Source organism: Shewanella sp. BJSY2023SW005, from assembly GCF_047314585.1.
Lineage (GTDB): Bacteria > Pseudomonadota > Gammaproteobacteria > Enterobacterales > Shewanellaceae > Shewanella > Shewanella algae.
Genome location: NZ_JBKORJ010000002.1, coordinates 1 through 57671, shown reverse-complemented (window position 1 = coordinate 57671; position 57671 = coordinate 1). Strand labels below are relative to the sequence as shown.

Genomic DNA, 57671 nt, shown 5'->3' with positions numbered 1-57671 from the left:
GCATGATGCAGCCATCCTGCAGATTGCTGCCGGCCTTGAGGATCAGCCGACCATAATCACCGCGAAGGGAAGCGTGAGGGCCAACGTAGACATTGGCGCCGACTATCACATCGCCTATCAGTACGGCACTGGGGTGAACAAAGGCGCTGGGGTCGACAACAGGGATCAGACCTTCAAATGCATAACAGCTCATGGCATTTTCCTGTTTGGCTTGAGGGTGGGACATCCTTGTCCCGGTTGGCGTGCTTTCCTTAAATCATTTGCCTTTCCAGACAGGATCGCGTTTTTCGGCAAAGGCTTGTGGCCCTTCCAGCGCGTCTTCTGAGTGCAATACGGATGGATAGTGTTTCAGTTGGCCGCTGCGGATAAAGCGATAGGCTTCTTCCACCGGCATTTCGCTGGTGGTGCGATACACCTCTTTCAGGGCGGCGATGGCCAGAGGGGCACTCTGGGTGATCTCCTGTGCCAACTCTCGGGCGGTTTCCATCAGTTGGCTGTTGTCCACTACCCGGTTGACTATGCCCCAGCGCAGCGCTTCCTGGGCATCCATGCGGCGGCCTGTCATCATCATTTCGTTGACGATCGCAGGCGGGATCAGCTTGGGCAGGCGCAGCATGCCGCCGCTGTCCGGTACTATGCCCAGTTTGGCTTCCGGCAGGGCGAAGCTGGCGTTGTCGCTGCAGACTATCATGTCGGCGGCCAGGGCCAGCTCGAAACCACCACCGAAGGCATAACCATTGACGGCGGCGATAACTGGCTTGTCCAGATCGAACAGCTCGGTTAGACCGGCAAAACCGCCTGGACCAAAGTCGGCATCCGGGGCTTCACCCTCGGCGGCGGCTTTCAGGTCCCAGCCGGCAGAGAAGAAGCGCTCACCGGCCCCTGTGATAATTGCTACCCGCAGTTCCGGATCGTCACGGAAAGCGATAAAGGCTTCACCCATGGCAAAACTGGTCTTGGCATCTATGGCGTTGGCCTTGGGGCGATCCAGGGTGATTTCCAGAATATGGCCATTGCGGCGTATGTGTAACGATTCGTTCATGCTAATACTCCATCTGGATAAAAATTAAAATATCACTGAGTATGTGCGAAATACAGTTAACGCTTATCGCCAGCCTAAGGCCATAACTATTTATGGCTTAAGCAGATATTACCCAGCTACGACAATTTTGGTAATAATGACATTACCAATTACTCTCTTGGTTTTTACGGTTTACTTTTTAAGCCTTCGATATTTCGAAGGCTTAAATTTAAAACTTGATGGTTCGATTAACTATTTATCAGCAAAGACTCTTCTTTTTTATTTTCCCTGAACAAGTTCTCGGTAAGCTTTTTCTGATCTCAAGGAAAGAAGGTACCTTGAATTTAGCCATATGTTCTTCACAATATTCGAAGAACTCTTCCTCGGTAATTGTCTGGTTTTCATGCAAGACAATAAAGGCCTTGATGGCTTGATCTCGAATAGAGTCTTTCACCCCAATAATGGCGACATCGGCAATTTTGGGGTGCTCTGAAATAATGTTTTCCAGTTCGACACAGGAGATATTTTCGCCGCAGCGTTTGATCATGTTGCAGCTGCGATCGATAAAATAGAAGAAACCTTCCTCATCGACGTAGCCTGAGTCACCCGTGTGCAGCCAACCGTCGGCCGAGAGTGTCTTGGCGGTCTCTTCCGGCAATTTGTAGTATTCACGAAACAGTGTCTTACCCGGTTCGCCCTTGATACAGATCTCCCCGGTCTCGCCGGTAGGTAGGGGGCGCCCCTGTTGATCGCGGATTTCCACTTGATAGCCCATGCCGACCCGGCCGATGGAGGGCCAGCGCCGCTTGTCACCTGGGCGGTCGCCTATGACGCCGACTATGGTCTCTGTCATGCCGTATGAGGTAAACAGACGCACGTTAAAGCGCTCGACGAAGGCGTCTTTTTCCTGATCTGACAGATTGAGGTAGAACAACACTTCACGCAGGCAATGCTGTTTCTCCCAAGGCATTGTAGGCTGCATCATCAGGGTGCGGATCATCAGCGGGATACACTCAGTGACAGTGGCACGATACTTACAAATCTGACCCCAGAAGGCGCGGGCGCTGAATTTTTCCAGCATCACAAAGGTGGCTCCCGCCGAAAAGGCCGCCATGGCTGCGGTGCACTGGCAGTCGATATGATAGGCGGGCATGGGAGTCAGGTAGATATCATCGTCCCTGAGGGCACATTGCCAGGCGGTGTAGTAACCGGCGAATCTGAGGTTGTAGTGGGTAATTACCACCCCCTTGGGACGGGAAGTGGTACCCGAGGTAAACAGGATTTCGGCGACATCGCCGCTGCTCAATGGCACTCTGTGTTGCAGTTCATCGGGTTGTGCCAGCCTTAGGCGGTGGAAATTGAGAATACTGGCCGGTGCAGTGGCCGACTCGTCGGCAATCAGCAGGATCTGCTGTAGTGGAGAGCCGGGATCTTGCTGCAAACAGCTATAGAGTGATTGATACTCACTGCTGGTAACCACCAGAGAGATAGCGCACTTGTCCAGAATATAGGCGGTTTCTTCCTGCAGCAGATGGGTGTTTATCGGCACCATGATGGCGCCTATCTTGGCCAGACCGAACCAACAGAAGATGAATTCGGCACAGTTGTTGATATGCAGCGCCACCTTGTCGCCCTTGGCGACGCCCAGCGAATGAAACAGGTTGGCGGTGCGGTTGATCTCTTTATTGAGCCCGGCATAACTGTATTCCTGGGCCAGCCCTTGAAGGTTTTCGACGATAAGTGCCGTTTTCTCTCCATAGTTGAGGGCCAGATCATCCCAGGTCTGACGTAAATCTTGTCCAGCTATTATATCCATTTGACACCTTGCTCAATAAAACGGGTTATGCAGCGAAGGCCTGTAAATACCGGCCTTCGCACGACTTCAGGAGTTATTTTTCTCCCTTGATTTTGGCCAGCCCTTTATTCACCAACTCCTGGATAGCAGCTTCGTCATAACCGATATCTTTGAGAATGGCATCGGTATCCATGCCGTGGCTTGGCATGCCGCGCCAGATCTGGCCTGGGTTGTTTTTGAATTTGGGCATCACATTGGGACCCTTGCAGGTACGGCCGTCCATGGTTTGCCACTGGGTGATAGACTCTCGGGCGATGTACTGAGGATTGGACTCGAGATCTTCGGCGCTGAGTACCTTGGCACAGGCAATTTTCAGCTCGGCGAAGCGCTCGCGCACCTGTTCTATGGTGCGTTGGCCTATGTAACGCTCCAGTGCATCTTCAATTTCCTGTCCATGTGGGCATTCGATGCGGTGGATAAGCTGGGTGCCTTCCGGTACCGTTTCCGTGTGCAGCAGGTGGCCAAGGCCTATGTCTTTGAACAGCTCTTCAATCTGGGTGACACCGACCATTTCCATCACTATGTAGCCGTCTTCACACTTGTACAGACCACAACCGGCGTAGTAAGGGTCACGGCCCTTGTACTGGCGTGGTGCCATCTTGCCGCCGTTGAAGTAGTCCATCATGAAGTACTGGCCCATGCGTAACATAACTTCATACATGGCCACGTCGATACTTTCGCCAACACCCGTTTGCTGCGCCTTGTAAAGGGCTGCCAACGCAGATGTGGTTACTGTCATACCTGAAAAATAATCAGCTGTATAAGGGAAGGCCGCCATGGGTTGGTCGACATCACCGTTTTGCATCAGATAGCCACTGAAGGCCTGGGCTATGGTGTTATACGCGGCCAGGTGAGTGTATTCCTCTGTGCCGTACTGACCAAAGCCTGATAAGTGAGCGATAACTAACTTTTTGTTGCGTTCCCACAAGACTTCATCCGTGATGCCACGACGGGCGAAGGCCGGGCCCTTGCTGGCTTCGATAAAGATGTCAGTGGTTTCCATCAGCTTGAGGAAGGCTTCGCGCCCTTCATCCTTGAAGATATTCAGCGACAAGGCATGCAGGTTACGGCGTGACAGCTCAGGATAGTTGGGTTGCACCCGGATAGTGTCTGTGTAAGCCACGTTTTCAATCCAGATAACTTCGGCGCCCCATTCGGCAAACAGCTGCCCGGCAAATGGGCCGGCAATCTCTATGCCGGAGAACACGACTCTGACACCCGAGAGAGGGCCAAATGTTGGCATAGCTAAATGATGTGACATGATCTGTTCCTTCTATCGATTCTTGGCATTGATGGCGCAGATTGTGCTGCGCCATACCGACCGGCCGGTTTCACCGGGAGCAGGGAGATTAGGCGAACCCGGCCGGTACTCATGGGCAACTACCTGTTGCGATACTCTTTCAGCACAGCACGACCCAGAGTCAGGATCTGCATCTCGTCTGAACCGCCGGAAACTCGGTCTACCCGCAGATCGCGCCAGAAGCGGCTGATGCGGTGCTCACCGGCAATGGCGTAACCCCCGAAGACCTGCATGGCATGGTCAACTACCCGGAAGGCGGCATTGGCGCAGTAGTATTTACACATGGCTGCGTCACCTGAAGTCATGATGCCGTTGTCGGCTTTCCAGGCGGTGTGATAGATCATGTTGCGCATGTTGTTCAGCTCGATGGCCATATGGGCAAACTTCTCCTGGATCAGCTGGGTACGGCCGATGGCCTCGCCGAACTGTACCCTTTGGTTGGCGTACTTGGCGGCATCTTCGAAGGCGCAGTAAGCCGTGCCATAGTTGGTGCAGGCCACCAGGAAACGTTCGTCATCGAATTCTTCTTTCACCCGCAGGAAACCGTTGCCTTCGGTGCCGAAGAAGTCTTTCTCTTCCAGCTCAACATCGATGAATTGCACTTCGCAGCAGCTGTCCATCTTCAGGCCGAGTTTGGGAAGCTTGCTGACCTTGATGCCAGGTTTGGTCATGTCGACAAAGAACTCGGAGAACACAGGTTTCTCGGAAGCTGAGTCTTTGGCCATCACCACCAGGAAGGGGCAACCGGCGGCACTGGTGATAAAGCACTTGGTACCATTGAGATAAATCTTGCCGTCGCGGCGGGTATAGGTGGTTTGCAGGCTGCCAACATCGGAACCGGCTGAGGGCTCGGTGATGGCAGAGTTCCACATCTGTTTACCAGTACCCAGGAAAGCCATGATCTTGTCGATCTGCTCTTGGGTGCCGTGTTTCAGCACTGTGGTAAAGCCGGCCAGTTGGAACAGGACATAGGTGGGGGCACCGAGGCGGCCCAGCTCTTCCCAGATAACCGCCAGGGTCATCAGTCCGGCTTCGAAGCCACCAAACTCTTCCGGCAATAACAGACTATCTATGCCCATTTCTGCCAGTTCTTTTACAAATTTTTCTGGATATTGACTATTTTCGTCACACTCGGAGAAATATTGTTCCCAGTTTTCTCTCTCCATTAAGTCACGAACACCTTTAACAAATAATTCCTGCTCATCAGTTAAACGATAATCCATGAAAAGTCCCCTATATAAATACATTTGTTCAAAGTAAGGTGTGAGGTGAATCTATAATCCGATCAACTCTTCCAGTTATTTTTTCGTGAATCTTTCAAGAATGAGATAATGATCATTATGTTCACGAAAACGAGAGGCGCACCGCCGGCAATAATGGCTGTTTGCAGTGGTTTTAATCCGCCCAAAGCCAACAAAACAATACCGATAACACCGACCAATACAGACCAACCTACACGAACCCAAACCGGTGGTTCATTATCCGCATCAACCCCTTTACAGGTAGACATGGCCAAGGTGTAAGAACAGGCGTTAATTAATGTCACTGTTGCCAGGAAACACAGAATAAAGAACATCCACATGGTAATGGTGCTCATAGGTAAAGCGGCCCAGGTTTCAATAATGGCCCTGGCGGCACCATACTGTTCAATCAGGGCAGGCATATTGACGATATTTTCGTTCATCAAATTAAGTGTGTTACTGCCGAGTATGGTCCACAGCAACCAGGTAGAAGCTGTCAGACCACCTACCATGGCCAGACACAGTTGACGCACGGTTCTACCGCGGGAGATCTTGGCCAGGAAGATACACATCTGGATGCCGTAAACTACCCACCAGGCCCAGTAGAACACTGTCCAGTCCTGAGGGAAGCTGCTGTCACTGACAGAGGCTGTGTAGAACAGCATGCGGCCCATGTTCATCAGCAATACCCCGATGGAATCGGTGAAGTAGTTCACTGTGAACGTGGTGGCACCAATGATGAGTACCCAGGCGAGGATGATGATGCTCAGGTAGCTACGCAGGTCACTGGCAATCTTGATCCCTTTTTGCAGACCAAAGGCCACACAAATGGCGTTGAAGATGATCCAGGCTGAAATAATGGTGGCATCCACTTCTATGGTGCGCGGAATACCGAACAGATACTGAATACATTCGGTAACCAGAGGTGTCGCCAGACCCAGACTGGTACCCATGGCCAGGATCAGCGCGACGACATAGATGTTGTCTATTATGGTGCCTATGATGCCTTCACACTTCTTGCCCATGATGGGATAGAGGGTGCCGCTTGGGCGTACCACGTCCATCTTCTTCACGAACAGGAAGTAACCCAGAGCCACGGAAAAGAAGGCGTAACCGGCCCATGGCAGCGGTCCCCAGTGGAACAGACTGTAAGCCAGTCCAAGTTCTTTGGCCTGTACCGACAAAGGTTCCAGTTCAAATGGGGGATAGCTGACATAGTAGTAGATCTCCAACGAGCCCCAGAACAGCACTGCGGCTGAGGTACAGGAGGCAAACATCAGGAAGATCCAGCTTCCGGTACTGAATTCAGGTTCTTCATTACCGAGGCGGTTGTTGGCATAAGGACCAAACAGTAACCAGAGCCAGCCGGCCAACATGACTATCATGTACCATTCAAATGCCCAACCCCAGCTGTGGGTTAAGTAATGGAAGACTGCACTGATTACTTCATTGGCGGCATCAAGGTCTCTCACAGTAAAGTAGGAGAGAAGGATCACTACCAATAGTGAAGGGAAAAATATCTTCGCTTCAATACCGGCCTTTTTGATCTTTTTATTTTCACTCATCAAAATTCTCCATACCCAAAAGTCTTTAACTGATTTTCAGGAAAGGTGAGCCCGTGAGGTTTAATTAAAAACCCCAGATTAATAAAAAATGATTTGGGTTTGAGCTACTGGCTAAATAGCTCAGTTATTAAAACCAATACTGCAAGTGAATGTTGAATCGACCATTCCACTCCTTATCGATGTCTTTCAGGCCCAGACTATTGTCACCCAGCCACACAACGTTTTTGGCATGATAATAATCGACGTACACAAAGAATTGTTTGTATGAAAGAGAAACCCCAGTGCTATTCAGTACTGAGTCGTCAAAGTTGGATTCATCTGCTGTCAAAATACTGAAGTCGTTGTAGAAGGTGAATTGGCCACCCCATTGGGTATCGACCACTTTTGACAGGTTGAATGTCATGATGTCGCCTTTGGCTGCCACTTCATAGAAGCCATTAACTGCGCCAACACCAATTTTTGAAGTATCTATTTGGCCATCATCATATTGATCAAAGTCATACTTCAAATATTGAAGTTGTACACCCCAACCACGATATTTTGCATCCAGGTGTACGGCATAGTTGAGATTGTCTCCTGATTCATCGGCCACCGGATTATAAAGTTGGCCGTATTCAACGGAGGCTCCCAAGAGCACTTGCCAGTTGTCATTTTCCCATCTGTAGCTTTCGCGCAAGCTGACTGTGTTGTATTCCTTGTTGTTATAGGTTGTGCCGTCTATGGTGCCCGAACCTATGGTACCAGCGAAGTTACGATAGTCGCTGCCCTTGTAGAGAGAGCTCTGGATGAAGGAAAAGTCTGTTTCGAAGTTATTGAATTTATGGTTGATATTGAATCCAACACCATAGTCATCTTCGAAGCCAAGGTAGTAGTTGAGACTGTACCACCAGTTATGGGAAGCAAAGTTCTTGTTACCGAATGCCTTGCTGACCACACCGAGCTGCAGGGTCAGATCTTCATTGGCATTCCAATAGGCATAACCGTTTTTAAGATAGTCGTAACCATCGGCAAAGCGATATTCGGCGACAAAACCATAGTTTTCAAAATCCTGGGAGAGTTTTATTCCCAAGGTGTTGAAATCGAAATCACCACCCGTAGCTTTTGAAGCGTCATTAAAATCTTTAATGCTGTAGTTCGCTCTTATTGAACCACTGATGTCCACCGCCAAACTTGGCGCGCTAAGCGTTAATCCTAATAACATCAAGCTTAGATTTTTTAGCTTAAACTTATTCATTAACCACCCTCCGTTTTTAATTTGAACCGATTATGGTTTCGGTCATGAATAAAAAAACATTCCCGCATCACACTTTTGGTCAATGGATTGTTACCTTGCTCGAAAATGTGTGATGTAAATCAATAAAAACGGTAAAAATGAACCATTGAAGGTCGTTATATAATCAGGTTTTGTTTAATTTGGTTGAAAAATTGGATATTGCTCACAAAAAGTGGCTCAACAAACGAATTTGTTTGGTCTTAATCGAAAATAGCTTGTATTAATAAAATGACGCTGATGGATTGTGAGAGGTTTATTTAATTAATCTGATAATCAATTAAGCAACTCTAAATTTGGTTAAGGTGAACTAATCTATTATCCATGTTGATATCTAAATGGGTGTGGACTTTTATTCCCTTTCGTTACCCAGGAGGGTGCGACTTTGTGTGATGCAAGCCTGAAATTTTATTAATTATGGGTTTCCGATCACCAATGTTGAGGAATGTAAACCAGTAGAGACGAATGTTTATAGTGATACTTAGACTGGAGATAAGATGAAGATCATTGCATGTTATAAGCTTGTCCCGGAAGAGCAGGATATCAAAGTCATTCCCAACCTTCCTGTAGATACAAGTAATGTAAACAAAAAGATAGGCCAATTCGATCTGTGTGCCGTTGAAGCTGCGGTACAAATCAAGGCAACCCAGAGCGATTGCAGCATTACGGCGTTGAGTATAGGCGCAGATGCACTGGCCGCCCCCAAAGCCTGCAAAGATATCCTCTCAAGAGGCCCGGACGCGCTGACCCTGGTTTGCGATCCCAAGCTGGAGCAGGCGCTGCCCCATCAAACTGCCCGAGTCTTGGCTGCTGCTGCCAAGCAGGAAGGGTTTGAGCTGATCCTCTGCGGTGACGGTTCGGGTGACCTCTACGCCCAGCAGGTAGGTTTGCTGCTTGGTGAATTGCTGCAAGTACCTTGCATCAATGGTGTCAGCAAAATTCTGGAAGTCGCCAACGGTATGGTCAGGGTTGAGCGCGAGCTGGACGACGAAGTTGAAGAGCTGGAGTTGTCGCTCCCTGCCGTGTTGGCCGTTTCTGCCGATATCAACGAACCTCAAATCCCTTCAATGAAAGCCATTCTGGCGGCGGGCAAAAAGCCGGTCAACAAGCTGGCTTATGCCGAACTGGCGCTGGAAGAGATCCCGCAGCTGGTGGAGCTGGTGTCTATTACTGCGCCTGAACAGAAGGCCCGCAAGCAGATCATTATCGAGGGTGATGATGAAGGCCAGGTTGCCGAGTTTGTCGGCCATATTGGCAATGTGTTGAATTGAGGGGGATGAATGAACAAGCTAGCAAATGTTTGGGTTTTCAGCAGCGAGGCTGCTCGTCTGCCCGAAGTAATGGCCGCCGGTCTGCAACTGGGTGACAGTGTCTCTGTATTCGTCTTGGGCGGTGCCGATGAGGTTGCCAGGGCTGCAGCATTGGGCGCAAGCAAGGTGTATCACCTGGGCGAGAAGGACTCAAGCCGCATAGTGGAAGAGTACGCCTTGACCATGGCCAAGGCGATTGAAGCCGAAGCGCAGGCGTCCCTGGTCTTGCTGCCAGCCAGCCGCCGCGGCAAGGCGTTGGCCGCCAAGCTGGGTGTGCGCCTGAGTGCCGGGGTTTTCAATGATGCCGCCGAACTCACAATCGACGGCGAAGGCCATGTCGGTGCCAAGCACCTGGTCTACGGTGGCCTGGCCATCGGCGAAGAGAAGATCACCTCTCAAATTGCTGTGGTGACTCTGGCCGCCGGCGCCTTCAAGGAGTTGCCAGCCGAAGAAGCGGGCCGCAGCGCCGAAACTATCACTCTGGAATTTGTTGCCCCAGCCAATGGCATTCGCTGCCTGGCACGTCGGCCAAAGGAAAAATCCAATATCGACCTGGGTAAGGCCAAGCGCGTTATCGGTGTGGGCAATGGCATAGGTTCGCAGGATAACCTGAAGCTGATTGAACAGCTGGCCGCCAAGGTTGGTGCCGAACTGGGCTGCAGCCGTCCGATTGCCGAAACTGAAAAGTGGATGGAGCGTGAGCGCTACATTGGGGTTTCAGGTGTGATGATTAAGCCTGATGTCTATATGGCCATAGGGATTTCCGGTCAGATCCAGCACATGGTTGGCGTCAACGACTCCCTGACCATTATTGCTGTCAACAAAGACAAGAATGCCCCCATCTTCCAGTATGCGGATTACGGCATTGTCGGTGATATCAACAAGATAGTTCCAGCTCTGCTGAACAGCTTCAAAGGCTAACTATCTGGCCCGGCTACCGGCTCAAGGGGCCGGTAGTCTCGAATTCAAGAGAGGATCAGCATGTCAGAAGATGCATTTGACGCAATCATAGTGGGAGGCGGGCTCGCCGGCTGCGTTGCTGCCTATGTCCTGGCCAGTCAGGGCGCCGATGTTCTGGTGATTGAACGTGGCAACTATGCCGGGGCCAAGAATATGACTGGTGGTAGACTCTACGCCCATAGCCTGGAAAAGATTATGCCCGATTTTGCCAAACGGGCGCCGCTGGAGCGTAAGGTTACCAAGGAAAAAGTATCGTTTCTCACTGATGATACTGCAGTAACCCTGGACTATCACAACGGCCGTGGTCAGGAGCCGGTAGAGGAATCTTATACTCTGCTCAGAGGCACTTTCGATCAGTGGCTGGCCGAACAGGCCGAGGAAGCCGGGGCTCAGTTTATTACCGGTATTCGGGTTGAAAAAATCCTCAAGGAAGACGGTAAGGTCATAGGGGTGGAGGCCGATGGCGACTCACTGCTGGCCAAGACAGTGATTCTGGCTGAAGGGGTCAACCCTCTTCTGGGGGAACAGCTCGGCATGGTTAAGCCCAAGGTGCAATCCAGTGCCATGGCGGTCGGAGCCAAGGAGCTTATCGCCCTGTCAGAGCAGCAGATACGGGATCGCTTTAATGTCAGCGGTGATGAAGGCGTTGCCTGGCTGTTTGCCGGTTCCCCCTCCAATGGTCTCTTGGGCGGGGGCTTCCTTTACACCAATAAAGACACTGTTTCTTTGGGGATTGTTTGTGGCTTGCACCACATAGAAACCTCTTCCAAGACAGTGCCGCAGATGTTGGAAGACTTCAAGAATCATCCGGCGATCAAGCCTTTGATTGAAGGCGGCAAGTTGCTTGAGTACTCAGGCCACGTGGTTCCCGAGGCCGGACTGAACATGCTGCCCAAGCTGGTGGATGACGGTGTCTTGATTGCCGGGGATGCGGCAGGCTTCTGTCTCAACGTGGGCTATACGGTCCGCGGAATGGACTTGGCTATCGCATCCGGTGAGGCCGCCGCCAGAGCCGTACTTGCCGCCAAGGCCAAGAATGATTTCAGTGCCGCCGGACTCGGTGCCTATCAAACACTGCTGGACAACAGCTTCATCATGAAAGATCTCAAGCTGTACCAGAAATTACCCGCCTTTATGGAGAACCCAAGGATCTTCAATCAGTATCCCAAGCTGGTCGCCGACATTATGCAGGAGATGTTCACCATAGATGGCAGCGCCTCGCAACCTCTGCGCAAGACCCTGATGAAGCATGCCAAAGAAGTGGGTTATATGAATCTGATTAAAGATGGTATTAAGGGGATGACAGCGATATGAGCGAGCCAGTCAATGTTGATGTGAAATTGGGGGTGAACAAGTTCTATGTTGATGAGGGACATCCACATATTGAGCTTGTTGAAAACCCGGATATCAATGAATTCCGTAAGTTGGTTAACGCCTGCCCAGCAGGACTCTATAAAATTCAGGACGACGGCAGCCTTAAATTTGACTCTGCCGGTTGTTTGGAATGTGGCACCTGTAAAATGCTTTGCGGTGAAACCATTATCAAGAAATGGGAATATCCCAGAGGTACATTCGGTATTGAATATCGTTATGGCTAGTGCCGCTTGAAAACCTTAAATCTGAACTTAAGTTAGTTTTCTAACGAGCTCGATTGTGCAAAATGAGAGCATACACTTTTAATGTTATTAGCCCTGTTGAATAAACAGATTTTGATAATGCTTAACTTGAAGCGCTGTGCTCTTATTTGTTTTAACTTTTAACCTGTTTAAAGATTTGTCTGCGACTTATGTAGTTTGCTAACTGTAACCGTTTTCTCACTTTTGAGCTTCAGATTTGTTTTAGTCCCATTTATTATTCAGTATTTCTCGACTGAGAAATCAGGCTGAAGATTAATGGCACATTTTGTGAACGAATAAATCAACCATGTTTATTGGTTTAATATAAGAGATTAGCATATGAAAGCTAAAAAGTTCGATGAAATGGAGTTTACGCCATTACATAAGAAAATCATGTTTTGGGGCAGTGGTGGTCCCTTCCTCGACGGTTATATTCTGGTCATTATTGGCCTGGCGCTTGAGCAACTGATCCCTGAAATGCAGCTGGATGCCAACTGGATAGGCCTGGTTGGGGCATCTACCCTGGTGGGCCTATTTGTCGGTACCGCACTCTTTGGTTACATCGCCGACCTATTCGGTCGTAAGTTAATGTTTCTAATAGATATCATAGCGATAGCCGTGTTATCTGTCGCCACTATGTTCGTTTCATCGCCGATAGAGTTAGTGGTGATGCGCTTCCTTATCGGGGTAGTGATAGGGGCCGATTACCCCATTGCCACCTCCATGGTGGCCGAGTTTTCCCCAACCAAGAAGCGGGCCTTTACCATGGGCTTCATAGCCTTGATGTGGTATGTGGGCGCTACTGCGGCCAATGCGGTAGGTTATCTGCTTTATGACGTTGAAGGGGGCTGGCGCTGGATGCTCGGCAGCGGCCTGATACCTTGTCTGGTAATCCTGCTTGGGCGTTTCCATCTACCCGAGTCGCCACGCTGGCTGCTGCGCAAGGGCCGTATCGCCGAGTACAAACAAGTTATGCAACAGTACTTTGGCGGCAATATTCATATTGAAGCGGAAGAGAAGATCGATACCCAGTATCGTAAACTGTTCGAAAAACGCAACTTCACCATGATCATCTTTATCGGCACAATTTGGACCTGCCAGATCATTCCCATGTTTGCCATCTACACCTTTGGGCCGCAGATAGTCGGGGCCTTGGGTTTTTACGATGGCAAAGACTCGGCGCTTGGCAACATTATTATCAGTACCTTCTTTATCATAGGTTGTATTCCGGCCATGTATTGGCTGGATTCCATGGGCCGTCGACCACTGCTTATCATCAGCTTTGCCATGATGACCTTGTCGCTGGCCATGCTGGGACTAGTTTCCTCGCCTGGTATCTGGGTAGTGATTGCGGCCTTTGGCATGTACGCCTTCTGCTCCGGAGGCCCTGGGATCTTGCAGTGGCTCTACCCCAATGAGCTGTTCCCTACCGATATCCGCGCTTCGGCCGTGGGTGCCGTGATGTCTTTCAGCCGTATAGGCACCATACTCTCGACCTATGCCTTGCCTGTGTTTATGAACGCTTATGGCGTTTCCTGGACCATGATGGCCGGTGCCGGTATTTCACTGTTGGGCCTGGTGGTTTCCATCTTGCTGGCACCGGAAACCCGTGGCATGACCCTGGCGGACACCAGTGTTGCAGGATTTGTAAAGCACTGATTATAAAATACTAATCATCTTTCGCTAGTTATCAAATACTGAGAAATCGCCGCCTCATGGGAGGCGGCAATAGCTTCAACGGTCGGCGACATAAGGGTTGTGGCGCCGCTCTTCAGCAAAAGTGGACATGGGGCCATGACCGGGAATAAAGCAGGTATCTCCCCCCAGCGGCCAGAGTTTGTTCTTGATGGAATCCAGCAGCGCCGCGTGATTCCCGCCGGGAAAATCGCAGCGGCCTATGGAGTGCCTGAACAGCACATCGCCAACCCAGGCCAACTTGGCCGCTGGGGCAAAGAATACCAGGTGGCCTGGTGTATGGCCCGGGCAATGAATCACCTGAAGTTGTAACTCGCCGACCCAAATAGTGTCATCCTGCTCAAGAAAGCGGTCTGGATAAAAGACATCACAGTGGGGAAATTGATATAGACGACATTCCTCCGGCAACATATCAAACAGAAAAGTATCATCCTTATGAGGGCCGAGTATTTCGGCAGATGAACTCTTGGCCAATAATCTGGCCGCGCCGATATGATCGATATGGCCATGGGTCAGGAGTATCTTATCCAGCTCCAGTTTATTGTCTTCAATAAAACTTGTTATCTTCTCTACTTCACCACCTGGATCTATTACAGCAGCCTTGTTGCAACCATCTTGCCAAACAATACAGGCATTTTGTTTGTAATGAGTTACAGGAATAATTTTGAAGTTTACATTTTGAGTCATTTATATCTCCACAATTATATAACGATAAGTTGAGTTTACTTGTCGATGGATTCTATTGGTTGATATTGCTCAATAAATCAAAAATTATTTTCTGTGATTTTATATTTAAATTAATTAAATGGATTGTTTCAGGCTTTAAATTTATACCTTATTGTTCAATAATCTATTTCACTTGGATTATTGTGAAATGGCTCAAAGGGATTGCGGGCTAATTTCTATAATATTGACCATGTTCCAGCATTTCTATCTGGATTGACTCGAATATGCCTGGGGTTATACTGCCGTAGGTACCTGTCGCAGAGTTTAGACAGGCATCCTGCTTACTGATGAAAACTTGCTGAGGTATCGATGAACTATCGACTGACAAACGAACAAGAAGCATTTATTGCAGGAGTAAGAGACCTGATGTCACAGGAGGACTGGGAGCGCTATTTCTCCGCCTGCGACGACAACAATGAATATCCTGAACGTTTTGTCAAAGAGCTGGCCAAGCTGGGGCTGGACAGTTTGCTGCTTCCGGAAGAATACGGTGGCAGCGATGCCGGTCTGGTGACTCTGGCCTTGATCTGGGAAGAGTTGGGCCGTCTCGGTGCGCCAACCTATGTGCTTTATCAGATGGCGGGTTTTCCCACTATATTGCAGGAAGGCACCCAGGAGCAGATCGACAAGATCATGGCCTATATAGGTACCGGCAAACAGGTGTGGAACTCGGCGGTCACCGAGCCGGATGCCGGCTCGGATGTTCGCAGCCTACAGACCACTTATACCCGAAAGAAGGGCAAGGTCTACCTCAATGGCACCAAATGTTATATCACCAGTGCCGCCGAGACCCCTTACCTGGTGGTGATGGCCAAAGATTCCGCCAGCTTCGAACCAATTTTCTCCGAGTTTTTTGTCGATATGAGTAAACCGGGGATCTCTGTCAGCCACTTGCCCAAGCTGGGACTGAAGATGGACAGTTGCTGTGTGGTGGAGTTCGACAATGTAGAGCTGGAGGAAAAGGACTTTTTCGGTACCGAAGGCAACGGGTTTGCCAGGGTGAAGAAGGAGTTTGATCTGGAGCGTTTCCTCATTGCCTGCAGCAACTATGGTTGCGCCTATTGCGCCTTCGAAGATGCCGCCCGTTACGCCAACAAGCGGGTACAGTTTGACTTGCCGATCGCCAAGACACAGCTAATCCAGGAAAAGTTTGCCTATATGTCGGTGCAGCTCACCAACATGAAGAACATGATTTATCACACCGCCTGGAAGGCCGACAACGGCCAGATGACCCCGGGCGATGCCGCCAAGTGTAAGCTCTACTGCTCCAAGGCGGCTTTCGATGTGGTTGACAATGCCATGCAGGTGTTTGGCGGCCAGGGGATCACCGGCGAGCATCGCATCAGCCGTTTCTGGCGCGATCTGCGGGTCGACAGAGTTTCCGGCGGCTCGGAAGAGATGCAGGTGCTGACGCTGGGTCGGGAAGTGCTCCGGGAGTATGTCTAGTCTTTAGGTAAAGACAGATACCGCCCACAATGTGGCCGAGTTGGCCTTCCTGTTGGCCAAGTTGCAACCGTTACCTAGCTGAAGCCTTACTGCAGTTGGTACTGGATAACTCCGTCCTGGGTCAGGCGGAAGATCCACAGGGAGTCGCCTTCGCGGTAATACCAGCTGTTGGCCAGACCTTCTTCGGCTTTTAACTGAGAAGTGAACTCGCTCATCGCCGACGCGGGCAGGCGGAAACTGCCGCTGGAGCTGTTGTTGTCCAGATCATTGTTGACCTTTATCTCCGTGGCCGAGGGCGGCAATATCGGTGGCAGCCAGCCTCGCTCGAATACTCCTTCAGCCCGTGCTTCGGCCTCGGTGGGGTATTGTTCGCTGATGACATCGCTGCAACCCCAGATTAAGGCGGTTAATGTCAGCATGGAGCTGATGGAAAGGGAACGCATCAGTGGTTTCATCTTGGGCTCCTTGTCAGTGAAATGGCGTTTTACTGTAACAAAGGCGGCCTGTACCTAGTCTGAAGCCAAGGTGCTTTCAGCTGTTTTGCTTTATTTTTTCTGGGCGCTTGGTTTATGGCCATTGGCCCCTTTAGTTGACTCGCCGAACATGCAGGCATCAATCTACATGGGTCATCAAAGCTGTTGCAGGCTGGCCAGCAAACGGTCCATCGCCCGATAACCCAGGGCCTGGGCCAGATGGCGCCGCTCGACCATGGGGCTGAGCTGCAGATCGGCTATGGTGCGCGCCACTCGTTGCAGCCGATGAAAGCTGCGCACCGATAATCCCAGCTGATTGACACTCTGTTCGAGAAACGCCAGATCGCCGGGTTTGAAACCTGCCTGCTTCAATGCCTTACTGCCCAACTGACTATTGAGTACGCCGGCGCGGCTGAGTTGCAGCTCCCGCGCTGCCGCTACTCTGGCGGCTATCTGCTCACTGGTTTCACCCTGCGCCGCCTCTGAGGTCAAGGCGCCTGGCGGGAGTTTGGGCACTTCAATGGTGAGGTCGAATCTGTCAATGAAAGGGCCTGACAGCCGGGCCAGGTAACGGCGGATCTGCTCTGGGCTGGCGCGGCTTCCCGGGCCGGCATCACCACAGGGGCTGGGATTCATGGCGGCGATGAGTTGAAAACGGGCATCGAAGCGCAGTTTGGCTGCGGCGCGGGAGATGACGACATGGCCGGTTTCCATGGGTTCACGCAAACAGTCGAGTACCTTGCGGGGAAACTCGGCAATTTCATCGAGAAACAGCACTCCCAGGTGAGCCAGTGAAATCTCGCCGGGTTTGGGAATCGAGCCGCCACCCACCAAAGAGATGGCGGAGCTGGTGTGGTGCGGAGCGCGAAACGGGCGGCGATAAAACTCCCCCGGCTCAGTGGCCATGCCGGCCACTGAATGAATCGCAGCCACTTCCAGCGCCTCTTCATAACTCATGGGGGGCAGGAGTGAGATTATCCGGCTGGCCAGCATGGTTTTGCCTGTGCCAGGTGGCCCCAGCATTAGCAGGTTATGCCCGCCGGCGGCAGCGATTTCCAGTGCTTGTTTGGCTTGATATTGGCCTATGACGTCCGACAGGCAGTCACTCGAGTGGGGCTTGGATTGTTCCAGCCATTCGGTTCCCGGCACTATCCCCGGCAGGGTTTGCTGCCCGTGCAGATAGGCGGCGATATGTTGCAGGTGCTGGGCCAGGCAACACTGTTGATAGCCCACCAAATCCGCCTCACTGCGGTTATCCTGTGGCAATACCAGTTTGATGCCTCTTTGACGGGCGGCGATAATTACCGGCAGGATACCAGTGCAGTGCCTGACCTCACCGGACAGCCCAAGCTCACCAACAAATTCATGATCGTCCAGAGATTTCAGTGGCAGCTGCCCGGATGCTGCTAGAATACCAATGGCAATAGGAAGGTCGTAACGTCCACCTTGCTTGGGCAGATCGGCCGGTGCCAGATTGATGGTTATCCTGCGCATGGGGAATTCAAAACCCGCATTGATTATGGCGCTGCGGACTCTTTCTCTGGCTTCCTTGACCGAAGCTTCCGGCAACCCCACCAGATTGAAGGCCGGCAGGCCGTTGGAGAGGTGAGCTTCGACCAGTACCTGAGGCGCCTCCACACCTTTGGCGGCTCGGGTGGCAACTCTGGCTATGGGCATAACAGTTCCTTTGTAGTGCGCTTCCCTGATTCAGTAGAGTGTAGCAGTTGCCTGGATTTACAGTGGCTTGAGGGAATAGCGGTTCTGGCCTTATCGACAGAGGTTTCCAGAACCCGGGAATGGACGGCACCAATAGCTATCACCCTGGAAGGCGGGATTAGATGACTTTCTTCATACACCTTAGACTGGTGTCTGTTTCATTGGAGAAGCAGAAAATTTGGTCGACCAAAGTGTAGTGCCACACCACTTTATAGTCAGTCGCCAGCAAGAGCTTCAACAGTGACAGTGCAGGGTTGGCAAACAAGACTTCCAGCGAATCGGCTGAGACAGGGTAGACTTTAACCTGTTCGACCTGAACTGCATTGTCGTGCAGTACCAGCCTGGAGACCTTGCCGGAAAAGAGTATTTTCCCATCCGTTTTTTCTTTGTTGTCACTCAGTTGCAACAGCCCCCAGAAGCTTTCTGAATCAATATCTATGTAGAGGGAAAAAGTGATGCGCTTGACCTGCTTATCAGGGCCTTCTACTTCCTTGATCATCTGATACATGCCATCTATGTCCTGAACCTCGTGATAGTCATATAGAAGGTTAATGATGATGGAACTCAGCAAGAGGGCTAGAGGGATGGTGATTGGCAGCAGTTTCTTTAACTTTGGCATACAGTTCCATCCTTCAGCTTATTGAGTATTGAGGCATCTGCATAACTGACATAGGTATTAATACTGTTATGCGATTTATTAATGCAGTCGATCGAAAATAAACCTGATCTATGGCTCAAGATAATAGTGTCTCTGTTATCCTTTATTGTTCTCCCAATTTCATAGAAGTCTACAGTGCCAATGAGTTGATAGTTTAGTTCTTCAATGACTGAGTTTATGGCTTGCTTGTCTATTGTGTTCTTGATCCTTGATATAGTAATTATCTTATTTATTCCGTTGGTGTATATTTTTATTCTGGGTGGTGTGTGTGTCAGCGCTTTTGTTATTGCGAATGGTACAAAGAATAATGCCAATGATATGCTTTTGATATACAGAATTCGTCTTAAGCTGAAGTTGGTCTTTTGTGGGGGAGGCGTTACCGTTTCGGTATAAACGGGATTGATGTTGTCATTGATGAACTCCAGCTGGATATTGCCCTGAAGTGTATCAAGGCCGTAACCAAAACCTTTCTTGGTGAATATAATGTTGTTGCCTGAAATCTCTCTGAATATTCTTCTAAGATTGGCAATGGCAACTGGAATGGAATTGGGGGAAACAATTCTTCCATGCCAGCCGGCATCCAAGAGTTTATCTCTGCTTACTGCTTGGCCTCGACTGAGGTATAGCTCTTTTAATATATAAAATTCTGGAATTGAACATTTATATCCTTTGGTGTCTGTTTTGATAATTGGGTTGTCGTTGTTTTGGCGAGCTGTGATTGTTTTCCTACCTTTAGTGATGTCCATTTTTATTCCTATTGTTTTTGTTTTTAATTTAAGTTTCTACATGTTTTACGCCCTAATAATAAGTAATAAAAAATCCTGTTGTTGAGATAATGTTTCATTAATCAATAGAGTGTTAATTTTGCAAGTTATTGATTCTTGAGCTCAATGCTTGTGTTGTCAATAGTGGGTATCCCTTAGACTCCATTTATTAGTTTTTATAACTGCGGGATTAACTCCACTGGTGAGAATCTCTGCCTTGATCCCGCAAAATGCATAGTGTTAACCGAATGCTGATCTGTTTGTCGGGTTGTTGCTGTTCAGTGCTATCAAGGGGGAAACATGCTTACGCAGCAGAGATGTGACAATACGGATTCCGGCAATGAGTCGGGCAGCATAAGCAAGCTGTTTAATGAGTACAATAACGCACCATTAACTGAAGCCCATTTTCAGGAGATAGTTGCCAGAAAAATAAGCGGCTGTGCCCAAGAGGTGGCTTATGAAGTATTATTCAGGCCTGGAAAGCTATGCTTAAGTGTGGAAGGTTTCTATGCCAATCTGCATCAAAAAGAGCTATTGAATTTATCTCTGGAGCAGTTGCATCAATTGGCGGCTATTGATTACAGGCATCTCGATGTTTTGGCCCTGGCTGGCCACAAAATTGCACGGCTGTTTATCAATATAGAAACTAGAATCATCTCCTCTTTAGAGGCTGAATTGGTTTGGCTAAAAGAAACATTGAAAAAACAAGATGTGGAGTTGGTTGTTGAAATTACGGAACGTTTGTCAGCCAAGATTGCTACAACTGCTTTTGCCAGTATCGCCAAGTTACATGATTTTGGTGTTAAATTTGCTTTGGATGACTTTGAGCCTAAAGGTGATTTGAGACGGCATTGGATTAATACTGCTTGCGTCGATTATATCAAATTGATCCTTCCCCGCGGTTTTGAAAAATCAGAAAAAGTCAGGCTGGATTTTATTGACTATATATATCAATTAAAAAATCAGGCTCAGGTTAAGGTGATTGTTGAAAAGGTAGAGACGCTGGAGCAATTTTTGGTGATGGAGTTGGTACCCTATGATGGTTTGCAGGGATACCTGTTTTCCCAGCCGGAAAAGCTGGCGCAAATAGAGTTGCACCAGCATGCCTTTGGGTGACATCGCAGGCGCTAATTCACTTGTTTAACGGATAAAAAAGGTCACTGTCACGGCAAAAATTTCTCGTTATCTGAATGTAAAATCTACTGGTAGATTGTGTGAGACTTCTCTGTGCTGCCCCATGGGATGGCACTTTACTCACACAAGGAAACAAGATGAAAAGCTTAACTCTGCTGCTGGCCGGTATGTTACTCAGTGGTGCTGCCCTGGCAGCCGATGAAGAAAACGCCCTGCCTCAAGCCAGTGAAACCGATATTCAACAACTGCAGCAAGCCTGTTTGCAAATGGCCGATGAAGACGCGGTGCCAGCCGAAGAACGTCAGGAATATCTGCTGACCTGCGTTAATGATCAACTCAACGAAATGGGTTATCAGCTTCTGGAAAGTTTGCCAGAGGTTAATTAATCTCCACAAGGGCAGCCCATCTGTGTTTTAATTCTCCGGTATACGATATGCATTGTTTGCTGGGGGATGGATGCCTTGCTGTTGAGTCTATTTAATACGTGGTGGGGTGATTTATTCACTCCACCACGTAAACTCCTTTCCCTTTTTCTGCTTTTGCTGATGGTTTTTCTAAACTACCCGACCAAGGTATTGGCTCAAGCTCAGCCGTTACGGGTTAGCTTTATTAATCCAGGCTCTGCTCAGGAGAGTTTCTGGGGCGATATAGATAAGCTGATGTTGGTGGCGGCGGCCGAGCTCAACATTGAGTTGGAAATACTGCATGCCAACAGGGATCATTTCAGGATGATAGCCCTGGCACAAGAGTTGGCGGCTCGCGAGCAATTGCCCCGGTATGTCATTTTGGTCAATGAAAAAAATGTTGCCGCAAAAATGCTGGCAGCCTTTGAAGGGCTCCCCTTTAAAACGCTACTGCTGCTCAATGATATTGAGCCCAAGGCGCGTCATTCATTGTTGCAGGAGCCTTATTGGCAGCAGCATTTGCTGCCACCATTGGTTCCGGACAATGAACGAATAGGTTTTCTGACCGCCCAGGCGCTGTTAATGCAAATGGGGAATAAGCGGCAGGGCAAGGTATTATTGATCTCAGGTGACAAGGGGACACCGGCGTCTATCGAACGGACTCAAGGAGCTTTAAACGGTTTTCGGCAGGCGGGGATAGAACCGCTGCAACTCGTCTATGGTCACTGGCAAGAACAGAGAGCCAGGGCGCAGACTCAGGTGTTGCTGAATCGTTACCCCGGGCTGGAAGGGATTTGGACCGCCAACGATCATATGGCCTTTGGTGCCATTGCGGCATTGGAGGACAAGGGGCTCAGACCTGGAGAGGATATTTTCATCGCCAGTATCAACACTTCCTCCAAGGTACTTGATTGGCGTAGTCAGGGGCACATCAGTGTCTTGGGCGGCGGTCATTTGCTGGCGGGGGCAGAGGCGCTCATGCGCATCCGTGACGACAGCGAGGCCAGGCCATGGAATGAGAAGGTTCCCCCAATGTTCAGGCTTCTGGTGCCGGGCACTGAGCCTTTCAATATGCTCGAGCAACGAAATTGGCGGGCACTGCTCGCCTGGTACCAACAGACATCGGAAGTAACGCATTGAAACAAAGCTCCGTCATCAGTCACAAGATGACCCTGGTTATCATAGGTGTCAGTTCATTTTTTGCCTTGGTGACCATGGCGGCCCAGCTGTTCTGGAACTATCAGGATGGCGTTGAAGGCAGCAATCGCAGGTTACATGAATATGTCGAGGCAAATCTGCCCGGCATGGCGCAGGCCATTTGGGATGTGGACCATAAGCTGCTGCGGGACATACTGATTGGCATAGGCATGCAGCCCTATGTTTCCGGCGCGTCTTTGTCCAGTGCCGACGGGATTGCCCTGCAGGTGGGAAATAATCAGGCCCAGGATAATGAGACCTTTCTGTTTCCAATCATCTACCGTCAGCAACAGATAGGTGAGCTCAAGGTTCAGCGCAGCCGCAACCAACTCTATTATGAGTTGTGGCGGCAGATGATTCTGATAGTCGTGGGTAATGGCTTGAAAACCCTGCTGATGATCTATGTGATCCTGACGCTGGTACGTAGCCTGGTTACCGGAAGATTGGCGGCACTGGCCGCATACGTCAACCGCATAGATTTGGGGCAACCGCGAAAAGTGCCGTTGCCCGATGCGGTTGGTGCGGAGAATCAGGATGAAATTGGCAGTGTCGCCCGCGCCATAGAGCAGATGTATCGACGTATTAGAACCGATTTTGCCCGCAAACGTTGGCAACAGAGACATCTGGCCCGGGGGCAAAGGCAGTTGTCTGAGTTGGTAGAGCTAAGCCATAAGGAGCTGGCTTGGCAGGCCAGAGCCAATGAGTTGTTGGCGGATCTGTCATTACAATTTTTGAAGTTGCAGCCGGGAGAAGTCAATCAGGCCCTGGCCGATGTTGGCCGTCAGATTGCCGAATTGTTTGCCGTCGAACGGGTCGCCTTGTTGGAGATAAAGGAGCAGCAACTCTGCTACCGCAGTGTCTGGAGCCGCCGGGGTGACCCTCAGGCTTCACGCTACATAGATATCAGTGAGTTGAATCGTTTTTCAGAGCAGCTCAACTCCCGCCAGATGATGGTGGTGGAAGATGTGGAAACCCTGAGGCCAGAGGCGGATGCGGAATATCGTCTGCTCAAGCAGTTGCAGTTACGTTCCCTGGCACTGTTTGCCATTACCGATGGTCACGATCTGTTGGGGGTATTGTCGCTGAGTAATGGTCAATCACCTCAGCCGTGGCCACAGTCCCGCCGTGCCATGCTGACCCAGTTTGCCGCTGCGCTCAATGAACTCTTGGTCAGGGAGCGCAGGGACTTGCAGATGCTGGGGCTGCAGCGGGAACTGTTGGGGCTGAATCACAAGCTCAAGCAGCTGTCGGAAACCGATGAACTTACCGGGTTGGCCAATCGCCGCCCCTTTACCGAATCCCTGGCGCGGCTGCTGGCCTCGGAAGAAGCCGGTGCACTGATCATGCTGGATGTGGATCACTTCAAGGCCTTCAACGACAGTTTCGGTCATCCGGCCGGTGACAGTGTGCTGCAGCGCCTGGCGCAGACCATGCAAAAAGCGCTTCCTGAATCAGCCTTGTTGGCCAGGGTCGGCGGCGAGGAATTTGCTTTGGTCTTGCCGGGAGTCGGCCGCCGGCAAGCCAAGGATTTGGCCGAAATTCTGTTGAATCGAGTCAGGGCGTTGCAGATCTCTCACGCAGCATCGCCAGCAGGCATAGTCACCATAAGTCTTGGGCTGGCACTTCTGCCCCGGGATGAACAGGATTTGAGTGAGGTCATTCGAGTGGCAGACAAGGCGCTTTATCAGGCCAAGCATCTGGGACGCAACACTTGGTTTCTGGCGGAATAACACTTGGTTTCTGACGGAGTAACGCGGGGATCAGTGGCCGGTGAATGTTTGCAGTAACAGCTGCAGTTCGCCGCTTTTTTCCAATTGGGTTACACCGGTATTGAACTCTTCCAGCAGCGCCATCTTGTGTGGGCTTTGCCTGGAAACCAGCATATAGAAGGGTTCTGGCCGAGTGTTGGGAATGGCTTGCGTTGCCAGCCCTATGACCTGTGGGTCGCGATCCATCAGCTTTAAGGTGCCGCTGAAAATCTCCAGTCGTGCCAGAAAGAAGTCACACCGGCCCCGGATCAATAATTCGGGGATCAACGGCAGATCTTTACTCAGGGACAATGGCTGAGAGTTGTCCCAACCGAAGTTACGATAATTGAAACCACGAATGCCGCAAACTGTGCCCAGCTGTGCCAGCTCGGCCAGTGAGTTGAACCTCAAGCCCTGCGGGAAACGACGCTTGAGAAAGACCACCCCCGGGGTGAGATAGTAATAGGAGCGCGACAGCAGGAACTTTCGCCGTCGCTCGGGATTGGCCGAGGCGCTCATGGCAGCGTCTATCTTGCCCTGTTCCACTTCCAGCATGCACCTTGGCCAGGGAAGGGTGATGATTTGCAGCTGCCAGCGTGGTGGCGTAAACAGCCGATAAAGCAGCTGAATGTCATAGCCGTCACTATCGTGGGTCTTGTAACCATCGACTCTGGAAAAGTAATTGAAGGGGGGAAATTCAGACTCTTCGACACATATCCTTAACTTAATGCCGTTAGAGTCTTCTTCAGCCATTGAAACCGGTGAGATAAGCATCACTGTCAAAAATGCCGCAAACGGATATAATGTGAACTTCATTCCGGTAAAAGAGGCCTGCAATGGGTTTCTTGGAGTATAGCAAAGCCACTCAATTCGCCATGTAATTGTCCATACCGGTAACCAGTTCGCCTTTCTGACCTCCCAGTCATTCCATTTTCAGGCCTGGATAAGGGCACGGCATAGAAGCGCTTTGTAACTAACCTAAGGTGTTGTATGAGTTTATTCGATAATTTGGTGATTATCTTTTGCCTGATCGGAACCAGCTGCTTTTTTTCCATGTCCGAAATTGCTCTGGCCGCATCCCGTAAAATCCGTTTACGGCAGATGGCCGAGGAGGGAGACTTGCGCGCCGAAAAAGTATTGGCGTTGCAAACCACTCCGGGCAGTTTTTTCACCGTAGTGCAGATTGGTCTCAATGCCGTCGCCATCATGGGGGGGATTGTCGGTGAGTCTGCTTTTACCCCTTACTTCGCAGCGGCTTTGGCCCATGTGATCCCTCAGGCTTGGGTCGGACAGCTAAGCTTTGTGTTGTCCTTCGTGCTGGTGACCAGCCTGTTTATTCTGATTGCCGACCTGATGCCCAAACGGGTCGCCATGGCCTTACCGGAGAAAGTGGCGGTTAACTTGGTGAACCCCATGCTGATATGCATCACCCTACTGCGCCCCTTTGTGTGGATCTTCAACGGCATGGCCAACGGTATCTTCAAGCTATTGCAGATCCCCACTGCCCGCAATGATGAGATCACCCCGGACGATATCTACGCCATCATGGATGCCGGTGCCGAGGCCGGTGTGTTGGATAAGGGCGAACAGCAGATGATAGAGAATGTGTTCGAGATGCAATCTGTCAGTGTTACCTCTGCGATGACCGCCCGTGAGAGCCTGGTGTATTTTCTGCTGCAGGATGACGAAGACACTATCAAGAAAAAAATCGCCGAAGATCCGCACAACAAGTTTTTGGTCTGTGATGGTCAGCTGGACAATATTAAAGGGGTGGTAGACGCCAAGGAGCTGCTGATCCGGGTGATCAACGGTCGCAAGATAGATTTGAAAGATACCTCGTTAGTGCGCAGCAGCCTGATCATTCCCGACACCCTGAGCCTGTCGGAAGCCATGGAGTACTTCCGTCATCACAGGGCCGACTTTGCCGTGGTGATGAATGAATACGCCCTGGTGGTGGGGATAGTGACTACTGACGATCTGCAAAGTGCGGTAATGGGCGCCTGGTCGCTGCATGAAAGTGAAGAGCAGATAGTGCCCCGCGATGCCAATTCCTGGCTGGTGGACGGGGTGACGCCGATAACCGATGTGATGCGTGCCTTTGGTATTGAGGAGTTTCCGCAAAACCAAAACTATGAAACCATCGCCGGTTTTATGATGTACACATTACGCAAGATCCCCAAGCGCACCGATTCGGTCAACTACGCAGGTTATAAGTTTGAGGTGGTGGACATAGATGCCTACAAGGTAGACCAGTTGCTGGTTACCCGCCTCTTGCCTCAGGAAGATCAACTGCCCAAGGATGAAGAGTCACTCGATATTTAAGGTAAGCTCGAAGGGCGTGGCTTACAAGCCTGCCTGCGGTGTTGTGCTTCTTGCAAAGGACTAGGGCCATTTGCTGCGAACCACGCCTTGTATCCAGGCCTGTAAGCCGACGCAGAGCACGCATGGGACTTGTTTGCACCTTCCTTAGCTAAATCACTTCCAGAAACGCACTCACCAAGGGATCCTGGCGCCGCTTGGCCTTGCAGCAGCACCCCAGTTCAAAGGGGGCTATCTCGGCCGGTGAGGCCAGGGTTTTTATCCTCTCGCCCAGTGGACTGTTGGCTACCACTACATCCGGAGTGATGCTGACACCGCAGCCCAGAGCCACCATGGGCACTATCGCCTCGTGGCCCGATACCTGGGCATAGATATTGGCCTTGATCCCCATCGCCTTGAACCAGCGCTCGGCCCGTAAACGCCCGGGGCCGTGGTCTGGCACGATAAAGGGCAGTTGCTCCCAGGGAATAGGATTTTGCGCCAGCAGCGACTGCAACTGACAGTTGATGGTGGGCGCGATAATCGACAGTGGCACCTCTCCTATGGGGGCAAAGTGCAGACTCGGCGGAAAGTCCTGCGGCAGAGCGGCGATGGCGATATCCGCCCTCTGCTGCTGAATTTCCTGCACCGCATCGGCGGCATCACCCGTGGTGAGTTTGATATCGACCAGGGGCTGCTGGCGGCGAAACTTATCCAATAGGGCCGGCAGGTGGCTGTAGGCGGCTGTGACTGAGCAATAGAGTTGCAATGTGCCCCTCAGCAGCTTTTGCTGCGGATCCAGCTCGCGGCGCAGCTCCTGCCACTGATTCAATGTCTGGCTGGCGAAGCGGCGAAAGGCTTCGCCTGCGTGGGTCAGGGTAACGCTGCGGTTGTCCCGCTCCAGCAGCTTGCAGCCCACTTCATCTTCCAGCCTTTGCAAGGTGCGGCTTAAGGTTGAAGGGCTGACATGCATCCGGGTGGCGGTGCGGGAAAAATGCAGGGTGTCGCAGAGATCCAGATAGAGTTTTATCGCCCGAATATCCATGCCGTTTTGCCTCTCTTTTTGTTGCGTTTTGTGCAACATGACATGCCGAATATATCATTTCAAGCAATTTAAACCATGGGCTATAGTGATTTGCATCACTGAGCCGTTTCGGCTTGGTCCCAGGAATTCGGTTAAACAGGTGGCTAAGATGGCAAATTACTTCAATACCCTGAATCTGCGGCAACAGTTGGCACAGTTGAGCCAGTGCCGTTTTATGGAGCGCAGCGAGTTTGAAAACGGCTGTGACTATATCAAGGACTGGAATATTGTCATCCTTGGCTGTGGTGCCCAGGGCCTGAATCAGGGGTTGAACATGCGTGACTCAGGGCTGAACATCGCCTATGCCCTGCGCAGCGAAGCCATAGCCGAGAAACGCGCCTCCTGGCAGCGAGCCACCGAAAACGGTTTCAAGGTAGGCACCTTCGAAGAGCTGATCCCCGGGGCCGATCTGGTACTGAACCTGACTCCTGACAAGCAGCACACTCCTGTGGTCAATGCGGTAATGCCCTTGATGAAGCAAGGTGCGACCCTGTCCTATTCCCACGGTTTCAACATAGTGGAAGAGGGGATGCAGGTGCGCCCGGACGTTACTGTCATCATGGTGGCGCCCAAGTGCCCCGGTACTGAAGTGCGTGAGGAATACAAGCGTGGCTTTGGGGTACCGACACTGATCGCCGTGCATCCTGAGAATGATCCCAATGGCGACGGCCTGGAGATAGCCAAGGCCTATGCCAGTGCTACCGGCGGCGATCGCGCCGGCGTGCTGCACTCCTCGTTTATCGCCGAGGTGAAGTCGGATCTGATGGGCGAGCAGACCATTCTCTGCGGCATGCTGCAGACGGGAGCGATTCTGGGTTATGACAAGATGGTGGCCGATGGCGTTGAGCCGGGTTATGCCGCCAAGCTTATCCAGCAGGGCTGGGAAACCATCACAGAGGCGCTCAAGCATGGCGGTATCACCAATATGATGGATCGCCTGTCCAACCCGGCCAAGATCAAGGCGTTTGAGATTGCCGAAGAGCTTAAGGTGTTGCTGACTCCGCTGTTTGAAAAACATATGGACGACATCATCAGCGGCGAGTTTTCCGCCACTATGATGGCCGACTGGGCCAATGACGACGCCAATTTGCTGCGCTGGCGTGAAGAGACCAATAACACCGGCTTTGAAAAGGCGCCGACCTGCGCCGAGCAGATAGATGAGCAGACCTATTTCGACAAGGGGATCTTCCTGGTGGCCATGATCAAGGCCGGGGTGGAACTGGCGTTCGATACCATGGTGGATGCCGGGATCATCGAAGAGTCGGCCTATTACGAGTCGCTGCACGAGACGCCGCTGATTGCCAACACCATAGCCCGCAAACGCCTCTATGAGATGAACGTAGTGATCTCGGATACCGCCGAATATGGCTGTTACTTGTTCAACCATGCCGCCGTGCCGCTGCTGCGTGACTATGTTAACGCCCTCTCTCCCGAGGTCCTGGGCGCCGGTCTCAAGGATTCGGGCAATGGGGTCGATAATCTGCGTCTGATCGAGGTCAACGAAGCGATTCGCCATACGGCCGTCGAATATGTCGGTGCCGAACTTCGCGGTTACATGACTGAAATGAAAAGGATAAACCTGCAAGATTGACGTAAACGTTAGCTTAATTGCCGCCGGCGGCAATTAAGCTGTTTAGGCGAGCCATTGCCGAGGGTGCCATAGCCAGGCCAAGTTGGAAGATTTTCAGGTTGTGAATTTTTTTGTTGTGTTCTGAAAACACTTTATGGTAATGGTTAATAAGTGCGCTGCCAAAGGGCTCGCCAAGCAGATAAATTGAATACAGGAAACTGTCTGAGAAATGTTTAACTTAAGCGCCAAGCTCCTCCTCGTGATTATTACCGTCGTGATTATTCCATCACAGCGGGGGCGGCTCGTGGCGCGACGACAGACCAGATAGGGTCAGAAATTGCAAACAAACCCCCCGCTCCGAAAGGACCGGGGGGTTTGTCGTTTCAGGGCCATTGAAAACTTAAACAGCAGCAAAAATAGGCGAGATAACAAGATGGAACAAGGGCAGAAGATCAGCGGCAGTGAAGCAGTTATCAAGGTATTGGCCGCCCATGGGGTGAACACGGTTTTTGGTTATCCCGGCGGCGCCATCATGCCTATCTACGATGCTCTCTACGACAGCCAGGTCGAACATCTGCTCTCCCGTCATGAACAGGGCGCCGCCTTCGCCGCCGTCGGTTATGCCCGCTCAAGCGGCAAGACGGGCGTCTGCCTGGCCACCTCGGGTCCGGGGGCTACCAATCTGATCACCGCCTTGGCCGATGCGCTGTTGGACTCAGTGCCGCTGGTGGCCATCACAGGCCAGGTTTCCACCTCCGTGATAGGCACAGATGCCTTTCAGGAGATGGACGTGCTGGGCATGAGCCTGTCATGTACCAAACACAGTTTTATGGTGACCCGCGCCGAGGAACTGGTTGCTACCCTGTACCGCGCCTTCGAAATCGCCGCCTCCGGCCGTCCCGGTCCTGTGTTGGTGGATATCCCCAAAGACATCCAGCTTGCCCAAGTGGAATACAAGGCGCCGTTGCAGGCGGTGCCCGATGAGCCGGAGCTGGACCAGGCGGCTTTGGCGGAAGCCAACGCCTTGCTGGCGGCCGCGCGCCAACCCATGTTGTACGTCGGTGGCGGCGTCGGTATGGCGGGCGCAGTGGAGCCGCTGCGGGCCTTTATCCAGCGTAGCGGTATTCCTTCGGTGGCAACGCTTAAGGGGCTGGGCGCCATAGCCCATGGCACTCAAGGTTACCTGGGGATGCTGGGGATGCACGGCAACAAGGCCGCCAATCTGGCGGTGCAGCAGTGCGATCTGCTGCTGGTGGTCGGTGCCCGTTTCGATGACAGGGTCACGGGTAGGCTGGAGAGCTTTGCCAGCAAGGCCAAGGTGATCCACCTGGATATCGATGCCGCCGAACTTGGCAAACTGCGTCAGCCGGATGTGGCCATGGATGGGGACTTAAGAAGCATATTGACGCAACTGGCGCCGCAAGCGCTGCAAATAGCGCCCTGGCAGGCTGAAGTCGAGCACCTGCGGGCGCTGCACCAGTGGGATTACGCCCATCCAGGCTCACTCATCTATGCGCCGGCCATGTTGCGCCGTCTGGCCAACAAGCTGCCGAGCGACTCTGTGGTGAGCTGTGATGTCGGCCAGCACCAGATGTGGGTTGCCCAGCATATGCATTTTCGCCGCCCGGAAGATCATCTTTCCAGTGCCGGGCTTGGCACCATGGGCTTTGGCTTGCCGGCGGCCATAGGCGCGCAGATGGCCCGGCCGGATGCCACTGTGGTCACGGTTTCCGGCGACGGCTCTTTCATGATGAATGTGCAGGAGCTGACCACCATCAAGCGTCGTAAACTGCCGGTGAAGATACTTTTGATAGATAACCAGAAGTTGGGCATGGTGAAACAGTGGCAACAGCTGTTTTTTGAAGAGAGATACAGCGAAACCGACCTGTCCGATAACCCCGACTTTGTTACCCTGGCGTCCTCTTTCGATATCCCCGGACGCACCATCTACTCGGCCGATGAGGTTGAGCAGGCACTGGATGAGATGCTCAGTGCCAAAGGCCCCTTCCTGCTGCACGTCGCCATAGACGATGCCTTTAATGTCTGGCCGCTGGTTCCCCCCGGCGCCTCCAACTGTGAAATGATGGAACAAACGGAGAAGCGATCATGATCCATAATCTGGAATTGACCCTGGAACAACGCCCCGAAGTGCTGGAGCGTGTATTGCGGGTAACCCGCCACCGCGGCTTTACCGTCCGCGATATGCATATGACACTGGCCGAGGATCAGCGCCTGCAGCTGGCAATGGCGGTCGACAGTGATAGAGCCATAGAGTTGCTGAGCCGTCAGTTGACTAAGCTGGTAGACGTGGCCCGCTGCACTGTGCGGCCCGCAAGCAGCCTCTCCCGTACCGTCAACGGCTAACCAAGAATCATCAGAATAAGCGTAAGGAATTGAGCAATGCCCAAACTCAGATCAGCAACCAGTACCGAAGGCCGCAACATGGCCGGAGCCCGAGCCCTTTGGCGTGCCACAGGGGTCAAGGAAGGCGACTTCGGTAAGCCCATTATCGCCATTGCCAATTCCTTCACTCAGTTTGTCCCCGGTCATGTGCATCTGAAAGACATGGGCTCCCTGGTGGCATCGGCCGTCGAAGAGGCCGGCGGCATCGCCAAAGAGTTCAACACCATAGCGGTCGATGACGGCATCGCCATGGGTCATGGCGGCATGCTTTATTCCCTGCCTTCCCGTGAACTGATTGCCGACAGCGTCGAATATATGGTCAATGCCCACTGCGCCGATGCTCTGGTGTGTATCTCCAACTGCGACAAGATCACCCCCGGCATGTTGATGGCGGCGCTGCGGCTCAATATCCCCGTGGTATTTGTTTCCGGCGGGCCTATGGAAGCGGGCAAGACCAAACTGTCCGATAAACTTATCAAGCTGGATCTGGTGGATGCCATGGTGGCGGCGGCCGATGACAGGGTATCCGATGCTGACAGCGAGAAAATCGAACGCAGCGCCTGCCCAACCTGTGGCAGCTGCTCCGGCATGTTTACTGCCAACTCGATGAACTGCCTGACCGAGGCGTTGGGGCTGTCGCTGCCGGGCAACGGCTCCATGTTGGCGACCCACAGTGATCGACGCGAACTGTTTCTGGAGGCGGGCAGAAGAGTGATGGCGCTGGCCAAGCGTTACTACTCGGATGATGATGCCTCGGTATTGCCGCGCAATATCGCCAACTTCAAGGCGTTCGAGAATGCCATGACCTTGGATATCGCCATGGGCGGTTCTTCCAACACTGTGCTGCACCTGTTGGCGGCGGCTCAGGAAGCCGAAGTGGATTTCACCATGACGGATATCGACCGTCTCAGCCGCAAGGTGCCGCACCTTTGCAAGGTGGCACCTTCGACCCCTAAATACCATATGGAAGATGTCCACAGAGCCGGGGGCGTAATGGGGATCTTGGGTGAGCTGGAACGCGCCGGTTTACTGCATACGGATGTTAACCATGTGGCTTCCGATGATGGCTCGCTTGAGTCTGTGCTGGCCAATTATGATGTGATGCGCACCGAGTCTGCGAAGGTAAAAGACTTCTTCCGTGCCGGTCCCGCGGGGATCCCTACTACCCAGGCCTTCAGCCAGGATTGCCGCTGGCCATCACTGGATACAGATCGCCGCGAAGGTTGTATCCGCAGCCGCGAGTTTGCCTTCAGTCAGGAAGGGGGCTTGGCGGTACTGTCCGGTAATTTGGCCGAGCATGGCTGCATAGTGAAAACCGCCGGGGTGGATGAATCCAACCTTAGGTTTAAAGGCGTGGCTAGGGTATATGAGAGCCAGGACGAGGCCGTTGCCGGGATCCTCGGCGGTGAAGTGGTCGCCGGGGATGTGGTGGTTATTCGCTACGAAGGCCCCAAAGGTGGCCCTGGCATGCAGGAGATGCTTTATCCCACCAGTTACCTCAAGTCCCGCGGTTTGGGCAAGGCCTGCGCCTTAATCACAGATGGCCGCTTCTCCGGCGGTACCTCAGGGCTGTCCATAGGCCATGTGTCACCGGAAGCCGCCTCAGGGGGCACTATCGCCTTGATTGAAAATGGCGATGCCATTGAAATCGATATCCCGGCCCGCAGCATCACGCTTAAGCTGAGCGATGCTGAGCTCGCCCGGCGCAGTGAGGCGATGCAGGCCAAGGGGCCTTTGGCCTGGAAGCCTTTGGCACGGGTGCGCCCTGTGTCGCTGGCGCTCAAGGCTTATGCCATGTTGGCCACCAGTGCCGACAAGGGCGCCGTGCGCGATCGCACTAAGTTGGAGGGCTAGTATGTTGGCGCTGGCATCCAAGAGTCAGCTGTCGCTGGCCAACTATTATCTGCAGAAGATCCTCTTGTCCCATGTCTATGATGTGGCGCGGGTTACCCCGCTGTCGAGTCTGAACAAGCTGTCGGCCCGCCTGGGCTGCCAGGTGTTTCTCAAGCGCGAGGATATGCAACCGGTACACTCGTTCAAACTGCGCGGCGCCTATAATCGTATCGCCGCCTTGAGCCCCGCTGAGTGCGAAAACGGAGTGGTATGTGCCTCGGCCGGTAATCATGCCCAGGGCGTTGCCATGTCGGCTTCGAGTCGCGGCGTCGACGCCGTGATAGTGATGCCAACCACCACTCCGGACATCAAGATAGATGCGGTGCGCCGCCTCGGCGGCAATGTGGTGCTTCATGGGCAGTCGTTCGATCAGGCCAATCAGTATGCCATGTCGCTGGCCCAGGATGAGGGGCGGGTGTTTATTCCACCCTTCGATGATGAGGCGGTGATCGCCGGGCAGGGCACGGTTGCCCAGGAGATGCTGCAGCAGCAAAGAGATCTTGAAGTGGTGTTTGTGCCAGTGGGTGGCGGTGGCTTAATCGCCGGAATTGCCGCTTACTACAAAGCCGTGATGCCTGAGGTGAAGATTATCGGCGTCGAGCCGGAAGATGCCGCCTGTCTCAAGGCGGCGCTGGAAGCCGATGAGCCGGTGACGCTGGAGCAGGTGGGTTTGTTTGCCGATGGGGTGGCGGTTAAGCGTATAGGTCAGGAGCCTTTTCGATTGGCGCGGGAATATGTCGATGAAGTGGTGACTGTCAGCTCGGATGAAATCTGCGCCGCGGTCAAGGATATCTTCGAAGATACCCGCGCCATTGCCGAGCCGGCCGGTGCTTTGTCGTTGGCCGGGCTGAAAAAGTATGTCGGTGATAAGGGCAAGGGCGAGAAACTGGCGGCGATTCTCAGCGGGGCCAATGTCAATTTTCACAGCCTGAGATATGTGTCTGAGCGCTGCGAGCTGGGCGAGCACAAAGAGGCGGTGCTGGCAGTGACCATTCCGGAAAGGCCTGGTTCCTTCCTGCATTTTTGTGAACTGCTGGAGCGGCGGGTGATGACAGAGTTCAACTACCGTTTCAGCGGGCGCGATCGCGCTGTGGTCTTTGCCGGGATCCGTCTTAGCGAAGGTGTCAGCGAGCTGCAGGCGATTATCTCATCTCTGGAGAGTGCCGGTTTTGCGGTGCAGGATCTGTCTGCCGATGAGGCGGCCAAACTGCATGTGCGTTATATGGTGGGCGGCTTGCCACCCGAGCCTTTGGAAGAAAAACTGCTCAGCTTTGAATTCCCGGAGCATCCCGGAGCCTTGCTGCAGTTTCTCACGACGTTGAAGAGCAAGTGGAACATTAGTCTATTTCACTATCGCAACCATGGCGCCGCCTTTGGGCGGGTGCTGGCCGGCTTTGAAGTGCCCAAGGCCGATGAAGCCGCCTTTGGTCAGTTTCTGGATGAGTTGGGGTTTGTCTGTCAGGACGAGACGGATAACCCCGCCTACCGGCTGTTTCTGGCGCGCCCAGGCCAGTGAGATCCTGAAAGGGAAAAGGTCGACTGTCTTCGCCAAAAGCAGGGGCAGTCCGGCGGTCAGTTTTATGCTATGGTCTTGAGTTATTATTCTAATCCGTACCCTGAAACCTCTTGTAAGGAGAGCCAAGATGTTTGCTGCACCCTCGGTTAGCGCTTTCAACCCTCCCCGCCGGATCCTGATGGGCCCCGGCCCTTCGGATGTCTATCCTCAGGTATTGGCGGCGCAGTCGCGGCCGACGGTCGGGCATCTGGATCCTCTGTTTGTGGCCATGATGGATGAGCTCAAGAGCCTCATTCAATATGCGTTTCAAACCCGCAACGAGATGACTATAGCGGTATCTGCCCCGGGCAGCGCCGGTATGGAGACCTGCTTCGTCAACCTGGTGGAGCCGGGCGAAAAGGTGATTGTCTGCCGTAACGGGGTGTTTGGCGACAGAATGCGCCAGAACGTCGAGCGGATTGGCGCCGAGGCGGTGATGCTGGATTTCGAATGGGGCACAGCGGTTGACCCAGAAGTGGTGGAAGCCGCGCTGAAGGCGCATCCCGATGCCGCCTTCCTGGCCTTTGTGCACGCCGAAACCTCCACCGGCGCGCTTTCCGACGCCAAAACGCTGTGCGCCCTGGCGCGTGAGCACGGCTGTCTGTCGATTGTCGATGCCGTAACTTCCCTCGGTGGCGTCGAGCTCAGAGTCGATGATTGGGGCATAGATGCCATCTATTCCGGCAGTCAGAAGTGCCTCTCCTGTGTGCCTGGGTTGTCTCCCGTGTCCTTCTCACCGGCCGCTGTGGCCAAACTCAAGGCGCGCAAGAGCCCGGTGCAGAGCTGGTTCCTGGACCAGTCCCTGGTGATGGGTTATTGGAGCGGTGATGGCAAGCGCAGTTATCACCACACGGCGCCTGTTAATGCCTTGTACTCACTGCACGAAGCGCTGCGGTTACTGGCCGAAGAGGGGCTGGAAAATGCCTGGCAACGTCACCGGGATATGCACCTTTTGCTGCGTCAGGGGCTTGAGTCCATGGGGCTCGAATTTGTGGTGGCCGAGCAGAGCCGCTTGCCGCAACTCAACGCGGTTTATATCCCGCAAGGTGCCGATGATGGCGCCGTGAGAAAGCAGCTGTTGGATAACTATAATCTGGAGATAGGTGCCGGCCTCGGCGCCTTGGCCGGAAAGGCTTGGCGTATCGGCCTGATGGGTTACGGTGCCAGACGGGAAAATGTTGCCCTGTGCCAGCGGGCCCTGGCCGAAGTGCTCAACTGATCCTATAGATAAACGCCCCGTTCAATGACGGGGCGTTTTCGTTTCAGCCTTTACTCACAGCTCCTGTGAACCAAGGTTCCAGGCGGCGATAGCTGTGGCTGCCGACATAGATAGCCAGGGCCGACAATATTCCTCCCAGCAGGGTCGAGGTCAATACATCGACACTCCAATGCATCCCCAGCAACATACGGCTCAGCCCCATCAACAGCGCCCAGCAGATAAGCAGCGCCGGAAGCCAGAGATTGTTGTGCCTCAGCAGAAAGAAACTGCTGCACATAGTCAGGGTCACGGCAAAAATGGTGTGGCCGGAGGGAAAGGAAAACCCCGTTTCTATCTGCCAGTGGCGCTGGATCTGTGCCGAGATGGGCATATCCAGCGGTGATACCCCGGGAAGAACCTGTGCCAGCAGTTCCCTGCGGGCGTACTTGTCTATGCTGTAGAACTCCTTGATATCCAGATGCTGCTGGTGGGACAGCCATTCGATATAGGGCCGGGATTCTGCAAATACCAGCTTGAGCTGTTCATTGAGCAGCAAACACAGCACCAAGCCCAGCGAAGTGCAGAACATCATCTTCAGCCAGCTGCCCCTTGGCAGGATAAAAAAGCTGATGGCAAACACCAACAACACGGTGCTTACGCCCCAGGGCGCCGAACCGGACACGGTTAACCAGTACCAAAACTGAGCGGCGGCGCTATCGAGATTGAGCCAAGGGAAGAGCGGCTCTGACAGGGAAAACAGCGCCAGCGGCAAGCTGAGCAGAAACAGCCAACAAATGGCCAGAGAGGTCAAAGGGACGGCTGCATATTTCATTAATACACCCTTATCGGAACGGATAAACCGCCATTGTGCCAGAGGGGAGGAACGCGGCAAGCATTAATGGCGTCCTCCGTCGAAGTAGGCCCTTTGGGCGGCAGTTTGTCAGCACACTTGTAAAAAAACGGCTGCCCAAGTGTGGCAGCCGTTGGTTGGCAGTAAATACTACTCTTCAATTTGTTGGTGACGGGTGAGGTACATTAGCACCAGCATGATCAGTACCAACAGTCCGGTTCCCATCAAGAGGGCGTAATCTTCCAACTGGAGTATGGAGTAGAGTACGCCGTAGAGACTCGCCAGCATGGCCGCAACTATAGCTCCCTGGCGCCGACTGCCACTGGCACTGGCGACATAAAGTGGAATGCTGAGCAGGGGAACCGCCGCGGCCACCAGATAAGCGGTTAAAAACAGCAGGTGTTCTGACAGCGACAGCAGCAATAGATAGAAGAGGCACATGGCGCCACCCACCATCAGATACTGTACTGCGCTGAGGCGTGACTTGTTGCCCAGCTCGAAGATCAGCAGCAGTATGTAGGTCAGTAAGATAAAGAGTATGCCGTACTTGAGTGACCTTTCTATCTTGCCGTAGTGAGTCACGGGTTCGAACAGGGTAACACTGGCACTGATCTCGGTAAGATCCCGGCCATCACTGGCGCGGAATACCTGAGGGAAGTTACGACTCAGATGGCTTATCTGCCAGTTGGCATCAAAACCTTCAGTGCTGAGATTACGGCTGGCGGGCAGGTAACCCTGGAAGCTGGGATGCGGCCAATCGGCATGGATATCTATCTGGCTCAGTTCCGCCAGCGGTAGTACCTCCAAGCCTTCAGAACCCCTGAGGCTGAGCTGGAAGGTCAGTTGATATTCACCTTGGCTCGGATCCAGCACTATGGTGCGATGAAAGCCGCGGCCAAGGCCGCCTGTGTTATCCAGGCCTGTACCTGACATCAAGCTGGGCATGCCCTGCTCTCCAGCCAGATTAAAACGGCTGACAGTCTCAATAGCCTGGTTGGCTGAAACGCCGAACACCAGCCGGGCCTGGTTATAATCAAAGCCGAGTAAGCCTGGGATATTGACCTTGGGCAGTTCGAAGTTGGCCTGACCCTTGACTTGTCCCAGATATACGAGTGACTGATAGATACCGCGATGGCGGAATTCGTGCTGCAGACCGGCATCCAGTGTCATGCCTTTGGGCAGGATCAAGAGTTCATCGCTGTAAACCTGGCGACTGCGATGCTGTTTGCCGTCGATATTGCTGTCGGAGATCACTTCATAGCGAAACGGCAGTACCAAAACCGGACCGGCCAAGGTTTGGGAATCGCCCCAGGTGTGGCCTATCTCGCGCACCACTTGGCGATAGAGGCTTTCTCTGTCCTGGCTGAGATCCTGGATCATCCCAAGCGGTATCAATGACAACAGGCCCACCATGGCCACAGCAAAGAGTTTGAGCGTTAATTTGGATTTGAATTGAGGCAGCGCCGCTTGGCCGTTTTGTTTCTTCATCACGCTTTTCAGCAGCAGATAAGCCCCGAAACCCATGGCACCAAGAAAGGCCAGCGCTACCACCAGGACGATAATTTCAAACATGAGGTATGTTCCTTTAACCTATAGTGGCAGTATTAGAACAGATTTGACCTGACATATCATGACAAGTCACTGATCAATAATGGCGAAATTATGGCACGGCCCTTTTTGCCCCGGTCTGATTTGGCTTCTTGGATGTTATGCTCAAGGGATTCTGCTGTTACTGTCACATTTATTATGACAATGTGGTCGTGATTGAATCATCTATAATGAGTGTGAATCAATGCTGCAGTCATTTAAAATAACCGCCTATACAATCTGCTGTGAAGATACCTATGAAGAACTTTTCCAAAATCTGTTGGTTGCCGTTTTTTTTCAGTTTGCCCCTGCATGCTGAACTGGCCGATTTTGATGACTATGGGCCGCTGCGGGTCTATGCCCAGTCTCCCCTGCAATCCAGTAGCCTGGCCCCCATGTTGCGCTCGGGCTTTTCAATGGCTGAGGGACAAAAAGAATGGTATCTGACCGGTAACATCGCCAGTGTGTGGGCCGAGACGGACGATTATCTGGCCGATTACTATCACAACTCCTTAACTGGTGGTCTCAAGTGGCAAATCGATGACCGTTGGATGCTGGACGCCAATTACACTTGGCGTTTCAGTGGCAATAACCACTTGGATTCGCTGACCATGTGGTTCCACGATTCCTTCGGTTTCGATCAGAACGGTCGTGAGCATCAGCCGCGAAACCAGAATCAGATTTACTCCAAGCAACACGGTATCGATCTCAGTGATTTTGGCGGCAAGACGATGAATAACGCCTTCAACGTCTATCTGGGGTATCAACTGCTGCAAAATGAGCACCACGGCCTGTCTGTGGGGGGCAGCCTGTATTACAACTATGTGGGCTCGGGGCCTTTTGCCAATGAGAACTTTGAACAGGCGTTGCAGCTTAATTACAGCTATCGCAACGGACGGCACAACTTCCATTCAACACTTGGTCTGAGCTTTCGTCAGGACGAAGAGGTGTTGTCGGATGTACCCTATAAGTCCAACGCTTTGATGGTCGGCCTGGGCTATGAATACCGTGTCGGGCGTCATGGCTGGATGCTGGAGTACCACAGATACGAGGGAATGGCCGAGTCGGATGACGACTTCTCTGAAGCCTCAAATGAAGCCTTGCTGGGCTACCGTTATTATCTGGATCGCAGCGCCATAGAGTTCACTGTGATTGAAAACTTCCTCAACATGGATAACAGCACGGATATCGCCTTTACTCTGGGCTATCGGCATATGCTCTAATTTAGCCGTGTTGAAACATAAGGCCGCTCATGAGCGGCCTTATCTATTTTGGGGTGAGATGTATTACTCTGCCTGTTCAGCCTTGGCTTCCAGTGCCTCGACTCTGGCTTGCAGGGCTTCCAGCTTTTCGCGGGTCTTGAGCAATACATGCTGCTGCACTTCAAACTCTTCCCGGGAGACCAGATCCAGTTTCAGCAACTGGTGTTGCAGTACTTGCTTGCTGCGCTCTTCAAACTCGCCGGCAAATTGCTTCAGCCCTGAAGGCAGGTTTTCGCTCAGCTGTTTGGCCATTTCTTCAATTTTCTTGGGGTTGATCATCTCTTTAATCCACTGGCAAGGTTTTAACTGATTGTAACTTATAGGCCGTACTGAACCCAAGGTTAACCTAAGGAAGGTGCGAACAAGTCCCATGTGTGCTCTGCGTCGGCTTACAGGCCGGATGCAAGGCGTGGTTCGCAGCAAATGGCCCTAGTCCTTTGCAAGAAGCACTTCCCTAAGGGGATTTTGGGGCTGCCTCCGGCACTGATTCTGGTATGATCTCAGCCTCTAAACCTTCCTTGTGTGAGATATCGATAACCCATGAAGCTCAATCCTGCCCAGAATGAAGCCGTCCATTATGTTTCCGGTCCCTGCCTGGTATTGGCTGGAGCCGGCAGTGGCAAAACACGGGTTATCATCAACAAGATAGCCCATCTGGTGCAGAAGTGTGGTTATCAGGCCAAGCATATCGCCGCTGTGACTTTTACCAACAAGGCAGCACGGGAGATGAAAGAGCGGGTGGCTCAATCCATGGGCCGTAAAGAAGCAAGGGGGTTGTGGATCTCTACCTTCCATACCCTGGGGTTGGAAATCATCAAGCGTGAACACAAGACTTTGGGCCTAAAGGCCGGGTTCTCTCTGTTTGACGATCAGGACACCTTGGCTCTGCTTAAAGAGCTGACCCAGGACGAGCTACAGGAGGACAAAGATCTGCTGCGGGCGCTGGCGACCATGATCTCCAATTGGAAGGGGGGCTTGGTGATCCCGGATCATGCCCGCAAGATAGCCAAGGGTGAACAGGAACAACTGTTCGCGCTCCTTTATCAGCGTTACGCCCAGCATATGAAGGCATACAATGCGCTGGATTTTGACGACCTTATCCTGCTGCCGACCCTGTTGCTGCGGCATAACGCCGATGTTAGAGCCCGTTGGCAGGCGAGGATCCGTTACCTGTTGGTAGATGAATATCAGGATACCAACACCAGCCAGTATGAACTGGTTAAATTACTGGTGGGAGAGCGGGCACGTTTTACTGTGGTGGGCGATGATGACCAGTCCATCTACTCCTGGCGCGGTGCCAAGCCACAAAACCTGGTGCTGCTGGGCAAAGACTTTCCCGAGCTCAAGCTCATTAAGCTGGAACAAAACTATCGCTCCAGTCAGCGAATATTGCGGGCGGCCAATATTCTGATCGCCAACAATCCCCATGTGTATGATAAGTCGCTGTTCAGTGAGTTGGCCTATGGCGAGCCGCTGCGGGTACTGTTTGCCGCCAACGAAGAGCAGGAAGCGGAACGGGTGGTGGCCGAAATTATTCGCCACAAGTTTATGGGCAAGACCAGTTATGGCGAGTACGCCATTCTCTATCGGGGAAATCACCAATCCCGTTTGTTGGAGCGGGCGCTGATGACCAACCGTATTCCCTACAAGCTCAGTGGTGGTACCTCATTCTTTGCCAGAGCCGAAATAAAGGACATCATGGCCTATCTGCGCTTGGTGGTGAACCCGGATGACGACAATGCCTTCTTGCGTATCGTCAACCTGCCCAAGCGCGGAATTGGCCCGGCTACTTTGGAAAAACTGGGGAATTTTGCCAATCAGAAGCATATCTCCATGTTTGAGGCGATTTTCGACGCTGAATTGAACCATCATCTGCCACCGGCGGCCATGGGCTCACTGTATGAGTTTGGTCGTTTCATTGTCGATACCGGTGAAATCGCTCAGCGTGGTGAAGGGGTTGATGCCATCAAGCAGTTGATCCGCAAAATCAACTATGAAGACTATCTCTACGAAACCAGTGCCAGCGCCAAGGCGGCCGAGATGCGGATGAAAAATATCTCCGAGCTGTATCGCTGGGTGACAGAGATGCTGGCCGGTGACGATCTGGATGAGCCCATGAGCCTACCCGAAGTGGTCAATAGGCTGACGCTCAGGGACATGATGGAAAGAAACAATGAGGATGAGGGCGGCGATCAGGTGCAGTTGATGACACTGCACGCCTCCAAGGGGCTGGAGTTTCCCTATGTGTTTATGGTGGGAGTGGAAGAGCGGATTCTGCCGCATCAAACCAGCATAGATGAAGACAATGTCGATGAAGAGCGGCGTCTGGCTTATGTTGGCATCACCCGGGCCCAGAAAGAGCTGTGGTTTATGCTTTGCCGTGAGCGGCGCCAATTCGGCGAAACCATGCGTTGCGAACCCAGCCGCTTTTTGATGGAACTGCCTCAGGACGACCTTATCTGGGAAAACCGCAAGCCGCAGCAGAGTGAGCAGCAACGGATGGAAACCGGCAAGGCCAATATTGCCAACCTGCGGGATATGTTCAAGAAGTAAGCCTTGGCTTCAAGACCCGACTCAGGCACAAACCTGGGTTGCCGTATCTATGACCTCGGTGTTGTTGCTGTCAGCGGCGCTCAAGCGACTCCCCAAGGCTTGTCCCTGGCCTGAGTTAAAGCCCATTTGCGCCAGTTGCTGTTTCTGCTCTTGGGTATTGACGCCATCCAATACCAATTCAAGCTCCAGCGCGCCGGCACTCAAGCGTATCGCTTTGAGCAAGCGTCTGTGGTGGGGGCTTTGCAGATGTGACACCAGGCTGGCATCCAGTCTCAGCACATTGACAGGCAGGAAGGATAGGCTGATCAAGGGGCTGTAACCACTGCCGTAGCCTGTGATCCCCAGAGTGACCTGCAAGCGTTTGAGCACTTCAAAGCCGTTGATATGGTTTTCCAGATCCCGTGACAAGGATTGCTCGTTGAAAAACAAGCAGAGGTCGTTAAGCGGGAAGCGGCAGTTTCTCAGGCAGTTTTTCAGACTGCGCAGCGCGTGTTTATGTTTGAGGTGCTGGCTACAGATGGCCAGATGCAACTTGGTACCTGCGGCCAGTTGCAGCTTGGGAAGTTCGCTGTTCAGCGCCTCTATCGCATACCTGTCCAGTTCCAGCTGTAAGTTGGCTTGCTCTGCCAAATTGGCGAGTTGTTGCTGTTTGATTTTGCCGTGTTGTGGATGAGGCCAATACAGGCGTACATCCAGTGCCTGTAGCTGCCCGGTCTTAAGATCCTGCACCGGGAAGTAACTGAGCCGAATTTGCTGGGTATCCAGGGCGTTTCTCAGTTCATTTTCCAGGCTCACATCCTGCATCAGTTGCTGATGCGATTTCTCATCGAATACCACATAGCAACCCTTGCCTCGGGTCTTGGCCATATACATGGCGGTGTCGGCATCCCGCAGAATGGACTCGCTGGTGTCATCTCTGTGATGACCACTGACGGCTATACCGATACTGGCGCCTGAGTTGAACTGTTTATCGGCCAACTCGTAGGGGCGCGATAGCTCTTTGAGGATCCGCTCGGCGACTTCCTTGGCATCGTCGGCCGTGCGTAACCCGTCCAGCAAAATCACAAACTCATCGCCACCGAGACGAGCGAGGGTGTCGTTGTCGCGAATACAAAACTTGAGGCGGATGGCTGTCTCAACCAGAAACTTGTCGCCTTCCAGGTGTCCCAGGGTGTCGTTAATCAGCTTGAAACGGTCGAGATCGACGAACAGCAGAGCGAACTTGTCCTGCATGTGTCGGCGATTATGCTTAACGGCCTGGCTCAAACGCTCCATAAACATCAGCCGATTGGGCAAGCCGGTCAGGGCGTCGTGTTTGGCATCATGCAGCAGTTGTTGCTCTGCCTTTCGGCGCTGGGAGATCTCTTTTTGTAACTCTTGGTTGGTGGTGGCCAGCTCGCGGGTGCGCTCCAGGATCTTTTCTTCCAACTCTTCGTTGCTGCGTTTCAGTGCCTCGGTGGCCAGCTTACGCTCTATGGCCGTAGCTATATGCTGCGACACAAAGGTCAGCAGCTCAAGATCCTTGAACTGATAGTTCTGGTGCATGCTGAAGCTATAGATAGTCAGGGCGCCGGCAATTCTGTCCTGAATAAACAGTGGCACACCAATCCACTGGTGCATGCTCTGGGTGTGATTGAGCTCAGGAGCCTTGCTGTATATCTCTTTGGCGCACACCAAAGATTGGATATCACTCTGATCCAGTAATACGGGACGTTTCAATCTGAGCAGGTATTCCACCAGTCCGTCCATTAAGGGACGGCATTTGGGGGGCTGGTCACTGAGCTGGGAAACATAGAAGGGAAAGTGCAGCTCAGTTGCCGTGTCGTCCAGCAGGGCTATGTAACAGTTATTGGCGGGCAACAGATGACTGAGGACCCGGTGCAGCTCGGTATAAAACTCGCTGTCATCCAGGTTGGAGGAGGAGAGTTCGGCGATTTCAAACAGAGACTTTTGCAGTCTCTCGGCGCGGCGCCTCTCATAGACTTCCTGTTTCAGCTTATCGTAGGCCTGGCTCAGCTCCTGGGTTCTCTGGGTGATGGCTTGTTCCAGTTGTTCATGATGCCGTAATCGCTCCATGGCTCCGGCTATGTGGTGGCTGATGAAGGCCATCAGCTCAAACTCCATCTCGCCGTAGGAACTGGCAGGGTTGTAGCTCTGTACCACCAAGACACCGATTGCTCTGTCATTTTGCATTATCGGCACGCCGAGCCACTGATGACAGGGGGAGCCGAGGGACATGATTTCCCCGGCGGCTGCCAGCTCTTCAGCCTTGCGCTCATCACACAACAGGGGCTTGGCCGTTCGCAGCACATAACCGGTGAGACCCTGCATTAGAATTTCAGATAGCTCCTGTTCCGGATAGAGCTCAGAAGGGTGGGAGTCTTTTTCATCGGAGAAAAACGGCAGTTCCAGGTGTTGCCTCTGGGCATCGAGCAGGGATATATAAAAGTTGTCGGCAGGGATCAGTTGCTGAAGGTGCAAGTGCATGCCTTGGTAGAAGCTCTCCATTGAGGTTGCCTTATTGGCAATATTGGAGATCTCCAGCAGCGCATTCTGAGTGGCTTCGGCTCTTTTGTATTTGGCCGCCAGTCGTCTGAGTCTGGCAACCCTTTTTTCTAAACTCGAGACTTCCTGAGCCGAATGCTGATGGAGAGTTTCATCCCTAAACATGTTATCCGCCAAGGAATAATTGCAATATAATTGTTGTGTGGTTTTCAATCAAAGGATAGGAATAGCACGAAATACGGTATTATCCAAGTCAATTTTTTGGCTGGTGTCGGATAATTGTTGTGCTATTTAAGTCAAAACTTGAGCAAACAGCCGAAAAAAAGCAAAACAGGTGTAGACGCGGGGAGTAAATCCTCCTACTATATGCGGCGCTGACACGGCGGGCGCCCATAGCTCAGCTGGATAGAGCGCACCCCTCCGGAGGGTGAGGCCGAGGGTTCGAATCCTTCTGGGCGCACCAGTTTGATTCAACTGTTGTGCCAGTCAGTGAAAGAAATATCAGTGGTGATTGTAGCTCAGTTGGTAGAGCCCCGGATTGTGATTCCGGTTGTCGTGGGTTCAAGTCCCATCAGTCACCCCACTTCTTTCGTGAAGCGAGTCAGCTTCAAATCTTACGGTGATTAGCGCAATTGATAGCGCCTCCCGGTTTGGAAACCAGAGTGGAGCAGAGGGTGACCCTCTTCCTTTCTAGGTGCCCAATAAAACAATATTTCGGTGATTAGCGCAGCCTGGTAGCGCATCTGCTTTGGGAGCAGAGGGTCAGAGGTTCGAATCCTCTATCACCGACCAAATTTGATTTATCTGACTTAAAGTCGGGTAAAAGCTGGAAAGTATTTCGGTGATTAGCGCAGCCTGGTAGCGCATCTGCTTTGGGAGCAGAGGGTCAGAGGTTCGAATCCTCTATCACCGACCAAAACACTTAAGCCCCTGAGAAATCAGGGGCTTTTTGTTTTTATCTTGATAGTTTCGAACTTGTGATGACCTTAAAGATATTCTCATGGGTACAAGTGGAGTTCAGTGATTAGCGCGGTCTGGTAGCGTATCCTGACTTGGAAACCAGAGTGGAGCAGAGGGTCAGAGGTTCGAATCCTCTATCACCGACCAAAACATTTAAGCCCCTGAGAAATCAGGGGCTTTTTTGTTGATTTCTTAGTACTCAACGCCTTCCTTTTTTCATCTTCTAGATGCTTAAGTGTCTTGGGTCTTCGCTGTCTCTAGCAGCTTCTGGTAAAGGAAAGGCCCCCCGAAGGGAGCCTTATATCAGTTACTCAACATTCACCGGCGGTGAAATAAAGCCTTGGTATGCTTGGGTCTTGAGTGGCGTAAAACGCTCCAACTGACCTTTCTCCTGAATACCTGTGACTATCACATCTATTTCCAGTCCTCGGGCCACGTTCACCAGTGCCCGGCACAGTTCGCTGTTGTGCTGGTTTTCATCATATTGTGCAAAGGATTGATCCAGCTTGACGTAAGCCGGCCGCAGACTTTGCAGATAAGACATGGAGCCGAACTGACGGCCGAAGTGGTCTATCCCTATGCTGGCGCCATTGTCGCGGATAACGGTACACAGCGCCTGGCAGGCATCGATATCGGTATAGATGGCGGCTTCCGGTAATTCAAAGGCCAACCGGCTTGCATGGCGACTATTACGCAGGAAGTGATTAAGCCATTCGTGGAACTTGGGATCGCTGATGCTGTGATGGGTGAGGTTAACCGCGACTGCTTCGGCATTTTTCTCCAACAACTCATCTTCGCTGATCTTTTCAATCAGGCAGCGGTCGAGCAGGCTACCCAGGGACAATAGCTCGACATAAGGCATGAACTGGCCGGCGTGTACCAGTTTGTCACCTATCTGCAGCTGACAGAAAAGCTCCCGCTGCAGTACGTTGTCTGAGTCCTGATAGTGCACTGGCTGCCAACGGAAACGGAACTGTTTACGATTAATTGCTTCGGTAAGCTTGTCACGCCATTGTTCGCGGCTGAACAACTGCTGCTCATTGGTCTCCAACCAGTGATAGACCTTGCCTTCCTTGAGGGCTATTTGCAGGGCATTGTCCGAGCGTGCCAGCAGTTCTGAGCTGTTCATCTGTCCTATGCGCTCGGCAATACCTATGGCGTAGTCTTCATTGGGTTTGCAACCCGCCTTGACCATTTCCTGGTTGATGGTGCGGATCAACGTCTGTAGATACTTACTTAACTGTTCACGCTCAACATTGGTGACCAGGAAAGCAAATTCATAGGCGGCGATACGGGCAATGACAGATTCACAGATTTCGCCCAGCTCATGCTGCAGTTTTTCCGAGAGCAGCTTGATGGTTTCGTCTCTAACCTGATAGCCATACTTGCTATGCACTTCTTCGAGCCAATCGAACTTGGCCATCATCAGGGCACCGCTGCCGGGTTCACCGAGCCAACCACCAATTCGGCCCATCATATATTGACGGTTGGGTAGGTTGGATACTTGATCCACCAGATTCTTCTTCCTGAGTGCGGTAACTTCTTCGTCCAGAGAGCTGAAGATCTTCCTCAACTGGGCCGACATGCTGTTGAAGGCGTTAACCACATCCCTGAGTTCCAGGGTTTTGGGGAGCGGCATATCCGGGCCGAATTCCCGTTTGGCAATGCTCTTGGCGTGTTCGGCAATGGCATGCAGTGGACTGAGGATCCAGGTCAGGCCCAGACGGGCGAATAGAATGGCGACCAAAAACAGGATTGAAAAGGCTATCAGGGTGTGGCTCATAATGCGCCACAGTTCATGGTAGCCGAAACCCGGGTGCGCGGTAATTTCCAACTTGGCCAGCTGCAACCAACCCGAAGTAATGGTACTTTCCTTGCGTAACGGGGTGAAGATCCCCAGATCGATAAACCATTGGGGCACATCTTCGATGCGGATATTGTTATTCCAGACCTGCTGTTTACCGTCGACCAACCAGGTGAGTTTCACCTCTTGGTAATAGCCACCCTCGAAGATGACATTCACCATGGTTTCTGCGGTGGCGAGATCACCGGCCTCCAGCGATGGAACCAACATCAATCCCAATGAATGGCTGACATTATTGAGGTCCGACTCCATCTGCTCGGTCAGAAAGTTCTGGGTCTCATTGAATTGCACATAGCCAACACTGGCTACAACCAAGAGAAACAGCCCAAACAGTAACGAGTATATCTGTCGAAACAGTGTCATTGCTGTAGCTACTCCAGTTTTAATTTTGGCTGACGTAAGCGATCAGCCCCTAATCTGTGTCTCAGGTCATTCCACTTTTCCAAGCGAGCGGATGAGCCTGCCAATACACCGCGTCCTTTCTCTTTGTTTAGCCACAATTGCTTACCGTTAAAGCTGTACACAGGGATCAGGTCTCTGCGTTGAGTTGCCGGTTTGAGCTCGCGATCCAGATTGTCCAGAATAAGAGGAACAGAGGAGGGCGTCTCATAATAGGCCAGCACCATATGGTACTGATTAACACTGGTTGCCTTAACCATGGTGATGCGCATCTTGTCTTCAGGTATGCCCAACTGCAGCAGAGTGAAGTATTTGGCGATGGAGAAGTCTTCACAGTCACCACCATTTACTCCGATAAACTCTAAAGGGGTGGCCCAGTAGTTGGCCATCCCCCAGAGCTTGATATCATCTACAAAGCGAAACAGGTTAAAGAAGTTGTTTACCTTGGTGATTTTCCCCATATCGTCCAACCCTTGCGCCTCGTCCAATATCTTGAACCAGGCTCTGGCTCTGAGGCCTGCCCGCTCGCCATAACGAGCTTCCAGAGTCCTGGTAATGCTGTTGGGGTCGAGCTGTTGGGTTGAAGCAGCGTACAGGCATGACACCGCCAGAGTCGATGCCAGTACTGTGTAATGGCAGACCCGTCTGAGCAGTGAATACTGGTTGAGCCTGCCTGTCATATGGGGATATCAAGGTCCTATTTCACTTCTTGATCCACAGTGTAGATGTTCCACTTCATATCGGCCATAGTGTCTTCGCCTGTTACTTCGGCGATCACTCGGCGGTTACGTTTGTGGGCCAATTGCGTATCTGTTGGATCTACTGGTCTATCGTAACTGTAACCTATGGCTGTCAGTCTATCGGCAGTGATACCGAATTGATCTTCAAGCACTTTGGTTACGGCGTTTGCCCGATTCTGTGACAGCTCGAGGTTATGCTCATAGCTGCCGGTACGGCTACAGTGTCCTTCAATCGTCACCTTGGTGCTGGGATATTGCTTCATAAAGTCAGCAATAACACCAATTTGATCATAGTACTGAGGATCTATGTAGAAGGAGTCGTTGGCAAAGAGTATTTTCAACTCGGAACGCTCATTGATAGGCTTGATCTTACCACAACCATAGTTATCAATGTTGGCACCTTCAACGGTACCTGAGCAGCGCTCACGGGCTTCGATAACACCGTCTCTGTCATTATCATTGAGATCGTTGACCTGAGCTGTCGGCTGATCCATGGAAACCGTGTCACGCATTGAGCAGCCCGCCAGTATGGCGACGCTAAGCAGGGTGATAAAGAGTTTCATTATTTAACTCCTCCTTCATATTCACGCTCCCCTTTCCATACATCGGGGCGGGTGACTCTAAGCGAGTCTAGTAGTTGACCTGTGGCATTGAGTACGCGGTATTTGGCAATCACTTCGTCGTACTCGGCGGTCAGATAGTCTTTTCTGGCTTCAAACAGCTCATTCTCGGTATCCAGCAAGTCGAGCAGGGTGCGCTGACCCAGGTTGAACTGCTGTGAGTAGGCGACTTGAGTGTCTTTGGCAGCAATGACATGCTCGCGAATATATTGCTTCTGTGGTCCCAGGAACTCGTATGCGTTCCAGGCAAGGTTGGCGCCTTCAACCACTTCACGATAGGCGCGCTCACGGATCTCCTTCGCTTCACCTATCTTGTAGCTGGCTTCTTTTTCACGGGCTAAATCACGGCCACCGGCGAACAGGTTGTAACGCACTCTCACCATGGCAAGAATGTCATTGTTGTGGCCTCCGACATTTTGGCTGGCGATCCGGCTAAAGCCGTCTTCACCGTCCAGGTTGTTGTTCATGTTACCTTCTACTTCCAGCGTGATCTTGGGATAGTAGTTGGACTGAGCCGACGACTTCTCATACTCGGCGGCGCGAATATCACTGGCGGCCGACTTGAGAATAGGATGGTACTCCTGAGCCATCTTGATACTGGCATCTATATCTGCCGGCAACATATCGGCATCCGGAACCGGTACTATCAGGTCTTCCGGCTGCTGATGGGTGATGCGGAAAAACTGACTCTTGGCATCGAGGAAGTTATTGCGCGCCGACACTACGTTGGCGTTGGCACGGGCCAGACGACCTGTGATTTGAGATAGATCCGCGGTAGAACCCAGGCCCGAATCAGTACGTTGCTTGATCTGCTCGTAGATATCCTGGTGGCTCTTGAGGTTCTTCTCTGCCAGTGTCAGCACCTGCTCGGTACGTATGTAGTTGATATAGACCTTGGCAACATCCAGCGCCATATCTTCGGCAGCGGCAAACAGCGCCCATTGATCGGCACTGGCTTCGAAGCTGTATCTGTCGACTTCACTGCTGGTAAAGAAGCCGTCGAACAGCATCTGCTTGATGCTGACGCCGAATTCGCCTCGTTTGAGTTCAATTTCATCATCTGTGGTGCCGGCCAAACGGCGGCGGGTAGCCGGACTGTCTGTGTATTCATAGCCATAACCACCGGTAATATCTACCGTTGGCATGTAACCGGCTATCGCCTGGTTTACCTGCTCTTCACGAGCTTTGAAACGGTTAAAGGCAAGTCGTAGTTCCGGGTTGGTATCCAATGTTTGCGCTACGGCTTGTTCCAGGGTCTGACTAAACCCTGCCGTGGGCAACATCAGCCCGGTAATCGCCAGTGCCAAGGCACTGGGTTTCACCAGCCGAGTAACTTTCTTGTTCATGCTAAACCCTCCAGGTTTATTGTGACTATGAGCCTAGCGTTCTCTTAACGCTGTTTCTTTGGCTCTTAGAATGGGATTAAGTATGTACTCAAGGACAGTTCTTTTCCCGGTAATTACGTCAACAGAGGTCAACATGCCGGGAATAATGGGCATCTCAGTGCCATCGTCTTTAATTAAACTGGACTCTTCGGTCCGCACTTTTACCAAATAAAAGCTGTTGCCTTCTTCATCCTGAGTAGTGTCTGCACTTATCTGTTCCACAGTGCCTTTCAACCCGCCGTAACGGGTAAAATCATAGGCGGTAACCTTAACTATGGCGGGCAGCCCCGGATGCAGGAAGGCGATATCCTTTGGCAAAATTCGGGTTTCGATTAGCAATTGGTCTTCGGAAGGAACTATCTCCATAATATCGATACCTGGCTGAACAACGCCGCCCAATGTATTGATATTTATTGTTTTAATGGTTCCGTTGACCGGTGAAGTGATAACGGCTTTGCTGACTTTATCCTTGGTTCCCACTTGGGCCTCATTCATTCTTGCCAGCTTGGCCTGCATTTCATTGAGTTGTGCGCGGGAATCGGCGGCGTAAACCAATACCGCTTCCCGGCGCTTGAGTATCGCCTCATCCATGTTGGCTTTGAGCTTAGGGCGCATTACTCTGAGGGTCGCCAGCTCGCCTTGAATGTCGTTAACTGTACGTTCCAGCTTCAAGAGTTCCACCTCGGGCACTATGCCTTTCTGTGCCAGAGGTTTGGTCAGTTCCAGCTCGCGGCTGACCAAGCGATAACTGGTACTCAGGGTGCCGATTTTTGAGGTTAACTCTTCGGTTTCCTGCTGCCGCTGCTGGATTTGCCTTGCCTGGATTTCGACCTGGTTGCTGAGGTTGTCCAGACGGCCGGCGTATTCATCCTGTTGGCGCTTGACCAGCTCAGGCTCCTTCTCGGCCAGTTCGGCAGGAAATACCAGCGGGATCTTGGTGATCTTGAGCTGTTCCCGCCAATCGTTGGCCATGTCTGAGATAAAGATACTGTTCAGCTCGGCCTGCAGGCGAATAACGTTGGCCTGCAGGCTGTAGACCTCTTGCTCCTGCTGGGCGGCATCGGAACGGAAACGTGTGTCATCGATGCGAACCAAGGGCTCACCCTGTTTGACCAGCATGCCTTCTTGAACGTACATCTCTTTCAAAATACCGCCGTCCAGACTTTGGATGACCTGTACCTGGGAAGAGGGGATCACTTTACCCGTGCCCTTGGTAACTCGGTCGAGAGAAGCGAAATAGGCCCAGGTGAGGAAGCAGAGCATCATTATCGCCAGCGACCAGATGATCAATCTGTGGCTGGTGGGAGCATCTGTCATCATGGCGCCGTAGACATCGTCTACCATTTCCAAGTCATCAGAAGTCAGGTGCTTATTCATATTACTTGCCTCCTGCCATCAGCCCTTGGTTGAGCTTTTCGAGCACCTTATCCTTAGGACCGTCGGCAATGATGTGGCCTCTATCCATCACTATGATGCGATCCACCAGATTCAGCAGGTGCATCTTGTGAGTGATGATCAGCAAGGTTCTGTCTCGGCTGACATTATGCATTGAGCGCATGAATTGCTTCTCGGCTCTGGCATCCAGGCTGGCTGTGGGTTCATCCATCAACAGCACGGGTGGGTCATTGAGTATGGCTCTGGCCAAGGCCACGGTTTGCCGTTGGCCCCTGGACAGAGAGTGGCCGCCTTCACCTACCTGTTGATCCAGGCCTTCCGATTCCATATCGGTAAACAGGTTGACCCCGGAAAGCTGTACCGCTCGGATCAACTGGTGCTCGGTGACCTGACGGGTGCCGAAAAGAATATTGTCTCTGACCGAACCGTGGAACAGGGTGACATCCTGTGGCAGATAACCGAAGTTACGGCGTAGATCGCTGGGGTGGATCTGGGCACTGTCTATGCCATCGTATCTTAGGCTGCCGTTACTGGGTTTGAATAACCCGACCAGCAGCTTGGCCAAGGTACTCTTACCGCTGCCATTACGGCCGATAATGGCTATCCGCTCGCCGGGGCGGATCCTCAAGGCGAAGGGATGCAATACAGGTTTTTCCGAACCAGGGTAACTGAAGCTGAGGTCGTCGGCTTCTATCTTGCCCATCAGGCGCTGTTTGCTGACCAGGTGGCCTTTGTTTTCAAACTCATCTTCCTGGGTCATTATCTGATCCAGCTGTCTCAGCGCGCTGGCCGTCTGGTTGGCTCGAGTCATCAAGCCGGCCAGTTGCGCCATGGGTGCAACTGCTCTGCTGGCAAGCATCACAGCGGCAATGATCCCACCCATGGAAATATCATTGTCGGCAACCCGGTAGACGCCGAGAATGACTACACTGACGACGGTCAACTGCACCACAAAGTTGGCAACGTTGGCCACTGAGTTGGAGAGCTTTTTCGATCTCAACTGCCAGTTGGCAGTGTGGCCTATCATCTGCTGCCAGGCTTTTTGTACCAGGCCTTCCGCGCCGTATGACTTGATGGACTCCAGAGAGGCCAGACTTTCGATTAGATGGCCGTGTTTGAGGCTGGCAAATTTATTGCTTTCCTCAATGGCAGTCTTGAGCCTGGGCTGAATGATCAGGGTATAGCTGATGATGATTAAGCTGGCGATTAATGGGATCAGTGCCAGATCGCCGGCGACCAGATAGATGATCAACATAAACAGCAGGGCGAAGGGCAGGTCGACCAAGGTGGTGATGGTCGCCGAGGTAAGGATCTCCCTGATACTGTCAAACTCACCTAATTGACGCGCCATGCCGCCGACACTGGCCGAGCGGTTTTCGAGGGGAATACCGATTGCCTTATAGAACAGTCGCGACGAGACGATGATGTCGACTTTCTTACCGGCAACATCGATAAGGTAACTTCTCAGCTGTCTCATGACCAAATCAAACAGATAAGCAATACCGGCTCCGATGGCCAGTACCCACAGTGATTCGAATGCCAGGTTGGGCACCACTTTATCGTAGACGTTCATGATAAACAGCGGTGAAACCAGGGCAAACAAGTTCACCAGGATTGAGGCAATCAGTGCATCACGATAGATGGGGGCCGAGTCTTTGATGGTTTGCAGCAACCAGTGTTTACTGTGGTCGTGATGATAAACATCAAACCCCATATCGCCACGGTACTGCTGTTTAACCAGAAACAGATAGCCTACATAGAGAGTTTCCAGCTCCTCCATGGACAGGCGTTGTTCGCCGCCGGTTTCAGGTAATTGGATCACGGCATGCTGTTGCTCCAGATCCAGCTCGCGAAGAATGCAGGCTTTCTTGTCTTTCAAAAGCAAGATACAGGGAAGCTGAATAGCAGTAACCTGATTCAAGCCTTTACGGGAAAGCTTGGCGGTTAGGCCGGCCCTTGCAGCTGCCTGAGGTACCAGTTCCGGGGACAGAATAGCCGAAGACAGGGGCAGGCCTGCCGCCAGAGACTCACTGGAACAGGGGCTGCCAAAGTATTCCGTCAATAGAACCAGACTGTCGAGCAGGGGATCCACAGTGACTCGCTGGGAAGCCGAGATAGTCCATTGCTCAGGTTTAGGTGAAGCGGATGCGGTCACAGAACGACTTATCCTTTCGTTTTATATGATTAATTCTAGTATCAGCCATGCTAGCCCATATTGCGAATTGCAATATGGGCTAGCATTCAAACAACAGAGCTTTTAAAACACTGAATCCAGCGTTTTTTGCTCATCCAGCCCACTGGAGCTGGTTTGACTGACATAGGAGGAACCAGGGTTACCCGATTGAGTGTCGACAATCAGAGGACCATCGCCACTGTTCCCCAGTAAGCCATTGATAATGTCGCTTTCATCACTGCCGTATGTCGCAAACAGGTCGACACCGTCGAGCACTATGTGCTGATCGAATTCACCATCCAGATCTGCATCGATCGAGATAGTGGTATTGCCATCAGCAACACTGAATTCGAAATATTGCTCCAGTGAGTTGTGCTCTTCACCCAACAGCAGATCACTGAGGTTCAGCTGATCTTTGTTGAGCTCAAAGTCAGTGATATGGTCGGTGCCGGTTTCACCCGCTTTCCAGCTGAAGGTATCTACGCCTTGGCCACCGGTGAGCCAATCATCACCATTGCCGCCAACCAGCAGGTCGTTGCCATTACCACCGAACAGCATGTCATTACCATTGCCGCCGTAGAGTTCATCATTACCGCCTTGGCCAAACAGAATATCGCTTCCGTCACCGCCGCGGATGATATCACCCTTGTCGTTGGCGCTTGACTTATCAAAGAGGTTTGAATGCTCGCTGATATAGTTGTGAATTTCAGCATCGGTCACATCACTTTGGCCCAACTCGCCGGCAATAAAGGCTTTGAGCGCGTTGTAACCCTGACCTTGAATACCATCAAAGCGAATCACGTCACCGAAGATGATGTCGTTACCCGCACCGCCATCCAAGGTATCTGAGCCAGGCATATTGGTGATTTCATTGCCGAGAATAGCGTCGGCAAGTTCATCGGCATCGATGTTGGTCTGGACGTTGCCATCTGTATCGTAAGACTGCAGGTCATCCTCATCGATATTGGAGCCCATTCCTATGGCTTCAACCGTGACACCCAGGCCAGAGAGTAGAGCAAAACCAGCTTCGGAATTCGCCGTAGTGTCCGAATTGGTACTGCTGCCGGTACCAGCCAAGGCATAGTAATCATAGTTACCTTGGGCATCGGGTCGCATGGCTCCAACTGGGCTTCTGCTCACGTTGTTAAAGTCTTCTACACTGAACACGTTACCGCTTTCGTCAATTACTACATGTCCGTTAACGGTATAGACTTGGCCGAATACGTAGGCGGCGCCAATGACTTGTGACAAGCTACGATCATTACCACTCCACCATGTGTCGTAGATCTTCGGGTTCCCACCGGCATTGGCGTTGTAGTAAGTTGGTTTGCCGTCAGTGATAAAGAAGGCCAGGTTAGTGGCACCGCTATTATCTTGAGCATCGCCATTGGCGAACCAGTTGGCTGTGGTGGTGAAGACATCCTCATAGTTGGTGCCGCCACCGCTGCTCATGTCATTCAGGGCATTCTGAAGAGTGCTCAATGCATTGGGGTCATTGAGATCTACACTGATGCTGCCCTTGGCATGAGTATCAAAATCGACCAAGAATATTTTCACGGTGCCGCTTTGCTCACCACCTGCACTGTCTTTGAGAGTTTCAAATACCTGTGCCAACTGGGACTTCATGGTATTAAGTGTGCTGGTGTTGATACTCCCCGAGCTATCGACCATAAAGGCGATATTGTAATCCTGCCCGGGAACCACGACTGTGCCATCCAGGTCGCCGATAACGATATCTTCGGCGTTACCCAAATTGACCGTTTGATCGCCTGGACCCGCTTCAGTGACCTGATAGTTAAATACAGGCACCACCGCAATATTGCCGGTGTAAGAGTCACCATCGGCATCGGTTACCGTTACTGCAAAGTCCAGGTCGCCGTCTTCGGTGCCCTGCATGGTCTGGTACTGATAGAAGTCCCAGTGGCCTGTACCAGGGGTGAATTCCAGCTTAAAGACCAAGTCGCCCGAGTCTGTTTGGCCCAGCAAAGTATTGCCTGAAAGGGTCACTTCAACGGCTTCCCCGCTGGCGGTAACCAGGGACGTGTCGGTCACACCTGCCAATGCAAGGCTGCCTTGGCCATCAGCGCCCCATTGGGCCGTTACTTCACCGGAAGCATAGGCGATTGCCGGGGCATTGCCTGTACCAGTGAATTCTATCGAGGAAATCGTGAAGTCACTGTTGTCTCCATGGCTGGGGGCTGTGCCGTTGTCGGTTGCCTTGATAACAACTCTATCAAAGCCACCATCCTGCACGTTAAAGTCAGCCGCATAGTCACCGTTACCGGCATCAGAGCTGAAGGTTTGGGTCGATATAAGTTGGCCATCACGCCAGAACTCAACCACACCGCTTTCAAGCTCACCTCCGAAGATGTTGGCAAACTCTATCTTCATGCCGAACGCCAGGGTGTTGGGATCCAGATCTATGATGACTTCTTCAGAAACGCCGGTGCCATCAGCAAATTCACGGAAATCTACTTCGTTGGCTATGTTGTGGTATGGCGAGCCAACACTGGCAACCCCTATGCCTGAACTGCTGCCGTTAATATTTGCCGAGGTCAGAGTGTGGTCGGTAGATGAGGTAAAACCTCTGGCAGTGATGGTGAAACCATTAAAGTCCAGTTCCCCTCTATTACCTGTGTAACCTGTCAGATCGAAGGCGCCTATGAGAGTATCCGGAATATCGGTTACCGTAGCCGTTACCGGAGCTGTATCAGGCATGTAAGGCGCATCATCTTCGACTGTAACTTGGAATGAACTTGAATCTGTCGCTCCTGAACCATCTGCGACATCAATACCAAAGTTCAAATTGAGCACATCTTCAACATTGGCTACAGGATGATCCAGCGGAGCATGCAGTGTGACCTCATAACCCCAAGTACCACTGCTGTTACCCGCAGGAGCTGAGAGCGATATGGTCATCACCACAGTAGAACCGGCAGAGCCTGTCAAGGTCTGAGTACTGGCATCCCAACTCCAGGTTACATCAACGCCTCCGGAGGTTACACCAGATGGGCCGCTAAGCGTAACTTCCAGCTCATCGTTGTCAGGATCTTGCAGCTCAATGGTACCGTTGGCTATCACTGCATCTGTTGTATCTGTGTCGCCTACATCATCTGGCAGACCATCGGTCAGCCCCTCTTCAGATACGGCAACATTGGTGATGTTACCTATGCTTGGTGGGTTCTGGGCGTCGAGAATGGTAGTGTCGGCGCTGCTCTCGGTAGGACTTATAGTCGCATCGGCACCGCTGACACTGTCGATGGTGACGGTGAAGTCTT

Annotated in this window: 44 protein-coding genes, 4 tRNA genes and 1 pseudogene (1 of these 49 running past the window's edge); 24 read left to right on the top strand and 25 right to left on the bottom strand. The window is 52.1% G+C overall.

From position 1 onward, the window contains the following. The 7 genes from caiE to ACMHXI_RS00220 all read right to left on the bottom strand — a co-directional run. Positions 1-226: the start of a carnitine operon protein CaiE gene (gene caiE, locus ACMHXI_RS00250; protein WP_345867015.1), read on the bottom strand. It extends 398 nt beyond the left edge of the window; only the first 226 of its 624 coding nucleotides appear in the window; the start codon lies at positions 224-226; its stop codon lies beyond the left edge, outside the window. Between the two features lie 30 nt (positions 227-256). Continuing rightward, positions 257-1042 (bottom strand): crotonobetainyl-CoA hydratase, encoded by a 786-nt coding sequence (gene caiD / locus ACMHXI_RS00245; RefSeq protein ID WP_025010097.1) that lies wholly within the window; start codon positions 1040-1042, stop codon positions 257-259. Between the two features lie 238 nt (positions 1043-1280). Then, positions 1281-2837 (bottom strand): crotonobetaine/carnitine-CoA ligase, encoded by a 1557-nt coding sequence (caiC, locus tag ACMHXI_RS00240; protein ID WP_144191437.1) that lies wholly within the window; start codon positions 2835-2837, stop codon positions 1281-1283. Between the two features lie 73 nt (positions 2838-2910). Beyond that, positions 2911-4137: an L-carnitine CoA-transferase gene (gene caiB, locus ACMHXI_RS00235; protein ID WP_101095243.1), complete on the bottom strand. Its 1227-nt coding sequence runs from the start codon at positions 4135-4137 to the stop codon at positions 2911-2913. Positions 4138-4256: 119 nt separating this feature from the next. Beyond that, the gene (caiA, locus tag ACMHXI_RS00230) at positions 4257-5399 is read right to left on the bottom strand and encodes a crotonobetainyl-CoA dehydrogenase (protein WP_144131469.1); all 1143 of its coding nucleotides are present in this window, start codon (positions 5397-5399) and stop codon (positions 4257-4259) included. Between the two features lie 62 nt (positions 5400-5461). Continuing rightward, on the bottom strand, positions 5462-6982 hold the full coding sequence (gene caiT / locus ACMHXI_RS00225; protein ID WP_025010093.1) for an L-carnitine/gamma-butyrobetaine antiporter: 1521 nt from the start codon (positions 6980-6982) through the stop codon (positions 5462-5464). Positions 6983-7109: 127 nt separating this feature from the next. Further along, on the bottom strand, positions 7110-8216 hold the full coding sequence (locus ACMHXI_RS00220) for a hypothetical protein (protein WP_219031418.1): 1107 nt from the start codon (positions 8214-8216) through the stop codon (positions 7110-7112). 533 nt (positions 8217-8749) lie between these two features. Here ACMHXI_RS00220 and fixA point away from each other — a divergent pair. From fixA to ACMHXI_RS00195, 5 genes are all read left to right on the top strand, one after another. Further along, the gene (gene fixA, locus ACMHXI_RS00215; RefSeq protein ID WP_025010091.1) at positions 8750-9523 is read left to right on the top strand and encodes a putative electron transfer flavoprotein FixA; all 774 of its coding nucleotides are present in this window, start codon (positions 8750-8752) and stop codon (positions 9521-9523) included. A gap of 9 nt (positions 9524-9532) precedes the next feature. Next, positions 9533-10483 (top strand): FAD-binding protein, encoded by a 951-nt coding sequence (locus tag ACMHXI_RS00210; RefSeq protein WP_144191439.1) that lies wholly within the window; start codon positions 9533-9535, stop codon positions 10481-10483. 60 nt (positions 10484-10543) lie between these two features. Then, complete coding sequence (locus tag ACMHXI_RS00205) at positions 10544-11836, top strand: FAD-dependent oxidoreductase (RefSeq protein ID WP_025889642.1); 1293 nt, start codon at positions 10544-10546, stop codon at positions 11834-11836. Beyond that, positions 11833-12120, top strand: a complete 288-nt coding sequence (locus ACMHXI_RS00200; protein WP_025010089.1) for a 4Fe-4S dicluster domain-containing protein — start codon at positions 11833-11835, stop codon at positions 12118-12120. The genes ACMHXI_RS00205 and ACMHXI_RS00200 overlap by 4 nt, the downstream gene beginning before the upstream one ends. Positions 12121-12477: 357 nt before the next feature. Continuing rightward, a complete protein-coding gene (locus ACMHXI_RS00195) occupies positions 12478-13797 on the top strand; it encodes an MFS transporter (protein WP_028780097.1) in 1320 nt (439 codons plus the stop codon). 75 nt (positions 13798-13872) lie between these two features. Here ACMHXI_RS00195 and ACMHXI_RS00190 read toward each other — a convergent pair whose 3' ends face one another. Next, on the bottom strand, positions 13873-14520 hold the full coding sequence (locus tag ACMHXI_RS00190) for an MBL fold metallo-hydrolase (protein ID WP_025010088.1): 648 nt from the start codon (positions 14518-14520) through the stop codon (positions 13873-13875). A gap of 348 nt (positions 14521-14868) precedes the next feature. Here ACMHXI_RS00190 and caiA (ACMHXI_RS00185) point away from each other — a divergent pair, with 348 nt between their 5' ends. After that, positions 14869-16005, top strand: a complete 1137-nt coding sequence (gene caiA / locus ACMHXI_RS00185) for a crotonobetainyl-CoA dehydrogenase (RefSeq protein ID WP_028780099.1) — start codon at positions 14869-14871, stop codon at positions 16003-16005. 86 nt (positions 16006-16091) lie between these two features. Here caiA (ACMHXI_RS00185) and ACMHXI_RS00180 read toward each other — a convergent pair whose 3' ends face one another. From ACMHXI_RS00180 to ACMHXI_RS00165, 4 genes are all read right to left on the bottom strand, one after another. Next, a complete protein-coding gene (locus tag ACMHXI_RS00180) occupies positions 16092-16460 on the bottom strand; it encodes a hypothetical protein (protein ID WP_144164993.1) in 369 nt (122 codons plus the stop codon). Positions 16461-16634: 174 nt separating this feature from the next. Next, positions 16635-18155, bottom strand: a complete 1521-nt coding sequence (locus tag ACMHXI_RS00175; protein WP_413733659.1) for a YifB family Mg chelatase-like AAA ATPase — start codon at positions 18153-18155, stop codon at positions 16635-16637. Between the two features lie 157 nt (positions 18156-18312). Then, a complete protein-coding gene (locus ACMHXI_RS00170) occupies positions 18313-18813 on the bottom strand; it encodes a hypothetical protein (protein ID WP_025010079.1) in 501 nt (166 codons plus the stop codon). Then, positions 18801-19598 (bottom strand): winged helix-turn-helix domain-containing protein, encoded by a 798-nt coding sequence (locus ACMHXI_RS00165; protein ID WP_413733656.1) that lies wholly within the window; start codon positions 19596-19598, stop codon positions 18801-18803. Before ACMHXI_RS00165 ends, ACMHXI_RS00170 begins: the two co-directional genes overlap by 13 nt. Before the next feature lie 318 nt (positions 19599-19916). On the opposite strand from ACMHXI_RS00165, the gene ACMHXI_RS00160 reads away from it, so the two are divergent. The 4 genes from ACMHXI_RS00160 (at position 19917) to ACMHXI_RS00145 (ending at position 24081) form a co-directional block, all read left to right on the top strand. Further along, positions 19917-20732: an EAL domain-containing protein gene (locus ACMHXI_RS00160; RefSeq protein WP_413733654.1), complete on the top strand. Its 816-nt coding sequence runs from the start codon at positions 19917-19919 to the stop codon at positions 20730-20732. A gap of 155 nt (positions 20733-20887) precedes the next feature. Continuing rightward, entirely contained in the window at positions 20888-21136 is a 249-nt protein-coding gene (locus tag ACMHXI_RS00155) for a hypothetical protein (protein ID WP_025010076.1), read from the top strand. 159 nt (positions 21137-21295) lie between these two features. Then, a complete protein-coding gene (locus ACMHXI_RS00150) occupies positions 21296-22294 on the top strand; it encodes an ABC transporter substrate-binding protein (RefSeq protein ID WP_413733652.1) in 999 nt (332 codons plus the stop codon). Then, positions 22291-24081, top strand: coding sequence for a diguanylate cyclase domain-containing protein (locus tag ACMHXI_RS00145; RefSeq protein WP_413733650.1), 1791 nt, complete (start codon positions 22291-22293; stop codon positions 24079-24081). Before ACMHXI_RS00150 ends, ACMHXI_RS00145 begins: the two co-directional genes overlap by 4 nt. Before the next feature lie 30 nt (positions 24082-24111). Here ACMHXI_RS00145 and ACMHXI_RS00140 read toward each other — a convergent pair whose 3' ends face one another. Then, positions 24112-24915: a substrate-binding periplasmic protein gene (locus tag ACMHXI_RS00140; RefSeq protein WP_071238989.1), complete on the bottom strand. Its 804-nt coding sequence runs from the start codon at positions 24913-24915 to the stop codon at positions 24112-24114. A 174-nt stretch (positions 24916-25089) separates the two neighbouring features. Here ACMHXI_RS00140 and ACMHXI_RS00135 point away from each other — a divergent pair, with 174 nt between their 5' ends. Continuing rightward, positions 25090-26421 carry a hemolysin family protein gene (locus ACMHXI_RS00135; RefSeq protein ID WP_025889658.1) on the top strand — a complete coding sequence of 444 codons (1332 nt, stop codon included), beginning with the start codon at positions 25090-25092 and terminating at the stop codon, positions 26419-26421. Between the two features lie 148 nt (positions 26422-26569). On the opposite strand, the gene ilvY is transcribed toward ACMHXI_RS00135, so the two are convergent. After that, on the bottom strand, positions 26570-27442 hold the full coding sequence (ilvY, locus tag ACMHXI_RS00130; RefSeq protein ID WP_413733674.1) for an HTH-type transcriptional activator IlvY: 873 nt from the start codon (positions 27440-27442) through the stop codon (positions 26570-26572). Between the two features lie 148 nt (positions 27443-27590). Here ilvY and ilvC point away from each other — a divergent pair, with 148 nt between their 5' ends. From ilvC to ACMHXI_RS00100, 6 genes are all read left to right on the top strand, one after another. Next, the gene (gene ilvC / locus ACMHXI_RS00125; RefSeq protein ID WP_413733647.1) at positions 27591-29072 is read left to right on the top strand and encodes a ketol-acid reductoisomerase; all 1482 of its coding nucleotides are present in this window, start codon (positions 27591-27593) and stop codon (positions 29070-29072) included. 412 nt (positions 29073-29484) lie between these two features. Continuing rightward, positions 29485-31161: an acetolactate synthase 2 catalytic subunit gene (gene ilvG, locus ACMHXI_RS00120; RefSeq protein ID WP_100143442.1), complete on the top strand. Its 1677-nt coding sequence runs from the start codon at positions 29485-29487 to the stop codon at positions 31159-31161. Continuing rightward, positions 31158-31415 carry an acetolactate synthase 2 small subunit gene (ilvM, locus tag ACMHXI_RS00115; protein WP_025010070.1) on the top strand — a complete coding sequence of 86 codons (258 nt, stop codon included), beginning with the start codon at positions 31158-31160 and terminating at the stop codon, positions 31413-31415. The genes ilvG and ilvM overlap by 4 nt, the downstream gene beginning before the upstream one ends. 36 nt (positions 31416-31451) lie before the next feature. Further along, on the top strand, positions 31452-33308 hold the full coding sequence (gene ilvD / locus ACMHXI_RS00110) for a dihydroxy-acid dehydratase (protein ID WP_096142462.1): 1857 nt from the start codon (positions 31452-31454) through the stop codon (positions 33306-33308). A gap of 1 nt (position 33309) precedes the next feature. Beyond that, positions 33310-34863: a threonine ammonia-lyase, biosynthetic gene (gene ilvA / locus ACMHXI_RS00105; RefSeq protein WP_413733644.1), complete on the top strand. Its 1554-nt coding sequence runs from the start codon at positions 33310-33312 to the stop codon at positions 34861-34863. 127 nt (positions 34864-34990) lie between these two features. Next, positions 34991-36121 carry a pyridoxal-phosphate-dependent aminotransferase family protein gene (locus tag ACMHXI_RS00100; protein WP_413733642.1) on the top strand — a complete coding sequence of 377 codons (1131 nt, stop codon included), beginning with the start codon at positions 34991-34993 and terminating at the stop codon, positions 36119-36121. 43 nt (positions 36122-36164) lie between these two features. Here the strand turns inward: ACMHXI_RS00100 and ACMHXI_RS00095 are convergent, their stop codons facing one another. Both ACMHXI_RS00095 and creD read right to left on the bottom strand, forming a co-directional pair. Beyond that, positions 36165-36932 (bottom strand): phosphatase PAP2 family protein, encoded by a 768-nt coding sequence (locus ACMHXI_RS00095; protein WP_044735363.1) that lies wholly within the window; start codon positions 36930-36932, stop codon positions 36165-36167. Between the two features lie 168 nt (positions 36933-37100). Next, the gene (gene creD, locus ACMHXI_RS00090; protein ID WP_413733640.1) at positions 37101-38522 is read right to left on the bottom strand and encodes a cell envelope integrity protein CreD; all 1422 of its coding nucleotides are present in this window, start codon (positions 38520-38522) and stop codon (positions 37101-37103) included. A gap of 272 nt (positions 38523-38794) precedes the next feature. On the opposite strand from creD, the gene ACMHXI_RS00085 reads away from it, so the two are divergent. Continuing rightward, positions 38795-39760: a DUF3187 family protein gene (locus ACMHXI_RS00085; RefSeq protein ID WP_037436802.1), complete on the top strand. Its 966-nt coding sequence runs from the start codon at positions 38795-38797 to the stop codon at positions 39758-39760. 63 nt (positions 39761-39823) lie between these two features. On the opposite strand, the gene ubiK is transcribed toward ACMHXI_RS00085, so the two are convergent. After that, the gene (gene ubiK / locus ACMHXI_RS00080) at positions 39824-40078 is read right to left on the bottom strand and encodes a ubiquinone biosynthesis accessory factor UbiK (RefSeq protein WP_025010065.1); all 255 of its coding nucleotides are present in this window, start codon (positions 40076-40078) and stop codon (positions 39824-39826) included. 261 nt (positions 40079-40339) lie between these two features. On the opposite strand from ubiK, the gene rep reads away from it, so the two are divergent. Continuing rightward, complete coding sequence (gene rep, locus ACMHXI_RS00075) at positions 40340-42352, top strand: DNA helicase Rep (RefSeq protein WP_093983861.1); 2013 nt, start codon at positions 40340-40342, stop codon at positions 42350-42352. Between the two features lie 21 nt (positions 42353-42373). On the opposite strand, the gene ACMHXI_RS00070 is transcribed toward rep, so the two are convergent. Beyond that, positions 42374-45022, bottom strand: coding sequence for a diguanylate cyclase domain-containing protein (locus ACMHXI_RS00070; protein WP_044735360.1), 2649 nt, complete (start codon positions 45020-45022; stop codon positions 42374-42376). Between the two features lie 221 nt (positions 45023-45243). Here ACMHXI_RS00070 and ACMHXI_RS00065 point away from each other — a divergent pair. The 5 genes and pseudogenes from ACMHXI_RS00065 (at position 45244) to ACMHXI_RS00045 (ending at position 45964) form a co-directional block, all read left to right on the top strand. Next, positions 45244-45320: transfer RNA gene (locus ACMHXI_RS00065), tRNA-Arg, on the top strand. A 44-nt stretch (positions 45321-45364) separates the two neighbouring features. Then, a tRNA-His gene (locus ACMHXI_RS00060) sits at positions 45365-45440 on the top strand. 132 nt (positions 45441-45572) lie between these two features. Continuing rightward, positions 45573-45649, top strand: a tRNA-Pro gene (locus tag ACMHXI_RS00055). Between the two features lie 47 nt (positions 45650-45696). Continuing rightward, a tRNA-Pro gene (locus ACMHXI_RS00050) sits at positions 45697-45773 on the top strand. A gap of 102 nt (positions 45774-45875) precedes the next feature. Continuing rightward, a pseudogene (locus tag ACMHXI_RS00045) lies at positions 45876-45964 on the top strand. A gap of 160 nt (positions 45965-46124) precedes the next feature. Here the strand turns inward: ACMHXI_RS00045 and ACMHXI_RS00040 are convergent. The 7 genes from ACMHXI_RS00040 to ACMHXI_RS00010 form a co-directional block, all read right to left on the bottom strand. Next, a complete protein-coding gene (locus tag ACMHXI_RS00040) occupies positions 46125-48044 on the bottom strand; it encodes an EAL domain-containing protein (protein ID WP_413733637.1) in 1920 nt (639 codons plus the stop codon). Between the two features lie 8 nt (positions 48045-48052). After that, positions 48053-48760: a transglutaminase-like cysteine peptidase gene (locus ACMHXI_RS00035; RefSeq protein ID WP_025010063.1), complete on the bottom strand. Its 708-nt coding sequence runs from the start codon at positions 48758-48760 to the stop codon at positions 48053-48055. A gap of 17 nt (positions 48761-48777) precedes the next feature. Further along, positions 48778-49383 (bottom strand): OmpA family protein, encoded by a 606-nt coding sequence (locus ACMHXI_RS00030; RefSeq protein ID WP_025010062.1) that lies wholly within the window; start codon positions 49381-49383, stop codon positions 48778-48780. After that, positions 49383-50786, bottom strand: a complete 1404-nt coding sequence (locus ACMHXI_RS00025; protein ID WP_413733634.1) for a TolC family outer membrane protein — start codon at positions 50784-50786, stop codon at positions 49383-49385. The genes ACMHXI_RS00030 and ACMHXI_RS00025 overlap by 1 nt, the downstream gene beginning before the upstream one ends. Before the next feature lie 33 nt (positions 50787-50819). Further along, a complete protein-coding gene (locus tag ACMHXI_RS00020) occupies positions 50820-52202 on the bottom strand; it encodes an HlyD family type I secretion periplasmic adaptor subunit (protein ID WP_045283239.1) in 1383 nt (460 codons plus the stop codon). Position 52203: 1 nt separating this feature from the next. Continuing rightward, positions 52204-54375: a type I secretion system permease/ATPase gene (locus ACMHXI_RS00015; RefSeq protein ID WP_028780118.1), complete on the bottom strand. Its 2172-nt coding sequence runs from the start codon at positions 54373-54375 to the stop codon at positions 52204-52206. 102 nt (positions 54376-54477) lie between these two features. Next, the coding region (locus tag ACMHXI_RS00010) for a type I secretion C-terminal target domain-containing protein (RefSeq protein WP_413733631.1) at positions 54478-57671 on the bottom strand (3194 nt) is incomplete at its 5' end.

Excerpts from the sequence above, each read along its gene's own strand:
- caiT (WP_025010093.1), bottom strand. The coding sequence starts at position 6,982 with ATGAGTGAAAATAAAAAGATCAAAAAGGCCGGTATTGAAGCGAAGATA.
- caiC (WP_144191437.1), bottom strand. The coding sequence starts at position 2,837 with ATGGATATAATAGCTGGACAAGATTTACGTCAGACCTGGGATGATCTG.
- ACMHXI_RS00035 (WP_025010063.1), bottom strand. The coding sequence starts at position 48,760 with ATGACAGGCAGGCTCAACCAGTATTCACTGCTCAGACGGGTCTGCCAT.
- ACMHXI_RS00210 (WP_144191439.1), top strand. The coding sequence starts at position 9,533 with ATGAACAAGCTAGCAAATGTTTGGGTTTTCAGCAGCGAGGCTGCTCGT.
- ACMHXI_RS00170 (WP_025010079.1), bottom strand. The coding sequence starts at position 18,813 with ATGCCAAAGTTAAAGAAACTGCTGCCAATCACCATCCCTCTAGCCCTC.
- ACMHXI_RS00085 (WP_037436802.1), top strand. The coding sequence starts at position 38,795 with ATGAAGAACTTTTCCAAAATCTGTTGGTTGCCGTTTTTTTTCAGTTTG.
- ACMHXI_RS00180 (WP_144164993.1), bottom strand. The coding sequence starts at position 16,460 with ATGAAACCACTGATGCGTTCCCTTTCCATCAGCTCCATGCTGACATTA.
- ACMHXI_RS00175 (WP_413733659.1), bottom strand. The coding sequence starts at position 18,155 with ATGCCCATAGCCAGAGTTGCCACCCGAGCCGCCAAAGGTGTGGAGGCG.
- ACMHXI_RS00165 (WP_413733656.1), bottom strand. The coding sequence starts at position 19,598 with ATGGACATCACTAAAGGTAGGAAAACAATCACAGCTCGCCAAAACAAC.
- rep (WP_093983861.1), top strand. The coding sequence starts at position 40,340 with ATGAAGCTCAATCCTGCCCAGAATGAAGCCGTCCATTATGTTTCCGGT.
- ACMHXI_RS00205 (WP_025889642.1), top strand. The coding sequence starts at position 10,544 with ATGTCAGAAGATGCATTTGACGCAATCATAGTGGGAGGCGGGCTCGCC.
- ilvD (WP_096142462.1), top strand. The coding sequence starts at position 31,452 with ATGCCCAAACTCAGATCAGCAACCAGTACCGAAGGCCGCAACATGGCC.
- ACMHXI_RS00220 (WP_219031418.1), bottom strand. The coding sequence starts at position 8,216 with ATGAATAAGTTTAAGCTAAAAAATCTAAGCTTGATGTTATTAGGATTA.
- ACMHXI_RS00200 (WP_025010089.1), top strand. The coding sequence starts at position 11,833 with ATGAGCGAGCCAGTCAATGTTGATGTGAAATTGGGGGTGAACAAGTTC.
- ACMHXI_RS00160 (WP_413733654.1), top strand. The coding sequence starts at position 19,917 with ATGCTTACGCAGCAGAGATGTGACAATACGGATTCCGGCAATGAGTCG.
- caiB (WP_101095243.1), bottom strand. The coding sequence starts at position 4,137 with ATGTCACATCATTTAGCTATGCCAACATTTGGCCCTCTCTCGGGTGTC.
- ACMHXI_RS00155 (WP_025010076.1), top strand. The coding sequence starts at position 20,888 with ATGAAAAGCTTAACTCTGCTGCTGGCCGGTATGTTACTCAGTGGTGCT.
- fixA (WP_025010091.1), top strand. The coding sequence starts at position 8,750 with ATGAAGATCATTGCATGTTATAAGCTTGTCCCGGAAGAGCAGGATATC.
- ACMHXI_RS00095 (WP_044735363.1), bottom strand. The coding sequence starts at position 36,932 with ATGAAATATGCAGCCGTCCCTTTGACCTCTCTGGCCATTTGTTGGCTG.
- caiD (WP_025010097.1), bottom strand. The coding sequence starts at position 1,042 with ATGAACGAATCGTTACACATACGCCGCAATGGCCATATTCTGGAAATC.
- ACMHXI_RS00195 (WP_028780097.1), top strand. The coding sequence starts at position 12,478 with ATGAAAGCTAAAAAGTTCGATGAAATGGAGTTTACGCCATTACATAAG.
- ilvY (WP_413733674.1), bottom strand. The coding sequence starts at position 27,442 with ATGGATATTCGGGCGATAAAACTCTATCTGGATCTCTGCGACACCCTG.
- ACMHXI_RS00135 (WP_025889658.1), top strand. The coding sequence starts at position 25,090 with ATGAGTTTATTCGATAATTTGGTGATTATCTTTTGCCTGATCGGAACC.
- ilvM (WP_025010070.1), top strand. The coding sequence starts at position 31,158 with ATGATCCATAATCTGGAATTGACCCTGGAACAACGCCCCGAAGTGCTG.
- ACMHXI_RS00190 (WP_025010088.1), bottom strand. The coding sequence starts at position 14,520 with ATGACTCAAAATGTAAACTTCAAAATTATTCCTGTAACTCATTACAAA.
- ilvA (WP_413733644.1), top strand. The coding sequence starts at position 33,310 with ATGTTGGCGCTGGCATCCAAGAGTCAGCTGTCGCTGGCCAACTATTAT.
- ACMHXI_RS00150 (WP_413733652.1), top strand. The coding sequence starts at position 21,296 with ATGGTTTTTCTAAACTACCCGACCAAGGTATTGGCTCAAGCTCAGCCG.
- ACMHXI_RS00070 (WP_044735360.1), bottom strand. The coding sequence starts at position 45,022 with ATGTTTAGGGATGAAACTCTCCATCAGCATTCGGCTCAGGAAGTCTCG.
- ilvC (WP_413733647.1), top strand. The coding sequence starts at position 27,591 with ATGGCAAATTACTTCAATACCCTGAATCTGCGGCAACAGTTGGCACAG.
- ACMHXI_RS00140 (WP_071238989.1), bottom strand. The coding sequence starts at position 24,915 with ATGAAGTTCACATTATATCCGTTTGCGGCATTTTTGACAGTGATGCTT.
- ilvG (WP_100143442.1), top strand. The coding sequence starts at position 29,485 with ATGGAACAAGGGCAGAAGATCAGCGGCAGTGAAGCAGTTATCAAGGTA.
- caiA (WP_144131469.1), bottom strand. The coding sequence starts at position 5,399 with ATGGATTATCGTTTAACTGATGAGCAGGAATTATTTGTTAAAGGTGTT.
- ACMHXI_RS00020 (WP_045283239.1), bottom strand. The coding sequence starts at position 52,202 with ATGAATAAGCACCTGACTTCTGATGACTTGGAAATGGTAGACGATGTC.
- ACMHXI_RS00040 (WP_413733637.1), bottom strand. The coding sequence starts at position 48,044 with ATGACACTGTTTCGACAGATATACTCGTTACTGTTTGGGCTGTTTCTC.
- ACMHXI_RS00100 (WP_413733642.1), top strand. The coding sequence starts at position 34,991 with ATGTTTGCTGCACCCTCGGTTAGCGCTTTCAACCCTCCCCGCCGGATC.
- caiA (WP_028780099.1), top strand. The coding sequence starts at position 14,869 with ATGAACTATCGACTGACAAACGAACAAGAAGCATTTATTGCAGGAGTA.
- ubiK (WP_025010065.1), bottom strand. The coding sequence starts at position 40,078 with ATGATCAACCCCAAGAAAATTGAAGAAATGGCCAAACAGCTGAGCGAA.
- creD (WP_413733640.1), bottom strand. The coding sequence starts at position 38,522 with ATGTTTGAAATTATCGTCCTGGTGGTAGCGCTGGCCTTTCTTGGTGCC.
- ACMHXI_RS00025 (WP_413733634.1), bottom strand. The coding sequence starts at position 50,786 with ATGAACAAGAAAGTTACTCGGCTGGTGAAACCCAGTGCCTTGGCACTG.
- ACMHXI_RS00030 (WP_025010062.1), bottom strand. The coding sequence starts at position 49,383 with ATGAAACTCTTTATCACCCTGCTTAGCGTCGCCATACTGGCGGGCTGC.